53 protein-coding genes, 1 tRNA gene and 6 pseudogenes (1 of these 60 running past the window's edge) are annotated in these 57,671 nt (G+C 43.7%); 26 read left to right on the top strand and 34 right to left on the bottom strand.

The window, feature by feature from the left end:
- Nucleotides 1-465 carry the final stretch of an acyl-CoA dehydrogenase FadE gene (gene fadE / locus AM629_RS08435; RefSeq protein ID WP_054477972.1) on the top strand. Its footprint begins 1,971 nt before the window's first position, so the window shows 465 of its 2,436 coding nt (coding positions 1,972-2,436); its start codon lies beyond the left edge, outside the window; it ends in the stop codon at nucleotides 463-465.
- A gap of 65 nt (nucleotides 466-530) precedes the next feature.
- Here the strand turns inward: fadE and lysA are convergent, their stop codons facing one another.
- Nucleotides 531-1,802, bottom strand: a complete 1,272-nt coding sequence (gene lysA / locus AM629_RS08430; RefSeq protein ID WP_054477969.1) for a diaminopimelate decarboxylase — start codon at nucleotides 1,800-1,802, stop codon at nucleotides 531-533.
- A 125-nt stretch (nucleotides 1,803-1,927) separates the two neighbouring features.
- On the opposite strand from lysA, the gene AM629_RS08425 reads away from it, so the two are divergent.
- Complete coding sequence (locus tag AM629_RS08425) at nucleotides 1,928-2,863, top strand: LysR family transcriptional regulator (RefSeq protein ID WP_054477968.1); 936 nt, start codon at nucleotides 1,928-1,930, stop codon at nucleotides 2,861-2,863.
- Here AM629_RS08425 and AM629_RS08420 read toward each other — a convergent pair.
- The gene (locus AM629_RS08420; protein WP_054477966.1) at nucleotides 2,846-3,760 is read right to left on the bottom strand and encodes a LysR family transcriptional regulator; all 915 of its coding nucleotides are present in this window, start codon (nucleotides 3,758-3,760) and stop codon (nucleotides 2,846-2,848) included. The two genes, AM629_RS08425 and AM629_RS08420, sit on opposite strands and share 18 nt — an antisense overlap.
- 106 nt (nucleotides 3,761-3,866) lie before the next feature.
- Between AM629_RS08420 and AM629_RS08415 the strand changes: the two genes are divergently transcribed.
- A complete protein-coding gene (locus AM629_RS08415; RefSeq protein ID WP_054477963.1) occupies nucleotides 3,867-4,751 on the top strand; it encodes an MBL fold metallo-hydrolase in 885 nt (294 codons plus the stop codon).
- Between the two features lie 31 nt (nucleotides 4,752-4,782).
- The gene (locus AM629_RS08410) at nucleotides 4,783-5,424 is read left to right on the top strand and encodes a DsbA family protein (RefSeq protein WP_054477962.1); all 642 of its coding nucleotides are present in this window, start codon (nucleotides 4,783-4,785) and stop codon (nucleotides 5,422-5,424) included.
- Between the two features lie 34 nt (nucleotides 5,425-5,458).
- Here AM629_RS08410 and AM629_RS08405 read toward each other — a convergent pair whose 3' ends face one another.
- Complete coding sequence (locus AM629_RS08405; RefSeq protein WP_054477960.1) at nucleotides 5,459-6,133, bottom strand: prepilin peptidase; 675 nt, start codon at nucleotides 6,131-6,133, stop codon at nucleotides 5,459-5,461.
- A 445-nt stretch (nucleotides 6,134-6,578) separates the two neighbouring features.
- On the opposite strand from AM629_RS08405, the gene rsmE reads away from it, so the two are divergent.
- From rsmE to ruvX, 4 genes are all read left to right on the top strand, one after another.
- Nucleotides 6,579-7,310 carry a 16S rRNA (uracil(1498)-N(3))-methyltransferase gene (gene rsmE, locus AM629_RS08400; protein WP_054477958.1) on the top strand — a complete coding sequence of 244 codons (732 nt, stop codon included), beginning with the start codon at nucleotides 6,579-6,581 and terminating at the stop codon, nucleotides 7,308-7,310.
- Between the two features lie 9 nt (nucleotides 7,311-7,319).
- A complete protein-coding gene (gshB, locus tag AM629_RS08395) occupies nucleotides 7,320-8,270 on the top strand; it encodes a glutathione synthase (protein WP_054477956.1) in 951 nt (316 codons plus the stop codon).
- A 108-nt stretch (nucleotides 8,271-8,378) separates the two neighbouring features.
- Nucleotides 8,379-8,942 (top strand): YqgE/AlgH family protein, encoded by a 564-nt coding sequence (locus tag AM629_RS08390; RefSeq protein ID WP_054477954.1) that lies wholly within the window; start codon nucleotides 8,379-8,381, stop codon nucleotides 8,940-8,942.
- Nucleotides 8,943-9,362 carry a Holliday junction resolvase RuvX gene (gene ruvX / locus AM629_RS08385; protein WP_054477952.1) on the top strand — a complete coding sequence of 140 codons (420 nt, stop codon included), beginning with the start codon at nucleotides 8,943-8,945 and terminating at the stop codon, nucleotides 9,360-9,362. It abuts the gene before it with no gap.
- Here the strand turns inward: ruvX and AM629_RS08380 are convergent.
- A complete protein-coding gene (locus tag AM629_RS08380; protein ID WP_054477951.1) occupies nucleotides 9,359-10,405 on the bottom strand; it encodes a type IV pilus twitching motility protein PilT in 1,047 nt (348 codons plus the stop codon). The genes ruvX and AM629_RS08380 overlap by 4 nt on opposite strands.
- 21 nt (nucleotides 10,406-10,426) lie before the next feature.
- Here AM629_RS08380 and AM629_RS08375 point away from each other — a divergent pair, with 21 nt between their 5' ends.
- The 6 genes from AM629_RS08375 (at nucleotide 10,427) to AM629_RS08350 (ending at nucleotide 15,570) form a co-directional block, all read left to right on the top strand.
- Complete coding sequence (locus AM629_RS08375; protein ID WP_054477949.1) at nucleotides 10,427-11,122, top strand: YggS family pyridoxal phosphate-dependent enzyme; 696 nt, start codon at nucleotides 10,427-10,429, stop codon at nucleotides 11,120-11,122.
- A gap of 25 nt (nucleotides 11,123-11,147) precedes the next feature.
- Nucleotides 11,148-11,969 carry a pyrroline-5-carboxylate reductase gene (gene proC / locus AM629_RS08370; protein ID WP_054477947.1) on the top strand — a complete coding sequence of 274 codons (822 nt, stop codon included), beginning with the start codon at nucleotides 11,148-11,150 and terminating at the stop codon, nucleotides 11,967-11,969.
- Nucleotides 11,970-11,987: 18 nt separating this feature from the next.
- On the top strand, nucleotides 11,988-12,536 hold the full coding sequence (locus AM629_RS08365; RefSeq protein ID WP_054477946.1) for a YggT family protein: 549 nt from the start codon (nucleotides 11,988-11,990) through the stop codon (nucleotides 12,534-12,536).
- Nucleotides 12,537-12,563: 27 nt separating this feature from the next.
- On the top strand, nucleotides 12,564-13,157 hold the full coding sequence (locus AM629_RS08360) for an XTP/dITP diphosphatase (RefSeq protein WP_054477944.1): 594 nt from the start codon (nucleotides 12,564-12,566) through the stop codon (nucleotides 13,155-13,157).
- Nucleotides 13,150-14,280, top strand: a complete 1,131-nt coding sequence (hemW, locus tag AM629_RS08355; protein ID WP_054477942.1) for a radical SAM family heme chaperone HemW — start codon at nucleotides 13,150-13,152, stop codon at nucleotides 14,278-14,280. Before AM629_RS08360 ends, hemW begins: the two co-directional genes overlap by 8 nt.
- A 627-nt stretch (nucleotides 14,281-14,907) precedes the next feature.
- Nucleotides 14,908-15,570 carry a hypothetical protein gene (locus AM629_RS08350; protein ID WP_054477940.1) on the top strand — a complete coding sequence of 221 codons (663 nt, stop codon included), beginning with the start codon at nucleotides 14,908-14,910 and terminating at the stop codon, nucleotides 15,568-15,570.
- Nucleotides 15,571-16,111: 541 nt separating this feature from the next.
- Here AM629_RS08350 and AM629_RS08345 read toward each other — a convergent pair.
- The 5 genes from AM629_RS08345 to trmB all read right to left on the bottom strand — a co-directional run bounded on the left by AM629_RS08345 (nucleotide 16,112) and on the right by trmB (nucleotide 19,989).
- A complete protein-coding gene (locus tag AM629_RS08345; RefSeq protein WP_054477938.1) occupies nucleotides 16,112-17,062 on the bottom strand; it encodes a siderophore ABC transporter substrate-binding protein in 951 nt (316 codons plus the stop codon).
- 115 nt (nucleotides 17,063-17,177) lie between these two features.
- Nucleotides 17,178-17,900, bottom strand: a complete 723-nt coding sequence (locus tag AM629_RS08340) for a YggN family protein (protein WP_054477935.1) — start codon at nucleotides 17,898-17,900, stop codon at nucleotides 17,178-17,180.
- 28 nt (nucleotides 17,901-17,928) lie between these two features.
- Nucleotides 17,929-18,858: a glutaminase B gene (gene glsB / locus AM629_RS08335; protein ID WP_149615994.1), complete on the bottom strand. Its 930-nt coding sequence runs from the start codon at nucleotides 18,856-18,858 to the stop codon at nucleotides 17,929-17,931.
- Between the two features lie 85 nt (nucleotides 18,859-18,943).
- Nucleotides 18,944-19,270 (bottom strand): YggL family protein, encoded by a 327-nt coding sequence (locus AM629_RS08330; protein WP_054477933.1) that lies wholly within the window; start codon nucleotides 19,268-19,270, stop codon nucleotides 18,944-18,946.
- A complete protein-coding gene (gene trmB / locus AM629_RS08325; RefSeq protein ID WP_054477931.1) occupies nucleotides 19,270-19,989 on the bottom strand; it encodes a tRNA (guanosine(46)-N7)-methyltransferase TrmB in 720 nt (239 codons plus the stop codon). The genes AM629_RS08330 and trmB overlap by 1 nt, the downstream gene beginning before the upstream one ends.
- A gap of 241 nt (nucleotides 19,990-20,230) precedes the next feature.
- Between trmB and mutY the strand changes: the two genes are divergently transcribed.
- The 4 genes from mutY to AM629_RS08305 all read left to right on the top strand — a co-directional run bounded on the left by mutY (nucleotide 20,231) and on the right by AM629_RS08305 (nucleotide 22,962).
- Nucleotides 20,231-21,271, top strand: coding sequence for an A/G-specific adenine glycosylase (mutY, locus tag AM629_RS08320; RefSeq protein WP_054477930.1), 1,041 nt, complete (start codon nucleotides 20,231-20,233; stop codon nucleotides 21,269-21,271).
- A 31-nt stretch (nucleotides 21,272-21,302) separates the two neighbouring features.
- Nucleotides 21,303-21,575, top strand: a complete 273-nt coding sequence (locus AM629_RS08315) for an oxidative damage protection protein (protein WP_054477928.1) — start codon at nucleotides 21,303-21,305, stop codon at nucleotides 21,573-21,575.
- Between the two features lie 70 nt (nucleotides 21,576-21,645).
- Nucleotides 21,646-22,719, top strand: a complete 1,074-nt coding sequence (gene mltC, locus AM629_RS08310) for a membrane-bound lytic murein transglycosylase MltC (protein ID WP_054477927.1) — start codon at nucleotides 21,646-21,648, stop codon at nucleotides 22,717-22,719.
- 167 nt (nucleotides 22,720-22,886) lie between these two features.
- Nucleotides 22,887-22,962 (top strand) — tRNA-Phe (locus AM629_RS08305).
- A gap of 212 nt (nucleotides 22,963-23,174) precedes the next feature.
- Here the strand turns inward: AM629_RS08305 and AM629_RS08300 are convergent.
- From AM629_RS08300 to AM629_RS25220, 3 genes are all read right to left on the bottom strand, one after another.
- Nucleotides 23,175-23,702 (bottom strand): site-specific integrase, encoded by a 528-nt coding sequence (locus AM629_RS08300; protein WP_235525429.1) that lies wholly within the window; start codon nucleotides 23,700-23,702, stop codon nucleotides 23,175-23,177.
- A 94-nt stretch (nucleotides 23,703-23,796) separates the two neighbouring features.
- Nucleotides 23,797-24,165, bottom strand: coding sequence for an IS3 family transposase (locus AM629_RS22050; RefSeq protein ID WP_072161845.1), 369 nt, complete (start codon nucleotides 24,163-24,165; stop codon nucleotides 23,797-23,799).
- A gap of 266 nt (nucleotides 24,166-24,431) precedes the next feature.
- On the bottom strand, nucleotides 24,432-24,569 hold the full coding sequence (locus tag AM629_RS25220; protein WP_072161844.1) for a transposase: 138 nt from the start codon (nucleotides 24,567-24,569) through the stop codon (nucleotides 24,432-24,434).
- A 390-nt stretch (nucleotides 24,570-24,959) separates the two neighbouring features.
- Between AM629_RS25220 and AM629_RS08290 the strand changes: the two genes are divergently transcribed.
- The 3 genes from AM629_RS08290 (at nucleotide 24,960) to AM629_RS24530 (ending at nucleotide 26,987) form a co-directional block, all read left to right on the top strand.
- Nucleotides 24,960-25,373, top strand: coding sequence for a TraI domain-containing protein (locus tag AM629_RS08290; RefSeq protein ID WP_054477925.1), 414 nt, complete (start codon nucleotides 24,960-24,962; stop codon nucleotides 25,371-25,373).
- Nucleotides 25,342-26,628 (top strand): STY4528 family pathogenicity island replication protein, encoded by a 1,287-nt coding sequence (locus AM629_RS08285; protein ID WP_054477924.1) that lies wholly within the window; start codon nucleotides 25,342-25,344, stop codon nucleotides 26,626-26,628. The genes AM629_RS08290 and AM629_RS08285 overlap by 32 nt, the downstream gene beginning before the upstream one ends.
- Before the next feature lie 263 nt (nucleotides 26,629-26,891).
- Entirely contained in the window at nucleotides 26,892-26,987 is a 96-nt protein-coding gene (locus AM629_RS24530; protein WP_223178566.1) for a TIGR03761 family integrating conjugative element protein, read from the top strand.
- Nucleotides 26,988-27,360: 373 nt separating this feature from the next.
- Here the strand turns inward: AM629_RS24530 and AM629_RS08280 are convergent, their stop codons facing one another.
- The 9 genes and pseudogenes from AM629_RS08280 to AM629_RS08250 all read right to left on the bottom strand — a co-directional run bounded on the left by AM629_RS08280 (nucleotide 27,361) and on the right by AM629_RS08250 (nucleotide 33,411).
- Nucleotides 27,361-28,122 carry a hypothetical protein gene (locus AM629_RS08280; protein WP_054477922.1) on the bottom strand — a complete coding sequence of 254 codons (762 nt, stop codon included), beginning with the start codon at nucleotides 28,120-28,122 and terminating at the stop codon, nucleotides 27,361-27,363.
- A gap of 196 nt (nucleotides 28,123-28,318) precedes the next feature.
- Nucleotides 28,319-28,990, bottom strand: a pseudogene (locus tag AM629_RS08275) (integrase domain-containing protein); the annotation flags it as partial.
- 260 nt (nucleotides 28,991-29,250) lie between these two features.
- Nucleotides 29,251-29,385, bottom strand: coding sequence for a hypothetical protein (locus AM629_RS24975; RefSeq protein WP_262499882.1), 135 nt, complete (start codon nucleotides 29,383-29,385; stop codon nucleotides 29,251-29,253).
- A 326-nt stretch (nucleotides 29,386-29,711) separates the two neighbouring features.
- Nucleotides 29,712-30,923, bottom strand: coding sequence for an MFS transporter (locus AM629_RS08270; protein ID WP_200905759.1), 1,212 nt, complete (start codon nucleotides 30,921-30,923; stop codon nucleotides 29,712-29,714).
- A complete protein-coding gene (locus AM629_RS24345; RefSeq protein ID WP_054477918.1) occupies nucleotides 30,829-31,215 on the bottom strand; it encodes a hypothetical protein in 387 nt (128 codons plus the stop codon). Before AM629_RS24345 ends, AM629_RS08270 begins: the two co-directional genes overlap by 95 nt.
- 208 nt (nucleotides 31,216-31,423) lie before the next feature.
- Nucleotides 31,424-31,848, bottom strand: a pseudogene (locus AM629_RS08260) (IS982 family transposase); the annotation flags it as partial.
- A gap of 207 nt (nucleotides 31,849-32,055) precedes the next feature.
- Nucleotides 32,056-32,217, bottom strand: a pseudogene (locus tag AM629_RS08255) (transposase); the annotation flags it as partial.
- 184 nt (nucleotides 32,218-32,401) lie between these two features.
- Nucleotides 32,402-32,778: pseudogene (locus AM629_RS22035) on the bottom strand (transposase); the annotation flags it as partial.
- A 201-nt stretch (nucleotides 32,779-32,979) separates the two neighbouring features.
- A complete protein-coding gene (locus tag AM629_RS08250; protein ID WP_054477914.1) occupies nucleotides 32,980-33,411 on the bottom strand; it encodes a carboxymuconolactone decarboxylase family protein in 432 nt (143 codons plus the stop codon).
- A 190-nt stretch (nucleotides 33,412-33,601) separates the two neighbouring features.
- Here AM629_RS08250 and AM629_RS08245 point away from each other — a divergent pair.
- Nucleotides 33,602-34,015 (top strand): annotated as a pseudogene (locus AM629_RS08245) (helix-turn-helix domain-containing protein); the annotation flags it as partial.
- Nucleotides 34,016-34,480: 465 nt separating this feature from the next.
- Here the strand turns inward: AM629_RS08245 and AM629_RS08240 are convergent.
- Nucleotides 34,481-43,321, bottom strand: coding sequence for a TcdA/TcdB pore-forming domain-containing protein (locus tag AM629_RS08240; RefSeq protein WP_152911985.1), 8,841 nt, complete (start codon nucleotides 43,319-43,321; stop codon nucleotides 34,481-34,483).
- 792 nt (nucleotides 43,322-44,113) lie between these two features.
- Between AM629_RS08240 and AM629_RS23935 the strand changes: the two genes are divergently transcribed.
- Nucleotides 44,114-44,278 (top strand): hypothetical protein, encoded by a 165-nt coding sequence (locus AM629_RS23935; RefSeq protein ID WP_161804221.1) that lies wholly within the window; start codon nucleotides 44,114-44,116, stop codon nucleotides 44,276-44,278.
- Between the two features lie 84 nt (nucleotides 44,279-44,362).
- Here AM629_RS23935 and AM629_RS23345 read toward each other — a convergent pair whose 3' ends face one another.
- From AM629_RS23345 to apt, 10 genes are all read right to left on the bottom strand, one after another.
- Entirely contained in the window at nucleotides 44,363-44,569 is a 207-nt protein-coding gene (locus AM629_RS23345; protein WP_268794958.1) for a rhodanese-like domain-containing protein, read from the bottom strand.
- A gap of 324 nt (nucleotides 44,570-44,893) precedes the next feature.
- The gene (locus tag AM629_RS08235) at nucleotides 44,894-46,204 is read right to left on the bottom strand and encodes an inosine/guanosine kinase (protein WP_054477912.1); all 1,311 of its coding nucleotides are present in this window, start codon (nucleotides 46,202-46,204) and stop codon (nucleotides 44,894-44,896) included.
- 98 nt (nucleotides 46,205-46,302) lie between these two features.
- Entirely contained in the window at nucleotides 46,303-47,406 is a 1,104-nt protein-coding gene (wzz(fepE), locus tag AM629_RS08230) for an LPS O-antigen length regulator Wzz(fepE) (protein WP_054477910.1), read from the bottom strand.
- Nucleotides 47,407-47,589: 183 nt separating this feature from the next.
- Nucleotides 47,590-48,570, bottom strand: coding sequence for a ferrochelatase (gene hemH, locus AM629_RS08225; RefSeq protein ID WP_054477908.1), 981 nt, complete (start codon nucleotides 48,568-48,570; stop codon nucleotides 47,590-47,592).
- Nucleotides 48,571-48,725: 155 nt separating this feature from the next.
- Nucleotides 48,726-49,382 carry an adenylate kinase gene (adk, locus tag AM629_RS08220; protein ID WP_054477906.1) on the bottom strand — a complete coding sequence of 219 codons (657 nt, stop codon included), beginning with the start codon at nucleotides 49,380-49,382 and terminating at the stop codon, nucleotides 48,726-48,728.
- A gap of 183 nt (nucleotides 49,383-49,565) precedes the next feature.
- A complete protein-coding gene (gene htpG / locus AM629_RS08215) occupies nucleotides 49,566-51,458 on the bottom strand; it encodes a molecular chaperone HtpG (RefSeq protein WP_200905760.1) in 1,893 nt (630 codons plus the stop codon).
- A gap of 259 nt (nucleotides 51,459-51,717) precedes the next feature.
- On the bottom strand, nucleotides 51,718-52,323 hold the full coding sequence (gene recR, locus AM629_RS08210; protein WP_054477903.1) for a recombination mediator RecR: 606 nt from the start codon (nucleotides 52,321-52,323) through the stop codon (nucleotides 51,718-51,720).
- Nucleotides 52,323-52,652 (bottom strand): YbaB/EbfC family nucleoid-associated protein, encoded by a 330-nt coding sequence (locus tag AM629_RS08205; RefSeq protein WP_021323842.1) that lies wholly within the window; start codon nucleotides 52,650-52,652, stop codon nucleotides 52,323-52,325. The genes recR and AM629_RS08205 overlap by 1 nt, the downstream gene beginning before the upstream one ends.
- A 53-nt stretch (nucleotides 52,653-52,705) precedes the next feature.
- Entirely contained in the window at nucleotides 52,706-54,682 is a 1,977-nt protein-coding gene (dnaX, locus tag AM629_RS08200) for a DNA polymerase III subunit gamma/tau (RefSeq protein ID WP_054477901.1), read from the bottom strand.
- Nucleotides 54,683-54,778: 96 nt separating this feature from the next.
- The gene (apt, locus tag AM629_RS08195; protein WP_054477899.1) at nucleotides 54,779-55,330 is read right to left on the bottom strand and encodes an adenine phosphoribosyltransferase; all 552 of its coding nucleotides are present in this window, start codon (nucleotides 55,328-55,330) and stop codon (nucleotides 54,779-54,781) included.
- Between the two features lie 143 nt (nucleotides 55,331-55,473).
- Between apt and priC the strand changes: the two genes are divergently transcribed.
- Together priC and rsmS are read left to right on the top strand one after the other, a co-directional pair.
- Nucleotides 55,474-56,016 carry a primosomal replication protein PriC gene (gene priC, locus AM629_RS08190; RefSeq protein WP_054477897.1) on the top strand — a complete coding sequence of 181 codons (543 nt, stop codon included), beginning with the start codon at nucleotides 55,474-55,476 and terminating at the stop codon, nucleotides 56,014-56,016.
- Nucleotides 56,017-56,038: 22 nt separating this feature from the next.
- Nucleotides 56,039-56,203, top strand: a complete 165-nt coding sequence (rsmS, locus tag AM629_RS22030) for a pleiotropic regulatory protein RsmS (protein WP_072161843.1) — start codon at nucleotides 56,039-56,041, stop codon at nucleotides 56,201-56,203.
- Nucleotides 56,204-56,345: 142 nt separating this feature from the next.
- Here rsmS and AM629_RS08185 read toward each other — a convergent pair whose 3' ends face one another.
- Nucleotides 56,346-56,780: a DUF1284 domain-containing protein gene (locus tag AM629_RS08185; RefSeq protein WP_054477895.1), complete on the bottom strand. Its 435-nt coding sequence runs from the start codon at nucleotides 56,778-56,780 to the stop codon at nucleotides 56,346-56,348.
- A 100-nt stretch (nucleotides 56,781-56,880) separates the two neighbouring features.
- Between AM629_RS08185 and AM629_RS08180 the strand changes: the two genes are divergently transcribed.
- Nucleotides 56,881-57,552, top strand: coding sequence for a 2OG-Fe(II)-dependent halogenase WelO5 family protein (locus AM629_RS08180; protein WP_235525427.1), 672 nt, complete (start codon nucleotides 56,881-56,883; stop codon nucleotides 57,550-57,552).
- Between the two features lie 6 nt (nucleotides 57,553-57,558).
- Here AM629_RS08180 and AM629_RS23340 read toward each other — a convergent pair.
- A pseudogene (locus AM629_RS23340) lies at nucleotides 57,559-57,671 on the bottom strand (IS5/IS1182 family transposase); the annotation flags it as partial.

Here is a 57,671-nt window from a genome sequence, read left to right as displayed (position 1 = left end):
AACTTACTACGTAACTTCCCAAACCGACTGGTTGCTGGTCTGATGCGCGTTATTGTCTTCCCGTTAGGACGCGTAAATTCGGCACCATCTGACCATCTAGATCACAAATTAGCACAGCTCTTACAACAGCCTTCAGCTACCCGTGATCGCATTGGTCGTGGTCAATTCCTGACACCCAGTGAGTACAACCCTCACGGATTATTGGAAGAAGCTCTGCAAGACATTATTGCCGCAGAGCCGATCCATGCCCGTCTGAGCCGCGAAGCTGGTAAACGTCTTGGCTTTACTCGCTTGGATAAACTGGCAGAACGAGCATTCGCAGAACGTAAGATTACTCAAGAAGAGGCTGAAATTCTAAAACGGGCCGAAGCAAGTCGTTTGCGTTCTATTAATGTCGATGAGTTTGAACCAGAAGCATTGGCTGTTCCCGTTCCAGTTAAAAAGCCGAGAACAAAAGCAGCTTGATACTGACGGCTGAAAAAGAGTGAAAATTAATCACGGGGCGATATCCCAAGGTATCGCCCCGTATTTTATGACAAGGATACCTCTTCCAATGCTAATAACTCTTCAATCGTTTGACGACGACGAATCAATTGAAACTTGCCATTAATGAGCAACACTTCGGGGATAAGCGGACGGCTATTGTAATTAGAAGACATCGACGCACCATAAGCACCTGTATCATGGAAAACCAAATAATCGCCAACCTGAGCAGGCGGCAACATTCTTGGCGCAACTCCCCCCCCCTCAACCTGCGTAAAAACATCACCTGATTCACACAACGGACCCGCAACTAACGTTTCCTGTAATGGCAACTGCTCAATTTTACGTTCATCAGAAGGCAGAACTGAAATATGGTGATAACTGCCATACATTGCAGGACGCATCAAGTCATTGAATCCAGCATCCACCAGAACATAATTACGGCTACCCATCTGCTTAACCGCCCGGACTTCTGCCATCAGAACACCAGATTCCGCAACCAGAAAACGTCCCGGTTCAATTTCTAGCTCAACGTTATGACCCAAGTGTTGCTCAATTCTTTTGCGTGCATCATCCCACAACCCAAAATAATGAGTGATATCGATTTGTTCATCTCCCAACTGATAAGGGGTAGATAACCCCCCTCCAGCTGAAATTGCCTGAATATCTTCACCACAGAGAATAACCTGCTCAACCATTGCATCACACACACTGGCAAGGTGCTGATAATCAACACCAGAGCCAATATGCATATGTAAACCAAGCAACTTCAATTCATAGTGACGTATTTTCTCAATTGCCTGTGGCAGATCCTGGTACCAAATACCATGTTTACTATTTTCACCACCCGTATTGGTTTTCTGACTATGACCATGACCAAATCCCGGGTTAATCCGCAACCATACCGGATGCCCTTTTCTATATTGACCAATCTGCTCCAACATATCGATAGAACCCACATTAACCGGAATATCCAATTCAATTACCCGTTCAAGTGTTGGCACATCGATTAAATCAGCGGTAAAAACAATGTCTGCCGTTTCTTGACCAGAACAAAACCCGGCACGCAAAGCTCGTTCAACTTCACCCAGCGAAACTGCATCAACCTTCACACCATACTCACGCATAAGGCGTAAAATATGAGTATTAGAGCAAGCTTTCTGGGCGAATCGAACCACATCAAACTGATGTAATATTTTGATTCTCTGAATAATTGTTTCGCTATCATAAATCCATAACGGAGTACCATAAGTCTCTGGCAAACAACTTAGATTCTCTGGTATCAGAGCAGAACAATTATTACAGACAAAAGTATTCATCAGGGTTTCTCTCACAAAATCAGTAGATCACCTATTATTGTCAGTAAAAAAACAGGAATAAAAATATCTGTTTAGCTATAGTCTATTCATCTGTGATATCGGATTATCATCTGAAGGGATCATCTATGTCCTCTTGTTCATGGCGCCATATTGAAATCTTCCATGCAGTAATGACGGCAAAAAACCTGACGGAAGCCGCTGTTTTATTACAAACATCACAGCCGACGGTCAGTCGTGAATTAGCACGATTCGAGCATTTGATAAAATTCAAACTGTTTGATCGGGTAAAAGGCCGCTTGCATCCGACAGCACAAGGATTACGCCTTTTTGAAGAAGTTCAGCGCTCTTATTATGGGCTTGAAAGAATAATGAATGCAGCTGAAAGTATCCGCAAATTTCAGCATGCCCAGCTTTCTATTGCCTGCTTGCCGGTATTCTCTCAATCATTGTTACCGAAAGTTTGCCACAATTTCGTTCGCCAATATCCTGATACTAATTTGACAATCATTCCACAAGAATCCCCTCTGCTAGAAGAATGGCTGTCAGCTCAACGCTATGACCTCGGTTTGACTGAACATTTGCAAACACCACCAGGTACTCAAAGAGAAACCTTAATCACGATGAATGAGATTTGCGTACTGCCCGCAACTCATCCACTCAGTCATAAATCATTACTAACACCCGAAGATTTCAGAGAACAAAATTTTATTAGCCTATCGATAACAGACAGCTACCGCCAGCTCATTGATGGGATATTTGCAGAGCATCATATTAACCGCAGAATGATTATGGAAACTCACAGTGCTGCGTCAGTATGCGCCATGGTACGGGAAGGTATCGGTGTTTCTATTGTTAATCCACTGACTGTACTTGATTATATGGGCTGCCACGGCCAATCTGAAATATGCGCCCGCCCATTCAGTATTAACATTCCTTTTACTGTCAGTCTGATAAAGCCCATTCATCGCCCTTCTTCTGCGCCAGTCGATGCCTTTATTGAATATCTGAAAGCTCAGATCGTACTATTTCCTCAGAAACTGGAGTCAGCTTTTCAACATTAAGTTTTGCCAGTATGGAGAAGAAACAAACCATTTCACTAAAAAATCCAGTAATGCCCTAAGCGTTACTGGCATATTTTGACGGCTGGCATAAATGCCATAAATCCCCATAGCCTGAGGTTGATATTCCGGCAACAACTGAATCAATTTTCCAGATGCCAAATGAGAAGCAACGGAATAATAGGGTTGCATAGCAATTCCAGCGCCTTGCAATGTGGCTTCCATTAATACAATGGATTCATTAGCACTTAAAGTACCACTGACGGGAACAGAATATTTCTCCCCCAGGCGTTCAAATAACCAAAGGCTTTTGCCAAAGAAGTTATAAGTCATACAATTATGCAAGGCCAAATCAGCGGGTTTTTGAGGGATCATTTTACCCGTCAGATAGGAAGGGGCAGCACAAACAACTGAATGACAAGTCGATAGCGGTCTAGCGATCAAATTCGGTTCTAAATTATTAGTGATCCGTAATGCCAAATCTATCCGCTCTTCAACCAAATTTATTGCCTTATTACTAATCTGCATATCAATGGCTATCTGAGGATAAATTTGCATAAACTCAGGGATAGCGACAGACAATGCACTCATTGCCAAAGACTGAGAGCTGCTTATCCGCAAAAGGCCACTCAGCTCCTGCGCTTCGACTGGTTGATGAACAGGTATCTCCTCTGCCAGTTGCAATAACTTGCGACTGCGCTGATAGGCAATCTCTCCTGCTGATGTCAGGCTGATCTTTCTAGTTGTACGATGTAACAGACGTACTCCCGCCCATTTTTCCATTTCAGCCAGATAACGGGATACCATTGCCCGCGACATATCTAACCGTTCCGATGCAGCAATCATGCTACCTTGTTCTACAATTATAGTGAACACCTGCGCAGCAGTGACTCTATCCATCAATTAGCTCGATTTATGCAACAAATAATTGCCAATTATGCGGTTTTTCCATCGAAAAACGCAACTTATTATGAACCTTGTTACACACAACATCAGGAATTCAATCATGACTCGCAAAACAATACTAAATATTGCGCTGGCTGGTATCCTTTCTATGGGTACCATCTCTCTGGCACAAGCCGTTAACCTAAAACTGGATGTTTTCAATCCAGGTGAAAGAAGCATATTTCCCGTCTCTTCTGAGCTCATCATCGGTGATAGAGAAGTTGTACTGATCGATGCTCAGTTCCAAAAAAATGACGCTGAAGCACTGGCCAGAAGAATTAAATATACCGGCAAAAAACTGACAACTATCTATATCAGTCAGTCCGATCCTGATTTCTATTTTGGCCTTGATACACTGACCAAAGCGTTCCCTAACGCAAAAGTCATTGCATCACCAGAAACCATTAAAGAAATCAAAAATACCAAAGATGGCAAACTAGCTTATTGGGGAGGTGTTCTGAAAGAACAGGCCCCAAAAAAAGTTATCGTGCCGCAACCGTTGGAAGGTAACACTTTTACAGTTGACGGTGAGAAGTTAATCGTCGAAGGTCTTAATGGCCCTGCAGCTGACCGTACTTTCGTTTGGATTCCAAAACTGAAAGCGGTAGTCGGTGGCGTCACCGTTTCAGGCAACATTCATGTCTGGATGGCAGATACACAGACTAAAGAGTCGCGTAAAAACTGGATGCAAACATTAGATCGTATACAAGCACTGAAACCAACAATTGTGGTTCCGGGACATTTCATTGGTAACACACCAATGACATTGGAATCAGTCAAGTTTACGCAAAGATACCTGACTACTTTTGAAAAAGAGTTATCAAAAGCAAAAGATGCAAAAACGCTGATAGCAGCAATGGAAAAGTGCTATCCAAAACTTGGAGACAAATCCAGTCTCGAATTAAGTGCTAAGGTGTTGAAAGGCGAAATGAAGTGGCCTCAATAAATCGATTAACTCTTTTTCAGGAATAAGTAATATGCCCGGAATGACTCTGCATTATATCTATGATCCACTGTGTGGCTGGTGTTATGGCGTTTCCCCTCTGATACAAGCAGCAAAAGAGGTCGCAAATGTGAAAATTGAATTACATGGCGGCGGAATGCTGACAGGTGATAACAGACGTCAAACAGACAGCGCATGGCGTGATTATGTCCTTAGTCAGGATAAACGAATTGCAAGCCTTACCGGGCAAGTTTTCAGTGAGCAATATGTCACACTGCTAAACGATAAATCACTGATTATGGATTCATTACCACCAATATCAGCCATTCTTGCAGCAGAAAAACTGGCTGGTAAAGGTGTCGAAATGTTACTGGCAGTACAAAAAGCGCATTATGTTCGTGGATTAAAAATCAGTGAAACTGAAACATTATTGAATTTAGCAAATGAATTACAGCTTAATTCAGAATTGTTCCAGCAGGAGCTGACACTGAATAATGAATCAGAAAGTCTCCAACACATTAGGAAAAGCCGTGAACTATTGGCAAAATTTGGCGGCTCTGGCTTCCCGACGTTTATTTTAGAAAATAACAGAAACGAGCTATCTATTATTTCTCTTGATAAATACCTGGGACAACCCAAACGTTGGCAAGATGCATTGATTCACTATCAGTTTTGATACCACAATTTTAACTACTGGCGCCCATACATTTTCAGCTATCGGGCGCCATCCACGATACCCCATCAATTCCCTTTAAATTCATGTGGATCATGATGATCGCAGAAAGAGCTATATATGGGCCAAAAGCAATAGACTCTTGGTAATTTTCTCGTATTCTCCACATCCACAAGCACCCAATCACACCAAATAATGAGGATAAGAGCATTAATAAAGGAATTGCACCAATCCCCAACCAAGCACTAACCGCCGCCATTAACTTAAAATCCCCATATCCTAATCCTTCTTTATCACAAATTATTCTGAATAACCAATAGATCGACCATAAAATCAAATAACCCGCAATCGCACCTGTCACAGCTTGTTCAATAGGCACAAAAGTTTGATTCAAATTCAATAATAATCCTAACCATAAAAGTGGATAATTTATTACATCTGGCAATAACTTAATTTTTATATCAATAAAAGAAAGTATAATTAGCATCCAAACAAATATTAAAACAACATACAAATGGAAATTCAATGGAAAATAAATCATAAAAAAAGCCGTTATAAACAGCGTCACTAATTCAACCTGGAAATAACTAAAAACTATCTTTTCATACCCATAAATAACTTTAGGGAATAGTGACACCATTTTATTCAAAGTTATTCCTGCCACTATTCCAATAAAAACGGCCAGAATAAAGACATTAATGTTAAAATCCACTTAATAAAACACCTCTAACTTTATTATACAATTAAAATTTCGATTAAATAACAAAACAAATATTCATTATGTCTTTAGCATAAAAAGATAATAATAAACATCGTCACTTTAAAACAACAAAAAAATATAAAACAGTCAAATTAAATATAAATATGCGAGCAGACTCGCAATATCTATCCAGAGATAAAAAGAGATGTCAGAGATAACTTGATAGTTGGATTAAGCCTCCTTTATCATAGTCACCATTATTTATTGCCATATGTATATACCCAATGGATTTCAAGATGGATCGCGACGGCAAGGGAGCGAATCCCCGGGAGCATAGAGAACTATGTCATAGATAACTATGTCATAGAAAACGATGTGACCGGGGTGAGTGAGTGCAGCCAACCAAGAGGCAACTTGAAAGATAACGGGTATACCCCCGCAGGAAGGAAAGAAAAACATGCGTATACCCCGCATTTATCATCCAGAATTACTCTCATCTAACACTGAAACTTATCTAAGTGATGAGGCAGCTAACCATGTCGGGCGGGTACTCAGAATGAGTCATGGTCAACAGTTACAACTATTTGATGGCAGTAATCAAATCTTCAATGCTGAAATTACAGAAGCCAGCAAAAAATCGGTCAAAGTACATATCAGTAATAGCACACTTGCCGATAATGAATCACCACTTAATCTACATCTAGGGCAAGTCATCTCCCGCGGTGAGAAAATGGAATTCACCATCCAAAAATCTGTAGAGTTAGGGGTAAATACCATCACACCGCTAATATCTGAACGCTGCGGCGTAAAGCTGGATGGAGACCGGCTGGCTAAAAAGCTCCAACAGTGGCAGAAAATTGCGATTGCCGCCTGTGAACAATGCTGTCGTAACCGTATTCCTGAAATTCGCCCAGTGATGCAACTTGAACAATGGTGCGCCGAAAATGACGGCAGCTTAAAATTGAATTTACATCCACGAGCCAGCCAAAGTATCAATACCCTGCCTTTACCTGTGGAAAAAGTACGTTTATTGATTGGCCCAGAAGGGGGTTTATCAATAGATGAAATTGCTATGACGGCTAACTACCAATTTACTGATATCCTGCTAGGACCACGAGTCCTGAGAACAGAAACCACAGCGCTCACCGCAATTACTGCATTACAAGTGCGTTTCGGCGATTTAGGTTAAGGAGAAAGAATGATCAAACTCGGAATAGTGATGGACCCAATTTCATCCATCAACATCAAGAAAGACACCAGTTTTGCTATGCTATTGGAAGCACAACGTCGCGGCTGGGAACTCCATTATATGGAGATGAGCGATCTCTACTTACATCAAGGGGAAGCTCGCGCACGAACCCGCCTATTGCAGGTAGAAAACAATCCACAACAATGGTATCAACTGAATAAAGAACAAGATCTGGCATTAGAAACACTAGATGTTATCCTGATGCGCAAAGATCCTCCATTCGATACTGAATACATTTACACCACATATATTCTAGAGCGTGCTGAAGGGAAAGGTACCCTTATCGTCAATAAACCCCAGAGTCTGCGCGATTGTAACGAAAAACTATTCACAGCCTGGTTCCCTGATTTAACGCCAGATACATTGGTTACCCGCAACGCTATTCGCCTACGTGAATTCCATCAGAAACATGGTGATGTCATCTTTAAACCTCTGGATGGCATGGGCGGTGCATCCATATTCCGTCTGAAAAAAGATGATCCAAACGTCGGTGTTATTATTGAAACTCTGACAGAACATGGCAGCCGTTTTTGCATGGCACAAAATTTCTTGCCTGCGATAAAAGAGGGCGATAAACGGGTATTAATTGTCGATGGCGAACCTGTTCCTTATTGTCTGGCACGCATTCCAGCGCAAGGTGAAACTCGTGGTAACCTTGCTGCGGGTGGTCGTGGCGAAGCGCGTCCACTTTCAGAAAGTGACTGGGCTATAGCCAAAGCTGTTGCTCCCGTCTTACAAGAAAAAGGGTTAATTTTTGTTGGACTGGATATCATCGGTGACAAACTAACCGAAATTAATGTCACCAGTCCAACCTGTGCACGCGAGATAGAAGCTGCTTTCCCTGACATTTCAATAACTGGCATGTTGATGAATGCTATTGAAAAACGATTAGCGAAATAAAAAACTCTTTTTGTTAATTTGCTTGTCAGGATTTGTCATTTATGCTTTTAGCCCACATACTATGGGCTAAATAACTCTTACATATCCAGGTTAATTACTAGAAATAAAATGAATCTACAGCACCATTTTCTTATCGCCATGCCCTCATTATCTGATCCCTACTTCAAACGCTCAGTTGTTTACATTTGTGAACACAATGAAAATGGGGCAATGGGATTGGTGATAAATAAACCTATTGAGCAAGTTTCTGTTCGGAAAGTTCTGCAAAAACTGAAAATATCGCCAGAAGATCAAGATGAAAGTATCAATCTAAATAAACCCGTCATGACGGGTGGCCCTCTTGCTGAAGATCATGGTTTTATATTGCACACACCAAAACCAGGTTTTAGCTCAAGTATCAAAATCTCCGATGACACGATGATCACCACATCGAAAGATGTACTTGAAACCCTGGGTACCCCTCGTCAGCCAAAACAGGTATTGGTCACGCTGGGGTATGCAAGTTGGGAAAAGGGTCAACTCGAAAAAGAGATAATGGAGAACAGCTGGCTAACAGCAAACGCTGATCCACATATTATTTTCAACTCACCAATCGCGGACCGCTGGCGGGAAGCGGCATCTTTACTCGGCATCAATATCTATAACATTGCCTTACAAGCAGGACATGCATAGATGAGTAACCGTACAATAATGGCTTTCGATTTTGGCACCCGTAGTATCGGCGCAGCTATTGGACAGGAAATTACGGGTACTGCCAGAGCATTAACCTCGTTTAAAGCCACAGATGGTATCCCCAACTGGCAGCAAATCGAAAAATTACTTAAAGAATGGCAACCCGATCTGGTTATCGTTGGCCTTCCTCTCAATATGGATGGTACTGAGCAATTTGTAACAATACAGGCTCGTAAATTTGCAAACCGGCTGCATGGCCGGTTTGGTGTACAAGTTGAACTCCAAGATGAACGCCTGACCACGGTTGAAGCCCGTGCTCATCTATTTGACCGTGGTGGTTACAAAGCCTTAGATAAAGGTAAAGTAGATGCTGCTTCGGCTGTCATTATTCTAGAAAGTTGGTTTGCGCAAAATTACTAACAAAAGTCATTGATCGCATTTTCTTTAACCCTCATTTCTTGCTGTTCTGCTAGTAATCCCTGTAATTTACGCTGCTGCCAGCCTTGCTCATAGGTTTGCATCCCACTGGCAGCACCTGTCTGCATAAGAGTTAATATCTGGTGATTTTTTCCTTCCCGTATCAGATGACTAACCGCTTGATTAACCACCAATATCTCATACACGGCAATTCGCCCTCCTCCCCGCGCAGAGACTAATTGCTGTGCTATCACCGCCTTCAAACTCCCTGCCAATTGGCTACATACCCATCCTTTTTCTTCAGCTGAAAAAATATCCACCAGCCGGTCAATTGTCTGTATAGCCCCTCTGGTATGTAAAGTTGAAAATACTAAATGCCCCGTTTCTGCCGCAGTTAACGCCAAGCGAATTGTCTCTTTATCCCGTAACTCACCTAACAACAGTACATCAGGATCTTGTCGGAGAGCCCCTTTCAATGCTTCCTGATAGCTGGACGAATCCAAACCAATTTGTCGTTGTTGTATCAGGCAATTGCGACTACGGTGGACAAATTCCACAGGATCTTCCAATGTAATAATGTGCTGACAGCAGTAACTATTCAGCATATCCACAATGGCAGTTAATGTTGTAGATTTCCCGCTACCTGTAGCACCTGCTACCAAGATCAATCCACTTTCTTCTCGCAAAATCATTTCACCGATAATGTCAGGCACTTTTAATTGTTCCAAAGTGGGGCACTGAGATGTAATTAAACGCAAAACTACTGACAACCCAGATTGCTGGCGGAAAAAATTTCCTCTCAATCGTTGGCCATTTTCTGTCTCCAGCGCAAAATCTACATGTCCACCAGTTAATAACTGTTGTCGCTGATTTTCTGATAAAAACTGCCGGCTCCACTCTTCCAGCAATGCATTATTTACAGAGGGCAGTTGAGTTTGTGGATAAAGCACACCATCTATACGTAATACAGGAACTTGCCCAACACAAAGATGCAGATCTGAAGCATTATGCTTTACACTAAGGGCCACTAACTTATCCATATTCATTTTTTAATCTCCTGAGTCACCATGAACAATATTGAACAAAATTTACAAGATGTCAGGACCCACATAGCCATTGCTGCACAGAAATGCGAACGCGCTCCAGAAGAAATTACCCTGCTTGCAGTCAGTAAAACCAAGCCTGTGGAAGATATCGAAAAAGCAATAACTGCCGGTCAGCGCCAGTTTGGTGAAAATTACGTGCAAGAAGGGGTAGAAAAAATTGCTCATTTTGCAAATCATGATGATCTGATATGGCACTTTATCGGCCCATTACAGTCTAATAAAAGCCGATTGGTAGCAGAAAACTTTGACTGGTGCCATACCATTGACCGCCTGAAAATAGCACAACGGCTGAACGAACAACGCCCAGAAGGAATGAAACCGCTGCATATTCTTATTCAAATAAATATCAGTGACGAACAGAGCAAATCAGGTATTCAACTTGATGAATTACCAATGCTGGCAGCCGAAGTAAATAAACTTCCCAATGTGAAGCTACGCGGTTTAATGGCAATACCCGCACCAGAATCTAACTATGAGAGACAATTAGTGGTTTTCAGGCAAATGGAACAAGCTTTCCTTAATCTGAAAACTAAATATCCTCAAATAGATACCCTTTCAATGGGGATGACTGATGATATGGCTGCTGCTATCAACTGTGGTTCCACATTAGTACGAATCGGGACGGCGATTTTCGGTTCACGTCAGTATCACAACTAACCATTTCAATGCGACGAGGTACCCAATGGAAAAACGTAAAATTACCTTTATTGGTGCAGGAAATATGGCTCACGCCATCATTGCTGGATTAATAAAAGGAGGTTATCCCGCTGAGCTGATTAATGTCTGTGCACCAAGTCATACTCGCCGTGATGTACTGGCAAAAGAATATGGCATCAACAGCAGCAGTGATAATATTCGCTACGCACAGGAAGCTGATGTTATTGTTCTGGCAATAAAACCGCAAGTGATGGCAGATGTTTGCCAACCTCTAAAAGATCAGGTGAATTTCAGTAACAAGCTGGTTCTATCTATCGCATCAGGAATTCCTGTTGCACGTTTTAATGTTTTATTACAAGACAAACTCAATATTGTCCGTATTATGCCAAACACCCCTGCATTAGTTGGGCAAGGATTGAGTGGATTATTCGCACCTGAACAAGTTCGCCAATCTGACCGAGATTTTACTGAAGTATTGATGAACAGTGTCGGTAAAACCTACTGGGTAAAGGATGAAAACGGCATCAATGACATTATCGCCATAGCAGGCAGTGCGCCCGCTTATTTCTTCCTGTTTATGGAGTCAATGCAACAGGAAGCAGAGCGTTTAGGTTTTGACAGTGAAACAGCCCGTGAAATCGTTTTGCAAACGGCTGTGGGTTCTGCGGCACTGGCCGCATCAAAGGAAAATCTCCCTTTTGCAACCCTGCGCGAACAGGTAACATCTAAAGGTGGTACTACTGCGGAAGCATTACATATTTTTTATGAAGGCAAATTGCCGGAAATCGTATCCAATGCCATGCAGGCAGCTATTCGCCGGGCACAGGAAATGGAAAAACAATTTTAATCTTATCAGGGCTGCTAAATGCAATTTTTAACCTTTATTCTATCCACAGTGTTGGATTTATACATCGCTGTTTTATTACTTCGTGTATGGATGCAATGGGCGCGTTGTGATTTTTATAACCCATTTGCCCAATTTATTGTGAAAATAACTCAACCTATCGTTCGTCCATTACGCCGAGTTATACCCGCTATTGGCTCGCTCGATACTGCCTCGATTGTTTTCGCTTACATGCTGGTATTGTTTAAATTCATCATGCAACCTTTGTTCAATAGCGGTGAGGTTGTTTTCCACACACTTTTCTTTCCTATCGGGTTAATCGAATTGCTGACAGCAGCCGGTAAACTGGTATTTTGGTTAATACTGGTACGTGCTTTACTAAGCTGGATAAGCCAGGGGCGCAATCCGATTGACTATGTTCTCATGCAACTGACAGAACCACTAATGGCTCCTATTCGCCGTATTATCCCGGCAATGGGCGGCCTCGATTTCTCTGCAATGATCGTCATTTTGATTCTCTACGCACTGAACTACCTTCGTGCTGATGTTATCTCATGGCTAATACAGTAAATAAGAATTTAAATTAGGTTCAAAATGATGCAAAAAGTTGTTCTGGCAACCGGCAATCCCGGAAAAGTTCGTGAACTGGCGCAATTACTGGCTGATTTTGGTCTGGATATTGTCGCTCAAACTGAGCTAAACGTAGATTCTGCCGAAGAAACCGGGCTAACATTTATTGAAAATGCCATTCTTAAGGCTCGTCACGCCGCACAAGTTACCGGCCTGCCAGCTATTGCTGATGATTCCGGCTTATCCGTAGATATCCTTAGTGGTGCTCCAGGCATCTATTCAGCCCGCTATGCAGGTGAAAATGCCACTGATCAGCAGAATCTGGAAAAACTGTTAGATACGATGAAAGACATTCCTGATGATCAACGTCAGGCCCAATTTAACTGTGTGCTGGTTTACATCCGCCACGCAGAAGATCCAACTCCACTGGTATTTCATGGTCGTTGGCCGGGTGTCATTGCCCACAAGCCTGCCGGTAATGGTGGTTTTGGTTATGATCCCATCTTCTACGTACTGGAACTAGGCTGTACTGCGGCTGAGTTAACTGGCGAACAAAAAAATGCCGTTTCACACCGTGGGCAAGCACTGAAAATGATGTTGGATACACTGCGTGATGCTTAAACTTCCACCACTAAGTCTTTATATCCATATTCCGTGGTGTGTACAAAAATGTCCTTACTGTGATTTCAACTCTCATGCATTGAAAGGTGATGTTCCACATCAAGAATATGTTGACCATTTATTGGCAGATCTGAAAGCAGATCTGCCGATGGTCAAAGGGCGAGAAGTTACTACTATCTTTATTGGTGGTGGAACCCCCAGCCTACTCAGTTCACAAGGGATGCAACAATTACTGGATGGTGTTCGTACTCTCTTGACCGTATCGCCGCAAGCTGAAATGACTATGGAGGCCAATCCGGGTACGGTGGAAGCCGACCGTTTCAGCGGTTATCAGCAAGCAGGTATTAACCGAATATCCATTGGCGTTCAAAGTTTCAGTCCAGATAAACTGGTACGCCTTGGCCGCATTCACGGACCGGATGAAGCGAAACGGGCAGCACGTTTAGCTGCCAGTCTGGGGTTACGCAGTTTTAATCTGGATTTGATGCATGGTTTACCAAGCCAAAGCCTCAATGAAGCACTGGATGATTTACGTCAGGCAATCGCATTATCGCCTCCGCATCTTTCATGGTATCAGTTAACTATTGAGCCAAATACCAGCTTTGGTTCCCGCCCTCCGGTTCTGCCTGATGATGATGCGTTGTGGGATATTTTTTCACAAGGTCACCAATTGCTGACAGCAGCGGGTTATCAACAATACGAAACTTCTGCTTATGCCAAACCAGGTTACCAATGCCAGCATAATCTCAACTACTGGCGCTTTGGGGATTACCTTGGTATTGGCTGCGGTGCTCATGGAAAAATCACATTTGAAGATGGTCGTATTCTGCGTACAGTAAAGACCAAGCATCCTCGTGGATATATGCAGGGGCGCTATCTGGATAAACAACATCAGGTAGAAAATGAAGATCGGCCATTTGAATTTTTTATGAACCGATTCCGTTTACTAGAAGCAATGCCAAAACAAGATTTCAGTGATTTCACTGGATTATCTGAATCTTCAATCCGCCACCCAATAGATCAAGCCTTAGCCACAGATTATCTTGCTGAAACAACAACACATTGGCAAATTACGCAGAAAGGTAAATTATTCCTGAATTCATTATTGGAGCTATTTCTTTAACACAAAATTATCCCCGAAGAATTCAGCCTCACAACAATCATCTCGTGTATGAAAGGGTTTCGAGTCTATTCACAATACATTTATCCCCATTGGGCTGCAGTGGGGATTTCCAGACGGTAAGAGTGATTGCTCAGTATCAGATTACTGCTTACGAAAGGCTAATTCCCAGCAGTTAGACAAACTAATAACCGAAAAATGACCTAAATATTTAGTTAAAACAGATACATCCATATAGAAAGTTATTATATTTTATAACTGTAATTACAAATAAAATAATATATAATTTACAATTCAATGATAAACAATAAAATGCCAATATATTGAAAAAATAATCATCCTAAATCAATAACATTAATATTTTACAATTCTTCCTGTAAATATATTTATCCATGTGGACAATAATTAATAACGATCATCAATAAACGTATTAATTCCAATCAAATAAAATTAAAAAATATATTTACCACAAGATTATAACAATAAATCTTTAATATATGTGAATTGCGACACAATAATATAATTTAAATTATCTCAAATACGACTATATTTAATTTGTGCTTGGTTATATTTCTATTCACAAGCACGAACATTTAAAAAATTTTAATTTCACTTTTCTTGGAGTAAAAAATGAATATTGAAAATAAAGAAATGTTATATACCTTGTCCAAAGAAGACCTCGCCACAGAACTAACTCCGTATTATCAAGATTTTTATGATCAACTTTCCGATCATCAAAAGGAAAATATTAGCTTTGACATGGTTGTAAATGATGCTTACAAGAGATTGCATTTTAATAATTCATCTCCAACTGATACTGATGTAGGATTAAAATTAATAGAGTACGCAGGTGAATCTCCATGCACTCTTGCAATTGGTACAGTTGTCGCAGATGCTTTTAAACTTGCATTTAAATTCATGGGCATACATGAATCCGAAAGAGAATCAGCCACACAGATATTATTGAAAAAATTAGGTCATGATGCTATACATGATTTATTTACTATAGTTCATAACATTAAGAACTCTGATTCTATTACTGATAAATCAAAGCATACTTGGTCATTAATTTCCGCAGTTGAGGATATTTTAGGTATTTCTGGAATAACTGATTGCTTAAAAGAGACAATGCATTGGTACAACTGGATGATTACTGGAATAACTGCAGTAGCACAATTAACTATATGGTTTGCTACAGGTGGAGCTGCATTTATTGTAGAAATCGCACTGGCTGGTCCTGCTATAGCCAGATTGGCACTTAACTCTGCAAACGCAGTCAATACTTGCTCATAAGACCTTTATATTTAATTTCATTTAATTATCAAGGAACTTATTGTTTATTATAAGTTCCTTTCAATATAAATATCATTTTTATATCACAAATATAAATAGGTTAAATACTAAATATATAAAATTAATAATGATTACTGGACACCTATTGAATATAAAAATTATGACATTTCCCCTAGTTATTATTTTATATTTCACCAAGTGGAATAACCCAGAATTTCACAAAAACCTTAGTTTTAATTTTCATTGCTGAAAATAAGAAGATAAATAAAGCCTCATAATAATACATTTGCTTTATTTTAATACTCAATTTGGTTATATATGAAAAACTTCCGATAACAGATTTATTATTTAAACTAACTCAATCCTTTATTTAGCAAATACTGAAATAAAACAAAGCCAAATGAAATACTTAAAAGAAAGAGAGCCTGATAATACCTGACAGTTACCAGTATAATAACCGATAACTGTCAACGAAGATCTGAATCCTATATTGTAGAACTTCAATCACTACCACAAATTCAACATGATCAAAGTCACCTGATTAAAGAGCATTCTCAACAGCATTGATTTGTGCCGTCAAGCTTTCCAAACCACCACCAGACAAGTACCACAGATCAGATTTTAGATAAGTAATTTTGCCATTCTTATACGCTGAAGTGGATTTTACTTTATCATCTTCAAACTGTACTTTGTCCAGCTTACCTGCATGAATTGCTTCACTACGGTCAATAATTAAAATCACATCCGGATTAGCCTGAGCAATCATGTCAGAAGTGACTACACGGCGTTTAGTTTTACCCTCATCAGCAGTTGCGGGTAATTCCGCTTTGTGTGCCTTAACCACGTCATAGACTACGCTCTGGTCACTCAGAATTAATTTACCTGCGTTATGCAGCAATACTAAAACCTTAGCACCAGAAGCCTTCGCTTTATCCTGAGCTTTAGCAATTATTTTTTCCAGATCAACAATCTGTTCTTTTACTTCACTCTGTTTACCAAACAATTCACCTAATAACTTCAGGTTACTTTCAACTGAAACCAAGTAGTTTGTGCTGTCAGTTCCCAGATTAATTGTTGGTGCTATTTTTGACAGATTTTCATAAGAAGGGCCTTGGCGGGCAGTGATAACGATCAGATCCGGTTTAATTTGTGCCAATTTTTCCAAATTTGGCTCTTTTATACCACCTGCATTTTCTACCCCTTTAGGCAAATTATTGCGGAGATATTCAGGTGTATTATCAATAGGTAATGCAACAACCCGATCTGACAATTCTAATTTAGCCAATGAATCGTAAGTACCGAAATCAAATAAAACGACTTTCTGAGGATTTCTTTTAACCTCAGTTTCACCAGAGAGATGTTTAACTGTAACCCTATCATCAGCCTGAGCTATAACAGCATTTGGAGTGAATACAGCAGACGTCTGACTCACTGCAGAATGGCTTGCAACAACAAATAATGAAGCCAGAACAACAGGAATTATCTTTTTCATATATCGTGCCCCAAGAAAAATATTAATAAGAATTTGCATTCTAGGTAGCAAGAAAAATATGTCAATACAAATAAGAATCAATTTCAAATTGATTCTTATTTGTCATTATTAATGATTATTTAATAGAGTTAAGTAATTCAATTCGTTGTTGTTCAAGAGTACTCACTTTACCGCAAACCTTTTTACCAAAACGCTGGAAATCTTCTTCTTGTACTTTCCATTCAGCTTTCAAATTATTCTGCAATCCACCTAAACTACCCAGCAGAGATTGTAGTGCCTGATTATTATCACCGTTCAGACTGAACTGTTTATTACCAATTTCATTAATGCTGTCCTGCAAAACCCCACCAAGGCTTTGTTCAATTAAGCTACGGCTATCTTTTTCAACTTGCTTAATCGCCTGATGATGGAATGCCATACCATCCGAACGGATTTCAATAATCTGGTCTATCTGCTTATTCAGCCCTGATTCGAGTTCAGACAATCGGTTACGCATATTGCTATCCTTACCCATAGTATCAACCACAACTTTGTCTAGAGATTTACGGGCAGTTATCAAATGCTTGCTTGTCTCTTGCTTTATCCAGGGTAAATCCTGCCGTAAAGCCTGCTGATAACGTCGGGCTTTCTGACGCTGCTCAGTATTTAAGTTCAGGTGCTTACCGTCACGGATAATCGAGCCATCAGGTGAAATCTGGAGATTGCCACTTGCTCCCACAACCTGAACTGATTTAGGCGTGATAATAATGTCATTCTGTGGGTTTACCTGGCATTCATAACGTGCCTGGGCTTGAGCAACAAATAGCAAAGAGACTGCAATGATAGTTTTGCGTAACATATTTTCTCCTCAGAAAACCACCTGAACGTTAAAAAACAGATCGACCTATACGATCGGCTAATAATTCTAAGGCAGCACAACCGGCTAAAGAGTTCCCCGAACGATCTAACTCTGGTGACCAAACAGCAACAGTAAACTCTCCCGGCACGATACACACAATTCCACCACCAACACCCGATTTTCCTGGCATACCAATTCTGAATGCAAATTCACCTGAACCATCATACATACCGCAGGTCATCATTAATGCATTAATCTGCCGGGTCTGGCGAGGGCTTAAAATCTGCTGCTCAGAACCAATCGTACTCCCCTGATTCGCCAAATAAACGAAACATCTGGCAAGTTCAATACAGTTCATTTTTAAAGCACAATAATGGAAATAAGTTTGCAACACAGCGAGCACATCATTATCGAAATTACCGAAAGATTTCATCAAATAGGCAATCGCGGCATTCCGGTGAGAATGTTCCATTTCAGAACGAGCAACTTTGTTGTCATAACAAATGTCAGAACAACCAGCAAGTTTGCGTACAACTTCCAGCATACGCTGTTTAGGTGCACTCAACCGCGACTGCAACATGTCACACACAATTAATGCACCCGCATTAATAAAAGGGTTACGAGGTTTACCTTTTTCCAGTTCCAACTGAACTAATGAGTTAAATGGTTGACCGGAAGGTTCCTGCCCGACCCGCTGCCAAATTTCCTGTTCCTGATAACGCGTCATCGCTAAAGTCAGACTAAATATCTTGGAAATAGATTGAATCGAAAAACGCTTCTCAGCATCCCCAGCTTGAAATATTTGCCCATCAATGGTGCAGATAGCTATTGCCAGGTTATCAGCGGGAACTTCCGCTAATGCAGGAATGTAATTTGCCACTTTCCCTTGGCCAATCAGGGGGCGAACTTGTCGCAAAATATCCGACAATAACGTGTTAGAGAACGTTGTACTACTCACTGATTTTACTCCAGACAAGGGCACCCAAAAACTAATAGGTACCCCTGTTGTTATTCATTCAGGCTATTTTACAGCGATATATTAATCAATCCCACCAAACGTCAAACAATTCAGAAGTCATGACATCTTCCATACCACGATCCTTTAGCCACTTCTCAACTAATTGGCGATGTTCTTCTGTACACATACCAATTTTTTGCAGGCAGATTAAACCTTCCCAATGCAAATAACCACTAGCATCCAATGCTAAACCATTAGATTCAATTAACTCATCAATAAATGCATCAACGGTACTGTCGATAACATCAACAGGCGTGTTAGATGGAAAGCTCCACTTAACAGAAAAGCCCAATTCTTTGAATTCGTCAATGTGCATCTTTTTACGCAAACGACGACTGCGGTTTTTAACCATTACTTAACCCTCTTAAACATTATATCCCACACGCCATGCCCCAACCGCTGACCGCGCAATTCAAATTTGGTTACCGGGCGCGAAGATGGACGCGGCACATAATCACTATTTTCAGACAAATTAAGATAATTATCCACGCTATTCATCACTTCCAACATATGTTCAGCATATGGCTGCCAGTCAGTCGCCATATGGAATACACCCCCCACTTTTAATTTGCTTCTTATCAATTCAGCAAATAGTGGCTGTACAATCCTGCGTTTATTATGACGTGCTTTATGCCACGGATCTGGAAAGAAAAGCTGTACCATTTCCAGACTGTTATCTGGGATCATATTCTCCAGCACTTCAATAGCATCATGACACATCACCCGCAAATTGCGGATTTCTTCATTTTCAGCGGAAGCCAGGCAAGCACCGACACCAGGCATATGTACTTCAATTCCGAGAAAATTTTTTTCAGGATTCTGGTTTGCCATCGTGACAAGAGAGGCTCCCATGCCAAAGCCAATTTCCAACACAATGGCAGCGTCACGCCCAAAAAGCGCCCCCATATCCAGCTTTTCTGCCTGGTATTCAACGCCTATTTTGGGCCAAAGATTATCAAGTGCTTGTTGCTGACGATTAGTTAACCGACCCTGACGGCGAACAAAACTCCGGACACGACGCAGTGCCCTGCCATTCTCATCAAATTCTGGTGAAATTACGTTATTTATCATAGTATTTCTGTCAGTTTTAACGGCATTTATTCAGGAATTCATGGCTGCTTTACTGGCAAACCACCTAAAGAGAGCGCATTATCCAAAGATAGACGATTTTAGCAAGCCCAGAAGTTACAAGTACAATTTTAATCCCAAATTGCGCAATACCACGAAAACAAAGTTCCGGTTTACAGCGAGGTTACACTATGTTGCAATCTTGTTCACTAAACACTGATTTTCCCTGAAGATAATTATCCTAATGATAGAAGCAAAGCAATTCGCCAAAGTGGTACTAGATTGGTACTACCTTTACGGTCGTAAAACCCTGCCTTGGCAACTAGAAAAGACGTCTTATCACGTCTGGCTTTCAGAAGTGATGTTACAACAAACTCAAGTTGCAACAGTCATTCCCTATTTTCAGCGTTTCATTTCACGTTTTCCTGATGTGACTTCACTCGCCGCCGCGCCGCTTGATGAAGTCCTTCATTTATGGACTGGCCTTGGTTACTACGCTCGTGCCCGCAACTTACATAAAGCAGCACAACAAATCGTGGAACGACATCATGGCAAATTCCCGACAACATTTGATGATGTCGTTGCCTTACCTGGTGTCGGTCGTTCAACAGCAGGTGCAATCCTTTCACTTTCTCAGGGTAAACATTTCCCTATTCTTGATGGCAATGTTAAACGAGTACTGGCTCGCTGTTACGCTGTGGAAGGCTGGCCGGGTAAAAAAGAGGTTGAAAACAGCCTTTGGCAAATCAGTGCTAATGTAACACCGGCAAAAGAAGTGGAATACTTTAATCAGGCAATGATGGATTTAGGGGCAATGGTTTGTACCCGCAGTAAACCAAAATGCGAAATCTGCCCGTTGAAGCAAGGATGTATCGCTTATGCGAACCATAGCTGGACAAAATACCCGGGTAAAAAACCTAAACAGCGCATTCCTGAAAAAACAGCTTATTTCCTGCTGATGCAACATAACGATTCGGTCTGGCTGGAACAGCGCCCCCCAACCGGGATCTGGGGGGGGTTATTTGCGTTTCCTCAGTTTGAAAGTATAGATTCACTGAATGGCTGGCTGGAACAATCAGGTATTTCTCACAGCAAGCATGAGCAACTCACCGCATTCCGCCATACATTCAGCCATTTTCATCTGGATATCGTACCGATAAAAATAAATATTTTATCTTTTGTTGCCTGCATGGATGAAAATAAAGGACTTTGGTATAACTTACAGCAACCCGCGACTGTTGGGTTGGCAGCTCCAGTTGAATATCTGTTGCAACAACTGGGCTGAATCCCATACTCGCTATATTTGAGGATTTATTATGAGCAGAACTGTTTTTTGTACTTTCTTACAACGCGAAGCCGAGGGACTGGATTTTCAGCTTTATCCAGGAGAGTTAGGCAAACGCATTTTCAATGAAATTTCCAAAGAAGCATGGGGACAGTGGATGAGCAAACAAACCATGCTAATCAATGAGAAAAAGCTTAACACCATGAACCCGGAAGATCGTAAATTACTTGAACAGGAAATGGCTAAATTTCTGTTCGAAGGTCATGATATTCAAATTGATGGATATACCCCACTGGAAAAATAATATATACCCAATAGATTTCATCAGAGCCGCTGGCTCTGATGTTGTATTCAACACCAGATGGCAATGTAAGATGAAAAAATTGTTAGCTCTGTTTGTTATTGCCCCACTTCTCGTTTCCTGTACCAACACCAAAAATATCGAATACAACGAAAAATATATAAAAGATACCAACGGCTTTGATATTTTGATGGGCCAGTTCGCTCACAACATCGAGAACATTTGGGGATTGCACGAAGTATTAATTGCAGGCCCAAAAGATTACGTTAAATATACCGATCAATACCAGACCCGCAGCCATATCAATTTTGAAGCTGGGACGATCACCATTGAAACAATTTCTCCGACTGAATCAACAGCACATTTGCGCCAAGCGATTATCTCTACCTTATTAATGGGTGATGATCCAGGTTCAGTTGATCTCTATTCTGATACTAACGATATTCAGATCAGTAAAGAACCATTCCTTTACGGGCAGGTTATGGACAATAACGGTCAGCCGATCCGTTGGGAATGGCGGGCAACACATTTTGCAGATTACCTGATTACCAATAAATTACAGAAACGCCAGTCTGGTTTACATATAATCTGGTCTGTCACTATGCAATTGGTGCCGAACCATCTGGATAAACGTGCACATAAATATCTGCCGCTGGTTCGTCAAGCTTCCATCAAATATGGTGTGGATGAATCCCTGATTCTGGCAATTATGCAAATAGAATCCAGCTTTAACCCGTATGCTGTCAGCCGTTCTGATGCACTTGGGCTGATGCAAGTTATGCAATATACCGCTGGCCGTGATGTCTTTAAAATGAAAGGCAAATCAGGACAACCAAGCCGCAGTTATCTGTTTGACCCAGAAAATAATATTGATGCTGGTACTGCATATTTATCGATATTACAAAACAGCTACCTGAATGGCATCATTAACGCAACATCTCGCCGTTACGCGGTAATAACAGCTTACAATGGCGGTGCTGGCAGTGTATTACGGGTATTCTCCAACGATAAGAAAAAAGCAGCTCAAATCATTAATAGCATGGCACCGGGTGATGTTTATGAAACCTTAACGACCAAACATCCATCGGTAGAATCACGCCGCTATCTGATGAAAGTAAATAAGGCCCAGAAAAGTTACCATCATTAGAATATTAAAATGTTAAGACAGTGAAATAATAACGGAGAGCAGTTTTTCTACTCTCCGTTATTATTTGCTTATATTTTTAGCCAACAGACTAATTTTAGGGCATAAATTACTATTTCAGAAGAAATCTATTGACGAGTTCTACCAAATACGGTTTAATGCGCCCCGTTGCCCGGATAGCTCAGTCGGTAGAGCAGAGGATTGAAAATCCTCGTGTCGGTGGTTCGATTCCGCCTCCGGGCACCAATTCAAAGTGCGTTGATTGAGAGATAAAAAGCTCAATGAGCGTTCGATACCGGAACCTGAAAATGCATAACTGTAGATTGATCGGTTTTGCGCCACTTAGATATAAGTATAAAGGTTATAGTGTTAGGATATCTGAGAAATCAGATGTCCTTTCTCGTTCGAGCGCAATACTTACAAGTTCTATTGCAACTGTCAAGCCATCCAAACCAAAATCAATGAATTATCAGTTCAGTTGCCAATGTATGCCGGAAACGGTGTGGGTCCACATCAAATCCACACTCCTTTGATAAGCGCCGAAAGAATGATTTTATCGTCTGTAACTGGTCGGTCTCACTTCCTCTGTCTATTTTGGTGGTAAAATAGTTCACACAAAACAGGGGATCACTCAATTTTGCCCCAGCAGCCTGAGCACGTTCCAGCAAAATCTCCAGTCGCGGATACAGCCATTTCACCACTGGCACCTGATGTTCATAATGGTTCTTACTCCCCTCGGAGCAAAGAATAATCCGACGCTCATGCAGGTCAATATCCCCCAACCGGATATGTAATAACTGATTTTGCCGCATCCCGGTATAACGCAACGTATCCAGTACCGTCAGCCAGTACCAGGTCGGATATAATGCACAGCGGGCACGATGGTTATCCCCTGCCTGTCGCTCCCGCTCTTCAAATTGCCCCATCGTGAGATACAAGGTTGTCAGTTGTTTTTTGGTTAATGTTTTCTTTTTCTTCTTGTTCACATTAACCACGACACCATTAAAGGGGTTTTCCTCCTAGGGCAGTATTCTTTCTTTTATCGCCAAATTAAATAACGCCCGCATATGCGCAATCTTACTATTCTCGGTCATACTGTCCATCTCTACTTCCTCGCTTCATCAATTTAAAAACCATTGCGGGGCGCAGGAAAGTATAGCCGATATCTCCGCACCAAAGGGGTATTCGGTTCCCGTGGGATAAAAATTCACGTCTTACCCGGTTCGGTGACGCCACTGATTCCTCAGGGCAAATCCGATAACGATGTCCCCCCGGTTGGCGACTTGTCAGACTGCACTCTTTCATCAAACGACGCACCTTCCAGCGACCTACCGGAATACCGGCTTCTCTCAGTTGGTGCATTAACGTGCGACTCCCCGCCGTCCCACGGCTGGCCGAGTACAGTTCCCTGAGCCGCACCTTAATTTTCAGTCGGCTATCATCAATCACTTTCCGGCTCCCGACATAATAAGCACTACGGGAAACATTCAAGAGACGACAAAGGTCAGTAACCGACCAACGCCGACTTAGCCATGTGATTAAAGAGTAAACTTGCCGGGTATCTCGCTCATCAACATGGCAGCCTGCTTTAAAATGGCTTTCTCCATTTCCAGACTCCTGACCTGGGCTTCCAGCGCTTTAATGCTCTGTTGTTCAGGCGTTAGCGCGATACCGGAAGGGGTAATCCCGTTCAGTTCGGCCTGATATTGTTTTATCTACTTGCGCAAGGTGCTAGGGTCGAGTTCGAGAACCCGGGCCACATCAGGCATACGTTGCCGGTGTGTAATAACTTGTGTAATCGCTTCCAATTTGAATTCCGTGGAGAAGCGATGTTTAGTTTGATGATTGTTCATGCATTACACCTCAATCGATTGTTGTAACATTAACAGGCTTTGGATGTGTCCGGGAATATTAGACCACTACAGACTGAGGTTATTTTGTTCATCCCTGACACGTTTTGGTCTGAATCGATAGTGCTTCCAAATACACTGGACACATTCTATTTTCCTCTTTAATCCTTTCTTGCATGAGCCATCATTGAATAAAATTCTTGCCTTTTTTACTTGTCATGACTGACTTAACGAAAGAACCAGATACACACTTCGTTTACCCGTGACTGAATTGGAAACGTTTGAATCATTGCGTGCTATTGTCATCGATTAATTTTTATTACCGGGAAAAGAGTTTTGCCTTGTCCCTGCCAGAGGATGTATTAAGATTTTTGGAAAAAAGGGAGATTAATCGTGTTTAAAAAAATTAAAATCCTGCTGGCGGGAACATCCGCAGGAAAAAAGTCACTTCCACAACCAAAACCCACCTCCATCTCAGAGACGGTCAAAGCAGGCTACTTTTTGCCGTCTGAGTCTAGGCTGTTGCTGGATACTTCCCGGCGCCGACAGTGTTTACAGTCTCTATGGGACAATAGTGCATTACCCCAAACACACTATCAGTCTCTGTGGCTGGCCCCGTTACATGAGTATGTTGAATTGATGCAACAACTTCCGGCTGCACCTCAGGGACCTTATGCCCATAAGAGTGGCTTGATACATCTACAGGATATGGCATTCCGGTTGGCATTCGAGTTAGCCGAAGAAATGGGGGGACAAGACTGGGAAATGATGACACATGAGCGGTACAACAATGAAATCTGGAAATAACGCACGGAAAGCTTCTTTGTCTCCCGATAGTCTGATTGCTTTTACGTTAGAGCAAATGAATACAAGACTGACAGCGCAAACTGAGAGGGATGAGAAAAAACAGTTGCGTAGTAGGCTGTTATATCTGGGGAACATGCATGGTGCTATGCCTCGTCAGTTAATGCTGGATACCCGATTATCTCCGCTCGATAAGATGGCCTGGATAATGATACGACTGTATGCGCAGCAAAATACGGGGGCGGTCTTCCCTACCTATGATGAACTGCAATTGCAACTGGCCTCTCCACACAGCGGTAAAGCCTCCCGGGAAACCGTCAGCCGGGTATTGTTGATGTTACGAATAACCGGCTGGCTAAGTTTGTGCAAACGCGTCAGAGATGAAAAGGGGCGTGTTAGAGGAAACATCTATGCCCAGCATGATGAGTCTCTGACATTTCATGATGCTGAAGCACTCGATCCGAGTTGGCTGGACACGGTGGGTGAGGCATGTCGTCACAAGAATCGGGCCATGAGTCAGACTGCCTGGGCGGTATTGATGGAAATTAAGGATGATCCGATGATGCGCCATCGCCGTTCCCGTATTGAGTTACTGGAAAATCGGTTAGGTCAGGTACAAACGCCGCAGCAAATGGCGGCGCTACAGACTGCATGTTTACCGGGTTCGGAAACCGAACTTAATCAAAAAGGTCGGAACAGACCGGGTTCGGGATACGAATTCAGTACAGGAACAGGAGGTGATAACCCGAATTCGGAAACCGAACTCAGCCTGAAATCAAAGGGTTATGACAGAGTTCGGCAACCGAACGGTTACGTACGTCATTTCACACAGAGTGTGAATAAAAATACGTACGTAGCTCCATCGGATGGGGACGACCCGATGGATAAGCCTCTGTTGCCCACGATGTTAAGCAAGCAACTCTCTAATGACGATATCAGCATGCTGACAGAACAGCTCCAGGCACTTCCGCCTGCTCAGAGGCATTTGGTGTTGGAGAGTCTGCGTGCCCCACTGGAAAATGGCTCGTTAAAAAATCCGGTGGGTTACCTCCTGACGCTGATGAAACGTGCCAGACAGGGGGCGTTGAGAAGCTCCGGTACAGCAAATCAGGAGGAAAACCCCGGTATGAAAAAGCCTGTGCCTGTCAGCCGTCAGAAAGACAGACCTGCTTTGCCAGAGGCGCAAAGAAAGGCCAATCCTGCCGTGATGAAAAAAGTGATTGCTGAAATCCGGCAGAATTTTATGAAGAATAAATAAGTGGATGCGATGTTCACCATATCACTATGAGTACATGGTGCGAAAAATATACAGTGATTAGGGCCTAATCATAGTGCAAAAAACATACAGTGATTAGAGTCTGATCATGGTTCGAAAAACATACAGTGATTAGAGTCTAATCATTATGGTTATGGGATGCCAATCAGGTTTTTGGGGTGAGCAAAAAAGAGTTTTGAATTGTAGTCACAGGCTGATAACGCAACTATCTCAGCGATATCCTTATGTCACAGAGAGAATGTACCATGACTGAAACTAAAGAGACACATGCTGTTCGCTCAGGCGCACTGCATTCCTCACTTACCATTGAGTTGCATACTCATTACGCTATTGGCCTGTGAAATGGCGACGACAATACGAACGTGAAAATTTATTGGCTATGCCTACCGAAGTAAAACAAAAGGTATTTCTGGAAAGTACGATGCAAACGTTATTGCTGGATACATCTTTGTGATAGCTGGACTGTTCTTTTTCTGGGCGATATTTCCATTGTTTACACACGTTCCAGTAGGATTGCGTGCCATCACTCTACATCATAAAGTCAATCAAGTGGCTTCAATGATTTAAGAGCTTACCTAAGCAATTAGTATTAAAACCTGCTTTTTGCTCATCGCTGCACGGGGTTATTGTTGCGGGCAGTTTGGTGTCAGAGGCTGACATTATTAACCTCATGAAGTGCTGTTTAGCGGGGAAAGGATCACTTTACTACTTGATTCACAATCGGGACTCACAATCACTGCTTAGTTTATGGTAAGTCTGACTATTCGGCCTCACCCATTTCGCCAAGAACCAATCGTGCTGTAGACTGCCGTCCTTAGAAAATAAGTCTTTGCCCTGAATAAGAGAGAAAGAGAAAGTATGCCTTGTCTTCTCCACTCCAGTGTAGAGGCTAGCAACGATTTCAATATCTTTCCCATACTTTTTTTCAAAGGCTTTATTCAGGATATCTACAAAGTAGACTTCATGAATACCTGTGCCTGATTCTGGTGGAAAGGTATGTATATTCTGTAAATCAAGCCCGTCCATAAGCTCACTAAGCCCCGGAAGAAGAATTGATTGACTGATCATAACCCACAGGGTCTGACCGGGTTTGATTGTCAGAGGCTCATTTCGATTCACATCAGAGGTAAAAGCGCACCTTGATTGCCAGCCTGCATTACCCTTGGTAGCCAAATTGCTTCCTCGAACATCAATATTAGCTGAGACAATCATCATGGGAGACGTGTCGTAGTTCCTGATTTCTATCATCAGGAATACTTCATCTTGCCCCTCTTTGATGTGTGGCATGGTACGAAAGGGCTGCATGCGAGCTTTGATAACAGAAATATTCTCTTTTGCAGAGATCCAAGATTGGACTATGTCCTTCACATTGTTAAGGGTTACAAATCCTGTGGCAAGAGCAATAATACCAGTAGTTATAGCAAGAACGGTTTTCCATTTAGCTTTCAGATACTGGGTTAAACCTACCGTTGCCATCCTAGTTACATATCCTCGGATATCAATGAGATGTATTCAATATATACAGAACAGTGCTATCCCTCAACAATGTTTCTGTGGCATTGACACCCATTGCTGACTACAGAGCCGATTAATCCGTTTTTCGCTCATAGCTGACTGTCAAATAGGATAGCGATTAATCGAAATAATTTACCTTTTATCAGGGAAAATAAGGCTATTCCGTTTCTCCGTTCTGGTAACAGATCTGCTTAATATAACGTCCACGCCCGTCACCGTGACCCAAATCCATTGCGACCAGCGCCAGTGTCTCCTGTTCACTAAAACCCTGCGCTTTATAATGTTCACCGGATTGCTGGGCAAAATGATAGCGCATACTGTGCGGGGCTTTATTCCCCGTTAGTCCGGTATTTCTGACAATATAGCGGTAACGATCGATTGTCTGAGTGATCGTTAGCTTATCAATCAGTTTGCCATTGTGCCCCGCCTGCTCTCGTTCCGCGTAGGTTATAGCATGTTGTAAGGCATCCCGATCCGATATGGTCGTTTGTCTGGGCCGCCCGCCTTTGGTACCAAAGACTACCCTTACGGATGTATGACCATTTTCCAGCGCATTTTTCCAGGTGGCTAAGGATTTATAGGCTTACACCGCTTCTTTGGTGCGCAGTCCCAGCACATACGCCAGTTGCATGACCGCCGCTACGCTTCGATCTTTTTGTTCGGCCTGCTGAAAAACTTTTCTGAATTCTGCTGGAGTCAGTGCCGTTTTTGTTCCCTTACGGCTGATATTTTCGATCCCCAGTGCCCGGTTGTTCAAGCGCGCATTGTCGATGGAGGCCAGCTTGTGTTTTCCAGCCTGCGTTAGGATCATGCGCAGCGCCGAAGCCTGTTGTCAGGCCGCGGGTTAAAAAACAAACTAATTAAGTCGATTCAGGCAGAAAAATGCCCGTGAAACGTGGTGACTTTGAGTAACGCGTGGTTCAAATCTGGCGTAAAGTCAGACCTGACGTGCTCTGGACATTGGCCGCCCGGCGGCGTCACTTGGTAATCGCTTCGCGCCAACACAAGTGACGCCGCGTAATTTTCGTGACGTTTATCGTGATGAAGACAAAACGTAATTGAATGTTGTACCGGTTAAAACGGTATCGGTTAGCGTGGAACAGAAATGCTCTGCTCTATTGTGTGGTAAGTCGGTATCACGATCAAACCGAGAACTTTCATTGCCAGACGAGGGGTAGGTGTCTTGACAATATCTGCTTCCAAAAGTACGCAGATATACCGCATCACATGCTCTCCCTTTCAAGCTACAGGAGTTTTTTGCCACCTAATGGTTGATCCTTGCAGGCGAGGGATCTTGTGTAGTTACAGCTAGATCCTGTATCTGTTGAATTGAGTAAGATCAAATTTGTATTTAATATTACAGTGTGAAGAAAACCATTTCCATGACGGGAATGGTTTTCTTCCTATTTATATTAACCCTGCGACAATACACGAATATACGTCATCAATCATGGTTCTAGCTCCAAGCTTACACAGAGTTAATACCATTAATAATCTTATGAGGTGCTAAAAATTTTAGTATCACAATACTTCTCCGTTTGGAAACTCGCTTAAGCCGTTTTCCGAAGAAAAATAAAAGATACTATGGATAAAAATATGGCAAGTATTACAGTAGAACCTGCAACTACAGCAAGACCCGACGCAAAGGCATCACTTGCTTGTTCTCTGAGATAAGCACCTTTAACTCCCCCCAACGTGGAGGCTTCTGCCATAGCGATAGAAAATGAGTTCGCAGCATGTTCTACAATAGAACTATTAATATCACTACTAGCAAGACCTCCGGTTAAAATTCGTTGGTAAACAGCTGTCCCTAGTGTACCGAAAAGGGCTATACCTAGCCCCATACCAAGTTCAGTCGCTGTTTCAGCTGCTGCACCTGCTGAAGCACTCTTGCCTTCGGGAGCTGAGGAAATCACGATATCAGTACCTAGTGCATCAAAAGGACCTGATCCTAAATACACAGCAACAATACCTGCTACCACCCACACTGGGCCTAGTTGAACGCCAAGCGCTATAGTAACAAGACCTACTGACATCACGAGAAATCCTGTCCCAATAACTGCTCCACTGCTTTTCATTTTCCTTGAAAGAGTGGGAGATATAAGCGCTCCTATAAGCAGTCCAATTGATGCGCCAGCAGCAACAGGACTTAATCCGTAAGCCAGCTGGAGATATTGAGGTACAAAAAGAGTTAAACCTCCTATAATAGAAGGCCCCAATAAAAGTATCATCAATGCAGTCGCTAGCCCTGCATTAGATAGGATCATTTTAAGATCCAGAAGGGGGTTATTGACTTTAAGTTGGCGAATAACAAATACTCCTCCGGCAATAAACCCCCACGCTAAAACCACAGTAGTACTTAGCTTTATTTCAGTACTGACAAGTCCTTTAAACCCATAAACAAGCGGAAGTATAGTAGCAAGAAAAAGTATACTACTAATCCAATCGTATTGTTTTTGGTTTTCAAGCTTAAATCCTTTAGGAAAAACTATCGGACCAGCTATTAGCAAGGGGAGTATTACGGGAACAGCTAAGAGAAAAATAGCTTCCCATCCAAAAAATTCCAATAAAGCGCCACCTATTATTGGCCCAAGAGCAAATCCAGCCATGAAAGCAGCAGTCCATATCGCAATTGCTCGTCTACGCTGGTGTGGATTTTGGAATAGCTCACTTATCAGCCCAAGGGTCGCTGGCATAAGTGTTGCACCAGCAATGCCTAGTGCTGCCCTTACTATAATTAGCGTAGAGGAGGTTGGTGACATAGAAGCTACAGCTGAAAGCACTGCCCCCAATTAATAAGACGCGACGATTTCCCCAACGATCACTCATTCCTCCCATTAGCATGAGAAATCCTGCAATCATGAGTGGATAGATGTCTAAAATCCACAGTTCTTCTACTGACGTAGTGTCTAGAGAGGCAGCTATGTGCGCTAAAGCCAAGTATAATGCACTCATATCTAAAGCAAGCACAGCGGTTGGTAAACAAAGCAGGCAAAGTGTCAGCCAAGATTGTGATTCGTTCAACGTTATCCGCTGACCTGTTTTTATTGACATTAAAACCCTCCTATTTGCTCTTTTGCTCTAGAATCAATTTATTGTAAGTTTTGATAAATCTAGCTGCGTCTGAGTAACAAAGCATAATTACTAGCAGAACTAAATCTAAAGAGAAATCCCTATTATTATTTTAAAGTTAAACTCACAATTCAAGCTGCTGAGTAATTAACCCGAATTCTATTTAAACCGTCACAGAAAAATCGCCTTCCTAATAGAGAACTTTCAGTGATGGCTTCTTCCATTTAAGACAATAAGCAATCAAACCACCTAAAACGGTCAACATAAATCCTTTTATACTTCGGTGGCGAGAATGCTCTATTTGAGAAAGGGTTTTCAATTGCCCATTAATCGTTTCGATGATAAAACGCCTTGATAACATTATCTTATCCCACTAGCCAGCAGGCGTGCTTTCATATTTCGGCGCTTTTGGGTGACGAAAGTGACACCGGTTTTGCCTAAATCGTCTGCCAGTTCCTGACTGCGATAACCTTTATCGCCGTAAAGTGAACCCGTTAATTCTGTTGTTAATTCGCGAACAGGTTCCCGATCATCCACATTACCGGCAGTCACTTTCAGCGCCAGAATTTCGCCCTGATGGTTAACAACCAAGTGTAATTTGAAGCCGTAAAACCATATATGGACGCCCCGATTATGCAAGCACTAAATTGGTACGGTTTGCGACCATATATCCAGCGTCATAAAGGGCTTATTTGCTCGCGCCATGATGTCATCCGCACCCTGTTTCCTTATCATCCGTCATCGGTATGTAACTACCTCGGTTTTACTCAGGTTATCGCAGGGCCGATAGCCGTTTTTTCATCAGTGTTTGCAAACTCGGTGTTTGCTCAGGGAAAAGAGACGATTTTTCCCGCCTGAACTGTGTTGCCGGGGGATTAAACCACACCAGGCAGACAGTTGCCGGCCATTGGCAAATTGAGATGCGCTGACGTCACTCACGAAAGCAGCCGCAATAAGGGGACCGACACCGGGAATAGTGAGCAAATGGTCATAACCCGGTTGCTGGCGAGACAGTGCCGCAATTCCTTTATCCATATCCATATCATGTTTTGGCAAGGTCAATGCCAACCACGTTGATCGTATTCATGAGCTGTTCTCCCGAAATTCAGTGCATCGGAAAAAAAGATGGCACTGTTTACCGCTGAAAAAGGGGACGTCCATCACATCATCCCATTAAATTTTTTCCGCGCTTCTCTATCCCGGCAAAGACCTTATGTCGAGGAATGCGAATGTTATAGCAGACACTCAAACGGGTGGAATCAATAAAAGCAATGCCTGTTGGTTTTCCTTTTCATTGAGTCAGATAGGGGCATAGTGGCACCAAAACGGAAGGGGCCACACTGACCAAACGAGGATAGCTGAGCAAGGCGGGAAAATCGTTGTGGTGATATTTCCAAATATGTTCTAGATAAAAATGTTTAAAATCACGGTAATGTGACAGATGAAAAATTGTCATGATTTCACTGGGATACATGTGACCTTATCGGCGGAGTAAATGAGACAAAATTGTTCCCATTGCGGGATGAAAGGTTTGGATGCGTTCATGACATTTTCCTCCCCGGAGCTGTTTTCAGCGTTCACCAAAACATGGCTCCTGGAACAGACTTCACGTCAATTGCTTATCCAGAATTCGAGTTAAAGTTAAACTTGGATCGTACCTGAAACCACTAGGTAATAGGTGGTTCAATAGATCCAAGTATAATGTGTCAATGTGACAAACCAAACATTAACAGCCTTTTATGGCTGCTACTGGCGCATACCTACAGCAAGCCGATTCATTCCGTTCATCAGAGCGATCGCAAAAGTGAGATCAGAGATTTCTTTGTCAGAGAAATGCTCTTTCACGGGTAGATAGTCGTTATCATCAGCGTGTGTGTTAATCACATACGTCAGTGATTCAGCCCACGCGAGCGCCGCCTTTTCACGGGAAGTAAATTGAGAGCTGACACGCCAACCTGCTAGTTCTGCTAGGCGACGCTCAGACTCACCATGTTCACGTAATGCTTTGGTATGCATATTTAAACAGAATGAACAGCCATTAATTTGTGATACACGCAGATAGACTAGTTCGATAATTGGTAAACCTAATGGACTACCTTCCAATCCTTGTTTTACCTGACGGAATCCCTGCAACAGATCTGAGGAAAGTTCATAGTAAGCAAGACGTAAAACAGACATAATTAATACTCCTAAAAATTAACTAAGTTAGAAGAAATGGTATATAACGTTTTGTCTGAATATCAGAATTTCTACAATTGTTCTTTAGTAAAGAACTTTTCAAAATAGTAGATCACTTGGAGGGAATTCAGTCCAATTTTTGCGATCTGATCAATTGCAAAAAATCCCAAGCCACTAAAAGGACTGAGTTATGCCTATCATAGCACTGATACCCCGCAATGAACGACGCCAGATGAAAAAAATTATTCAGACCACCCGGGATAAAAATTATGCACGCAGATTCATGTCCATGTTGATGCTACATCGCGGTGAGTCTGTCTCACAGGTCGCCAGAACCCTTTGTGCCGGGCGTTCTTCCGTCAATCGCTGGATAAATTGGTTTACTTTATATGGCCTGGAAGGTTTGAAAAGCCTGCCTGCGGGCAGACCCGCTGTCTGGAATTTAATCCCACTTTATCCTTTGCTATCTTTTTTATTGCACCATTCTCCTCAACAATTGGGTTGCTTGCGTTATCGTTGGAGTCTTGAATTTTTTATAATTAAAATCAATGCATTATTAAATATAAAATTACCCATCAGTACCTTCTATCGTTACTTACATAAATTTCGCCTCTCTCTGGTTCAACATTGATATACAGCATCAACTCGCACTCCAGTAAATGCGCAATCTTACTATTCCAGATAACACATTTCAGCCCGACCTGATGCAACACATATCTATGCCACGCCAGTACCGGTTGTCGGATCACTTAAGCAAGCCGACTATTTACGCCAGCAAATACCGGGAATGTATTCACCACCTTGCGATAACTTGACCGTAAGCTTTCGATAGGTTTGATCAATCATGATTTATTTCTACAGAAAGAATGATTCAACCGGAGACAGGAAGAGCTTTATGCCCCTCCTGTGGTTTTTCCTGCTAGCTCAAGACAGTGAAGGCACCTGTATCGCCTGCCAGCTTAACGGTTTTGCAGCAAGCTCTTGCGAACACCGTCTCCCCACTCAACTTAGCCAAACCAAGGCTCTCCGCGTCCGTGACCTAGGCAACAGCATTCGCCGCCGTCACCAGCTACTGGATGGCCCAAGACAGTTCAAACAAACCACCCTTAGCCACTCCCATCCTGGTAAAACTCTTGACCAAGTGATCAACGTTGATCACCGACAAGGAACCTTCTAGCTTGATTTGCAAATGCTGGTGCGTCACCGCCTGACTACCAAACGCCTTACGTATCACCAGGGCCGTGCCATTGGCCGAGTCGGTCAATATCAGGTCATCCCCGTGACGGCTGACGAGGATTTTTTCCGCATCGGTCACCGGCATGATCACGCGGTCCAGAGCCTTGCTTAGATCATCGTTGTCGCTTGGGTCATCGTTGTCAATGACGACTGTGCGGTAATGCGACCACATTGGTTGACTGAGGCGATAGGTATCGCTATCAGCACCGCCATGCAGCACCACGCTATCGACACCGTCGATCGGCGGTGGGTTCAGCTCGTCACAACGATCATCCGCGCCCCCGCCCTGAAACAATAGCGACGAATCAATGCGCTCGACGCCGGAGTAACGGTTCAGCTTCTGCTGATAGCCATTTTTAACCCGGTATAGCGTCTGATCCCCTGGGCTATACACGTACGCACCCTTCTTCCCGGCAGCAATTCCGACGAAACGCAGGTTGTCCGCAGCAGGGATGCCACCGCGTAAGAACACCTGACCACTACCAACATCGAACCAGCCTTCTATGTCATCGTCATCACCTTGCAAAATCAGCACGTCTTTGGCTTGCCGCTGAGCGGCAACCTCAGCAAGTGCCTGCGGCAGACGAGCGAGGTTGTCCTGCTGCCAGCCTTTATCAACGGACACCAACCGCAATTTGTCGTCATTGATTCGCAACAGGATCTCACCCTTGACGGTGGTCAAGCGCAGCCCGGCATCAACTTGCTCCGCCGCCTTGAGGTGCAGTTCAGGTGTCAGTTCACTGGCAGCGGGAAGCTGCGCCGAAGCTTCAAGCACCGCGTCGGTACCGAACGCGGCAACCAGCGCATCGGCAGTCATAGGCGGCTGACGATATAATTTACCGCTGGCGGGTTCGAACAGTCGTGCGTTGGAACCGTCCGCTTCGAAACCCAAGAACTGTAGATGCTTGTCTTGCAGGGGAGCCGAAGCCACCACCACTTGGCCGTTGTGGTACCACACCGGCAGCAAGTTGTCATTGGTGCCTTTGACCCCGAACACCGCTAGAGTGGCTCTGAAGCCGGTAACATCAGCCAAGTCCTTCCACCAGTGGGTACGTTCCTTGAGCCAATGCTCGTTGACCGCTGCGTAGCTAAGCTGTCCCAGTGCATCAAGCCGGGCAACACGCCCATCCTCGGTCATCACAATCAGGTGACCGTTCACATTGATCACGTTAGCCAAGGCCGGTGTGGTGACCCGTAATGCGCTCGGCTGGTTAGCATCGAGTACCTCCTGCCCCGGTCCTTCTTGGCGGAACAGAACCTTTTGCTTCTTGCTGTAAAAGAAAAATACTTCCTTGCTACCGGAACCTCCGAGCTGCGGCATGCTCCCCGCCAACACTAGGTCGGCGGGGATCTTCCAGGCACTGCAAATCTGTTCGTGCGCTTCGAAGTGCCAGTTCTGATCCGCCGGTGGTGCCAGATTTGGTTTGATTAGCATCCCGTCGCTGGTACGTATCCAGTAGCGATGCGGCACGCGAGCCGCATCCAAGCCAAACACAGTGACCAGCTCCGCACTGGTTGACTGGATCAGCCGTGCGCCCAGAAAATACGTCGGAGTCTTGCGCGAGGTACTATTGCTCTTATAACCCTGGTGTATGACCTCGAGCGCATCATCATGCTGGCCAGTCCGTGCCAAAAGCTGAAGCAGTTCATCATCACCCACCGCGCTAACCAACTCCATTCGGTCACCGAGGATCTGATAGCCCAGCTCAGCCGTATCCTTCTCCTTTAGCCGATAATGGCGCGCTAGGTAGACTGTTTCTCCCTCCTGCCATAACCGACTGATCTCACCGTCATTCTGGTTGAACCATGGTTCAAACTGTGCATCGACCTGTCCGGTGGTGATGTATACCCGCCACACCGCCACGTTATCGGCGTCGTAGAAATAGGCATAGTCGTCTATCACCGCACCCAGTTGGGCATGTCTGGCCTGTTCCTGGTCAGTGTCGGTAAACAACATACGGTCCTTGACCACATCGTAGAACGCTCGACCGACATCTCGCCCATTGTGGCGGTAGTTCTCGACCACTACGTACTGTCCGTGTAGCTGATGCGCCTTGTTCAGTTCTTTTAGGTGCTGTTCGATTTGCTGGCCTGGCCCCTGCCATTCGTTCGCATTTATGCTTACCAAATCAACGGTCAGCTTCGAGTTAGAGAAAACGACTGCGTGCACCTCACCCTTGCCACTGACCACAGATACCGGCCTGCTCTGGGCCGGGTCAAGCTCTACCACAATCCCGCCGACTACCAGCTGGTTCTGCGACACGCTGATGCTGTCACTGGCTAGCTGACTGCGGTCGATGATCCACTCACTGGCAACAACGTTGGTGAGCTTAACTCGAGTGCCTTCGTTGAGGCCAATCTGGTACTTACCCCCGGCACCCTTGAGCTCGTAACGCAGGTAGCCATGCAGCTCCTTGGGTAGCTCAGGCACCACCAGTTGCTGGTCGCGCTTATCGAGCACCACCTCAATCGAAGTATCGACATACTCATGATGAATCCTACGGATCGTCTGCTCACCCGGAAAGATGTAGAAGTCGTAGTCGAACCGCTTGTCTTCTTCAAGCCTGCGGATCACGTCAAAGCCGGCGTCGTGGCGTGTGGTAGCACCGGGGAGCAACATGTATTCATATTTGATGTAGGACTTGGGCGTGCCCGGCAGGATCACTACACTATCGCCGTACTCAAGAGTCTTGGAAGCCTCCTTGTAACCAATGCCGCTGCGCACTTCGATCGCCTGACCTCGGTCATGGACCATTCGCGGAAAGTCGCCGATCCAGAAGAAGTAATTGATTTCCCCCGAACCGGTAGAACCGGAATGGGTACGGTAGATGTACTGGCTGTCGAAGACTATCTGGTCATTTTTCAGGTCGAGGCGCTTGACTACCGCCCCAGGCAGGGGCACCAGCACCTTACTCTCGTTCTCGACTTTATGATCATAGCCGTTGTTGCTGTAGGCATGATCAACCGCGTAGAAGTAACGGCCCACCGCTTTGGCATCCTCGGCGACCGCACCAAAAGCCTGCGCCAGTGCCGTAAAGCCCACTGCAAGCCCGCCAAGGATCACTCCGGCCCCACCAAGTACTGCCGCAGCCGTCGAGGCGCCGACCAATCCGGCCCCCACCCCTGCTACGCCGGTAACTAAGCTAGCCGAGTCGAACGCCAGCTGGGTACCGAACACGCCCTTCTGCACATCGTTCTCGGCGTGGGCCAATTCATAAGCATCCAGACCGACCATGGCGAAGCCAAACAACACACCGGCGCCTTCGTTGACAGTGTGGCCTAAGCTCAAGGTAAAGTCCTTGAGCGAGGTTTCGCCAGCCATCACTTCGCTGCGCAGCGCCGTGCTTACCAGTTTAGTGATCTTAGCCACATCCTGGATACCACCGTGGGCCATCTGGGTCAGACCAAGATAACTGTGGACCTTGAGTGCAGTGGCTAGATCAGGCGAAGCTACTCCGCTTGCAGCATCATGACGGTTCTTGTCAGCAAACCACTGGATCAGCGTCTGGACCATAAACCCGGCGTTCAATCCATCCACCGGCTCAACCTCACCAATCCCGCCGCGAGGCTGTATCCGGCTATTCTCCAAGGTAAAGTGCTCGTTCAGCACACTCATGTGTTCATCGACGAAACGACGGAATTTGACAAAGGTGCTATCGTCGGTGATCAACCAACGGGTCTGCTCAGGTTGGTCACGGTTAATAAACTGGACCCGGTAGCGACCTTCCCTCTGCTCTTCGGTTGTGGCAATGATCGGTAGCCAGTGGCTATCCAATTGGTGCTCTTGTGCCAGCCGGATGCTAGCGGCTTCAAACCGTGCGCCCCATTGCTCGGCATCAAAGGTCTTCAGCACCGTGCTCAGTCGCAAGTCTTCCGTAACCCGCTCTTGTGCACTCACCGCCTGTTCGACCTGGCGCCGTTGCCCGATAACACTAGCCAGTTCCTCGAACCGGGTCAGGTCGGCCACGTTTAGGCCGTTACCCACGGATACCTCAGCCATCTTATCGGTATTGATCTCAACCAAGTTGAAGGTCGGCTTCGACTTGCTGCCGAACGAGCCGTAATGCGCAGCCAAGTTGCGTCCCACCAAGTGCTTCTCCATCGCCCTAGACAAATTATTCGTGTTGTCGAAGGCAAAGATTCCGACATTCGGGTCATAGAAGTAGTAGCGACGCCCTTCGGCTGTGACAGTGATCCCGACCATCATCGAGTGATTCTGGGTATTTAGCGCGAACATCGAAGGGTGGGTCGTTGCAGATAACCGCGACACCACTTCGGACAAATTGAACAGATCCAACAACTGTGTGGATGCCTGAACGGCTTCGACATTAGAGTGCAGTTTGATCAGGCTGTTCTTGAGCAGCGTGGAACTGCCCGCCTGCGGGTCAGCAGAAGCAAAGAACAGCTTTTGCACTAAGCTGTTGATGCCGGTCTCACCGCCTCTAGCCAATGCCACGGCCATAGCCCTAACCAAAGGGTAACAGCGACCACTGAATCGATCACCAACCAGCAACAGATAAAAGTCCTGTGGTATCAGGCGATTGAAGACACTGCCGGCGTCATGGAAGTCTTCACTGAACACTGCGGTCTGCCGCAGTACCTTGTCGATGTACTCGGCCTGGCTGGCTTTGGTGATACGACCGCTCAAGGCGCCCCGTTGCTTAGTGGCGAGTTGTCCCTCAAGAAACAGGAGCTTCATGTCCAGGACTGACGTTTTATCATCCACCCCGGGGATCTTAATCTCACGGAAGTTACGTAAACCATCGGTAAACTCAGTACCCAATACACCACGCTGGTAAGCCTCGGCGATCGCATAACGCTCACCCACGCTACTGATGCGCTTCCCGCCCTGAATGGCCGTATCGTCAATCCGTACCACCGCAGCGCTGCCGTCTTTGGCCTTGATCTGTTGCCAGAGCCAAGCCTTTTCGACAAAGTCGGCTTCACGCAATACTGAATCGTACTGCGACCTGTAGTAGTCCTGCGTAAGATTGAGTTGCTTGATCTGCTGGTCGATCAAGGCCGTATCGCTTGAGGTGCGTCGTGCTTCCTGGAGCTGGTAGCGTTTACCCTCCACCCGGTCGATGTCGGCTGAGACCTTGGCTTGAACTGCTTCGCGCAACCGGGTCCATGCAGCAATCGCTGGATGTTCGGGAGAAAACTCGCCCTCTTTGTAGACACCGTCGGTAACCCCTTCAACCGACACGCCAAACTGCGTTGCGACTTTCTTCAGTTGTTGGTGAACTTGCTCGCGGTAGGTAGCAAACTTGCCCTGATTACGCTGCCCCACCTGACTGTCGGCGGCCTGGATCGAGAGTGACTCCCCACCACCGCGCAACTTCGGCCAGATCATCTGTCCATCTCGTTGATATTCTTGACGCTGGAACACCAGTTGCCATTTACCATTGACGTACTGCATGTACGCCGCGGCAAGCCCCTCAGCGGTACCGGATACTTGGTAATCCTTATAGTCGACCGCCATCTCCACGTTGTCGTACAGCAGCGAGCTGTTGACCCGGCCATCGTGGTAAACCCGGTAGGTCTTGTCGTCAAGATTGGTCACCACCAGCGAACCACCTGACAACGTACTGGTGAAGAGGTAGTTGCGCAGTGCCGCCTGCTTAGGAATGTCCACATAGGCGGGCGCTGCATTGGCCTGATTCGAACCGTTATAGCCAAGGAAGTACGCCGCCACGCTGTTTGTCGATATGTCACTAGTTCTTTGCCCGGTGTATTCAAGCTCATACAAGTTAGGCGTGACCTTCACCAACTGGGCATTACCCTCTGCCGGCAGGCGGCCCGACTTGACCAGCGCCTCAGCACTGATGGTATGGGTTTTAGCGAACTGTATAGGATCGGTGGCAAACCGATGGATATCGGCACTGCCTTGGCGGGACTCAAATCCATCACCTACAGACGCCAATCCGGCCCTAAGTTCGAGATCCTTCGCCGCCTGCCCCAACAGCGCCGGCATTGGGCCAATGCGGGTAAAACGAGGTGGATGAAACTCATCAGCCACCGGCAAACCCTGATTGATGATCGGCAAGACTCGCGCCATTACTCCGTTATACAATTCACCCTGCAACACCATCTTGCTGCCTTCAACGCGGTACTCGTCGAACATCTGCAATATGTCCTTACCGATACTACCTGCACCCTCCGGTTCGTAACGCGCAGCAACGTAGAAGGTTTCGAAGAACGAATGATAGCCGTTACGGATCATGAAGGCCGCATTGGCTATCTGGAACTGCCAGTACTGCTTGACGCTCAACGCGCTACCGAACAATTCCGGCAAGGCATTGCTGACAGTCTGAGTGGTCCCGGAAATTCCCCCCACGAACGGGATGTCCAGGTCATTCATGTAACGTGTGGCGTCATTATTAAGGTCCGGACGGAACTGGTTGTAGCTGCGATATTTATCATCCTTGATCAGGTACGGACCATCGTGATACGCCAGCTCCTCAGAGCTAGTATTGAGGAGCAGATACGGGTCAGGCTGATTCAAACGGTTATTGATCATAACCTTGTTGTCACCTAGCGCGGCGTGGGGATTGACCGGGACTGCGGCTTTGGAAAGGCTATCGGCTACCGGACGTAAAACATGGAACAATACCTGTTTGCGCAAGCTCCTGCCTTCATTACTCAACAGCGCCGCCTCAACTACCGGACGCAGTTGCACATCGTCGCTCTCAAGGCCATTAGGACCGGCCAACAGCAAGGTGAGCAACTTGCCATCCAGCAAGCGCTCAACCGCAACTTGATCGAAAACCTGTATTTTGGGGTTGTTTGGATGCTGTGCTGCATTGGCGCTAGCAACCCGCTGGGTTTCCGCTTCGACAGCCTGAATGCGCCACTGTTCATACAACGGTGCCAACAAATTCTTGGTCTGGGCAATATCACTTTGCACATAGCCACTTTGCAGGACCTTGACTACAGCTGGATTTTTCACTAGGTTCTCCGCCAACCCGAATAGCAGCGGATCATTATCAGTACTATGCCAGACCGAAGCGGCAAATGCCTGTTCCCACAGCACCTTGTTCAGATTATTGCCCTTGATATCACGCATTCTGTCATAGGTGTACTCCGACTCCAACACCCCTGCGGGGGTGATGTGATTGCGTTCTAGCAAACGCACCAGTTGCTGCTCGAACGCTGTACGTTCGCTGCTGTTAAACAAACGACTGGCCTTCTCACCATCGTCTCGCAATCGATCCAGCTTCTCGAAAAATGCGGCATTGTATTGATACAATTCGGCGGTCTGTGCCTTACTCAAATGACTGCTGCTAACCTTGTCGCCATCAACGCTCATCACCACAAAGGGTGTTGCGGACAGGTAAGTTTTGTTCGGAGTTTTGCCCTGTGGCATTTCCAACAAGTATTGGCGACTGGCAAAACCAACCGAGCGTTCCAGCTCATGGATATTGACGAAAAGCCCGTCACGGTCCGGGTGGTAACTGTTCTGGCGAAACCCCTCCAGACCGATAGTCTGGAAGCTGGAGATATCAGCATTCTGGTTGATCAGGTCACTCAAGACGCCTGGCAATGGTACCTCACGGGTGATAGTGTTATTCAGAGCCTGACCAGACACCTGAATCCCAATCTGGTTCGGCACCTTACGATCAACATTGGTCAACAACATCTTGCGGCCATTACCCAGCAACTGCGCTTTGAAGCCTTCGCGCAAAGTGCTTTCCGAAACCAGGTAGTTGGCAAAGTACTTCTCGACGAATGTAGTTTTGACCAGCACTGAGCGAATTGGCGTATAGGTCGGCGAGCGGAAAGATGGCGGCTCACTTTTGAGCCGGTATTGTTGTTGCCAGGCCAGAGAGCGGGCTGCGGTACCGAAGGAAAAGTTAAGTACACCGTCCGTCGGCACGACCAGCCTACCATTCTCTAGGAAGAAGTCCTTGAAGCGACCATCAGTGCTGACATTGACCAGCGCGACGTTCATGCGGATGTAGCCAGGACGTTCCTCCATCATCAGTAGTGAAATATTTACCGGCAGATCATCGGAGGCTTGGGGCACCTTGGTCAGCGCGGCGAGGGCCGTAGCTTCTTCCGTAGGAGGTACCTTGAGCAAGGCGTTGTAGCGGGTATTGACGTCCCTGTAAGCCTGCAATTCGGAAAATAGCGTCACATATTTTTGGCCGAACGTGGAAACAGCCACCTGTGTGGTCAGTTGCTGTTCCAGATGCTTGATCTTGGTATCCAGTTTGGCCTGCTTGCCCGCCGCATCCTCCCTCAAGGTCACCGCATTCAGGGTCTTGGTACCACCGGGACTGAGGATGGCTAAAGCCCTATCCCAAGTGCTGTCAAAGTGCGTCATGGCCGTCTGCTGGCGGCTGTACAACAGGATGTCACGGTCTAATTGCTGCTTGTAAGTGTTGATCGCCGGCGTATCGAGCACATTGATCATCTGCTGCCGTCTTTGCTGTAGCGTCTGCAACTGGTCGCCGACAGAAACGGGGTTGTCCTGCATCTGAAAATGCTGGGCAGCCAGCACACTCAGGGTACTCTGCTGCATTTCTTGCAGCCGTTCGTTTACCTGCCTGATATAGTCGGCACGCTCGTCAGGGCTCATGTTGAACCATTCGGTCTGACGACCTGCTGCTTTGATCTGTCGATCGATCAGGGTATTAAGCAACTTCGTAAAATCTTTAGATATAAAAGCCATTGCAGTGATCCTTTGTCTGTTTTTGAAGAAAGCCCTTCGCACCGCGAAAGACGGTCTGTCGATACGGATTTGTTATTCAATTACTCGGGAAATAGTCGCAGACCATGGTTATTTAGGTTGATGAATATTGGATAGTCAATAGTTCTTTGCTCTGTAGTTGCGGTCATCATTATTTCCTCTATTTTTCGTTTATATTGCAGATCACATGAGTGATAACATAGGAATATAATCAATTTTCGGTATATTTAAATATCAATTATTAACAACTGGTATTATTTATTAAAAAAATTATGTTCACGCGAACATAGTTTTAATTATGTTGTTACGTTTTTTATAATATGTTGAATAAATAATGACTAATTTCAGAAAGGTTATTTATTGGCGAATTGTTATATCTAATTTTTGCGTTATAACGCGATATTTAAAAACCCAACAACAAAAATTAATTCATTAAAATCAATAAGTTAATACAATAATTTACTATTATTGGATTAGATATCTGTATTTAAAAAAACCACCTCTTTATTTATCAAAAAAAACCGTCATGGGTGTCATTTACATGACCTAAAAAATTCTCCGTCTGCCACTAGAAAAGGCAAATTCAGACAACAGCAAAGACAATCAATATTGTCTGATTAATATCCAACCTCTTTCCTACTTAACATCGATATACAGCATCAACTCGCGTTTCAATGTATATCCGGCAATACTAAAGCGGCTTATTAACAACAGACAATGCGATATTTGGCCTGATCGTTTCAATGTTAAGACACGAAAGCTGAGGAGGTACACATGCTAATTTCCGACAGTTGTCATTGTAGGAATATTGAATTTACCTTTAATTGGAAACCAGATCCTCTGGAAATTCCGGCACGAGCATGTACTTGGGAATTTGGTACTGTCGGTGGCGCTTATTTACTAGCCGCGCTTGGAGCATTGTTTTACCTAAAAAAATGAAACACTAAACTAACCTTTCCAATCACTGAATCCTGTGCATCAGGATTCAGTACTATGACAGGCAGGTAAACGCGAAGAATCTACCTATCCGTCATTCTGTATCTCGAACCCAGCTGCTTTCCAAGCTGGAAATCCCTCTTCCAAACGCCGCGCAAGAAACCCCTTTGATCGCAGTATCTTCATCGCATTAAGGGAAAGTACACAATATGACCCACGACAATAAGCTACAACCTCTTGCTCTTTATGCAGTTCTGACAAACGCCACTCAAGTTCTTCAGCTGGAACATTGATAGCCCCTTCTTGTGCTGGGCAGCCCCTAAAAGTAAACGCATCCTGTGTTCACAAATAAACCTGCTTAAAAACCTCGGTGTAAATCTACCGAGGTACTCGTGTCAACGGATTCGCTTGTAAGATACTTTAAAATGATCGAAGATATCTGCATAAGTCAAATCGCACATCTTCCAAACACGTCAGATTACTGATAAGCCTCACTCACAGTAATATGGGTAGGTTCTTGGATCACTGTCACCATAGGTTTATTCATTGTGACTGTTCCCCACCCTATCGGATATAGGGCCAGGGTTTACGGCGGATTTCACTAATGTTATTAAATAATTATCTTTCCCAGTAAGATTCTTCCAGGCTATCTTCTTTTTCCGGCAAACCACGGCTTAATCGTGGGGAATGCTGACTCAATACCTGATAGCTAACTCTGTTTGAATATTTACAAACCTGAGCAAGGGATGAATATGTCAGGTAAATACGAGCATGCTTACTGGAATTCGGCACATTCATTCTGTGATAGTTGTTAGCCGTTATATCATGCAGTAAAGCAGATAAAGCACCATCACCTGCACCATTGGTATTCATAATTTTTTCTGGTCCACCCATATAAGGTTCAATATGAGAATAAACCTTCATAGGCGTCTGGCAATCAGATTTACGCATAGCACGGCTAAATTCATAACGGTTAAATTCAGCAATAGCCCCCGGTAACAATGGATGAGTTGTCTGGCGCTTATAATCTTCTTCGGTATAACCCGCCATATATAATCCAGCCGGGCCAGCAGTACACAAAACTAAATCTACCCAATTTAGTGCCATATCTGAAGCCAATAACGGATCACTGAAACCAGTAAGCTCATATGCTTCATCTTCATTCATTGCGAGAACAGAAATATTCTCAGCCAAGAAATCACGCCACCATTGTGGATCATCAGCAATAACATACTTTGTCCCCAAAGTCAGAACGACAGGAACACTATGCTTTTTCGCATATTCAATAGCTTTCATTGTTGCTTCAGGCATTGGCTCTCCTGGTTTGCAACGAACCAAATAAGCGGTTAATACTAATGCTGAAGCTTCAGCAATAATCTGTTCGGGAATACTCTCAGGCTTAATTTGATTCATTTGTCCGGGACTGATGGCAAAAGTCCGTTCACCATTTTCTGTTACCAAAGTAAAACAGCGGCCAATTGCTCCATCCACACCTTGCAAGTAATTTAGATCAGTACGGCTAGAGGTATTACACAAATAGCGATAAGCATAGCTGCCAATCTGAATATTGTTACACATAGCTCCCAGTAAAACGGAGCGATCATCGGCAAGAACTGAGTAATTATGGAGGGTATTACCGATAGTACCACCAGCAAATTCGTGGCTAATAAGATTATTATCAGTAAGTTCTTTATACAAGGTTTCAGCTACATCATCTTCAATAACTAATGAGTGTCCCTGGCTAAGGTTATAACGCCGGATAAAACCTTCGTCTACTTTCGCTTCAATATCCACTAATATCTGATCGATACCAACGATATAAGCCCGATTATTCTCACTATCCATCATGTCTTTAATTGGCTGGAGTAAGGGATCACGCAGGCTGACAGGAAAATAGTGTTTTGATTTACGTTTACCAGGGAATTTCATATTTGATTGATGCTATAGAGACATAAAGATGCAGCATACTAACACACTAAAAACAGACAAGCAGCAAATGACACAATGACACTTGCTGCCAGAGAACATTAAGCCGCTTGTTGACGACTACGCACCATGTGACGAATCATAACGAAAATTACAGACAGTATCAGGCCGATAAAAGCACTGCCTACCAAAATAAGCAGGCGCTTAGGCGAATCTTTCGCCGTTGGTTCATAAGGAGCCTGCATATATCTGAACGGTTGGAAGTCAACTTTATCTATTTTAAGTGATTTAAGTTCATTTATATAGAACATACGGTTACGTAAATCAGCATCAATTGAGGCTGGATCTTTAATTTCTTCCGTAATTTTTAACTTACGCTGTAATGCATCAGAGCCTAAAGCAATAGAGTAATCTGGATCGTCTTTGATCATTGCTCCTTCACTAGAAATAGGTTTTTTAATTCCCGCTGAATTAGCAATGGACAATGCATGTTTCAGTCGCTCAACATTAGCTTTCTGTATATTACTCACGCGGTTTAAATCAACTTGGTATAAACCATCAGAGTAAGCAATCTTCTGTTTAACCATATCACCCAATTCGTTTTTCACTTGGTCACGAACAACAGACGATGCATAGTTAATGTAACCATTTAGCAAGTTATATGCATCTTCAGCTGTCTCTGCACTGAAAACCAGTTTAACCTCACCATTGTCATCATCTTTTTCCACTTTTGAAGAAGATGAAATATTATCATTTAAAATTTTTTCAATAAGTTTTCTTTTTGCAAGTGGTGAATGATCATCTGATTTAGCTACCAGATTTTTAAAATACTCCGTATTAATCAGATATTCTTCCTGTAAAACCCGTGAATTAAAATTATTCAAAAAATTATGATACAACGACGATGAAGTTACCGATGGTTGTAAACTTAAAACCTCTAACGTAGTCAGGAGATTTTTAAGTGGCTGTATTTCTTCAAGTTGAGGTTGAATAACTGAAGCTGAACTAGTCCATTTTTGAGGCATTAAAGATGCTACAGTAAAACCAATAACAGCAAAAACGATAGTAACAGCAATAATCAATAACTTTGATTGAAATAAAACAGAAAATAACTCAAACAAATCGATTTCATCGTCTTGTTTTGAATTGTAATAATTAAAGTATTCTTCATTGAAGTTAGTGCTTTTAACCGGTTTGTTAATCATTATTTATATCCAAATTCAAATATGACTGTTACTAATTACTCTACAAAACATCATCCCACTGAACCCTATGGTTAATTGCATTTATCCTAAAAAACCAAGTATGGCAGTTCAGATAGATAGGCACTTGTGTAGGAATATACCATTAAAGAATCAATTAACCCTAATGATAGATTAATTCCATTACTACTCAACTCTACCTCTGACAAACCTGTTCACTAACGCCTCAAGCAACAAAATATGACGACTATTGTCGTTAAGCGCCGGAATATATTCAAATTTCTCTCCACCAGCATTAAGAAATATCTCCTGATTCTGCTGCTTTATCTCTTCAAGAGTCTCTAGGCAATCAGATGAAAAACCAGGACAAAGTACCTGAATATGTTTTATTCCCTGATCAGGCAGGGATTTCATAGTCTGATCCATGAATGGCATCAACCACGGTTCTCGACCAAAACGAGATTGATAAACCATCATGACTTGCTCTGCTGGATAATTAATAGTTTGCTTTAGCAATCGTGTTGTTAACTCACATTGCTCCGCATAAATATCACCAGTATCAACAAAACGTTGAGGAATACTATGATAGGAAAGCAATAATCTATCCGGTTGACCATACTCGTAAAAACTCTTCTCAATTGTCTCCTTCAGTGCAGAAATATAAGCCGGATGATCGGCATAACTGCGAATAAAGTGAACTCCAGGAATAGTGCGGTATTTCTGTAATGCTAGACTAATACCATCAAATACAGCCGCAGATGTGGAACTAGAATACTGGGGATAAAGTGGTAAAACAATCAATTGTTCAACATTCTGCCTGAGTAGATTGTCAATCGCCTGTTCAATAGATGGAGAGCCATAACTCATTCCTAGTTCAATAGGAGTGTCTACTAATTTTTCTGCCAATAATTTCTGCTGACGACGGCTATATACCAACAGAGGAGAACCTTTATCAGTCCAGATTTTCTGATATAACTTCGCCACACGTGAGGAGCGTAAAGGCAAAATAACACCATGTAATATTGGTTTCCAAATTAGTTTGGAAACATCTACAACTCTTTTATCACTAAGAAACTCGGCTAAGTAACGCTTTATAGCCGCAGTTGTCGGCTGATCAGGAGTGCCAAGATTAACTAATAAAACGCCATACTTATCACTTTTGCTCATTATGCCGACTTCCGATTGTTTTCACTGATGAGAACCCTAACATAATAAAATACAGATGAAAATCGTGTTTATCCATGAGAACAATAAATAAAAATCAGCTGAAATAGTAAAGAAATAATATAAGATTAAGGCAGCTTAAAGCCGCCTTTTAAGAATCACTCAGCTTGATTAATCAGAATTTTGGTTAATTCTTCGCTAACTTCAGACACCTTTCGAGTACCATCAATTTTGAAGTATTCAGTGTTGCCTATCTCAGCTTCTTTCTGATAGTAGGATACCAAAGGTGCAGTCTGCTGATGATATTCAACTAAACGTTTACGCACGATATCTTCGTGATCATCTTTACGGATAGTCAGTTCTTCACCAGTAACATCATCTTTGTTTTCCATTGCAGGTGGATTAAACTTGATATGATAAACACGCCCAGATAATGCATGTACACGGCGTCCAATGATACGTTCAATAATCAGCTCATCAGGTACATCGAATTCCAGAACATAATCAACATTAATACCGGCTTCTTTCATTGCATCAGCCTGAGGAATAGTTCGAGGGAACCCATCCAACAAGAATCCATTGCGGCAATCATCTTGTTTGATGCGCTCTTTTACCAAAGCAATGACGAGTTCATCGGTAACCAGCTTGCCATTATCCATCAGCTCTTTTGCTTGTAAACCCAATTCTGTGCCAGCCTTAACTGCAGTACGCAACATATCACCGGTAGAAATTTGAGAGATCCCATATTTCTCCATGATAAATTGCGCCTGAGTCCCTTTACCGGCGCCCGGAGCGCCCAGCAAAATAATACGCATTGCGTAAATCCCCTTGCTAATTAGTTTTTATATTTTAAGAAAACGAATCACCATACCATTTGGAGTGGGGTTCGCTCAAGGAAACAGGTAAACGATTTCGTGATATTTTTCTGCAAAAAATAAACCACGCCCCATTTCACTACCAGAGGCGTGGTTTACAATCGTTACCAGGATATAACTAAATCAAGCTTTTTCAGATAGTAATAGCTGATTCATACGACGGATAAACTGATTTGGATCTTCCAATGTGCCGCGCTCAGCAAATAATGCCTGATCGAACAGTAGTTCGACCCAATCAGCAAATTGTGTTTCATCACTAATATCAGCCGCCAGTTTTACTAATTGATGATCAGGATTCAGTTCAAAATTGTATTTAACTTCCGGTACCTGCTGACCAGCCGCCGCAAACAATTTCGCCATCTGTGTACTCATTTCATCCGCGTTTGTTGTCACAATTGCCGGAGTATCAGTTAGACGGTAAGTCAGTTTGACCTCTTTTATCCGATCGCCAAGCAATGTTTTCACACGTTCAACAAATGGCTCTAGTTGCTTTTCAGCTTCTTCCTGCTCAGCTTTGTTTTCATCTGCCAGTTTATTCAAAGATTCATCAGCCTTACTGACTGACTGGAATTTTTTACTATCAAACTCAGTAAGATAGCTCATCATCCATTCATCTATGCGATCTGACAGTAGCAGAACTTCGATACCTTTCTTACGGAACAGTTCCAAATGAGGGCTGTTTTTCGCCGCAGCATAACTATCCGCAGTGATGTAGTAGATTTTATCCTGACCTTCCGTCATCCTACTAACATATTCTTCCAGAGAAACTGTCTGTGCAGAACTGTCATTATGGGTAGAAGCAAAACGTAACAATTTAGCAATAACTTCTTTGTTAGTATTATCTTCTGCCGGACCTTCTTTCATCACCAAACCGAACTGTTGCCAGAATTGCTGGTATTTTTCTGCATCATCTTTTGACAATTTATCCAACATCTGTAATGCACGTTTGGTCAGTGCATTACGCAAATTACGGGTAATAGAATTGTCTTGCAGAATTTCACGGGAAACATTCAGCGGCAAATCATTGGAATCAATCAGACCACGAACAAAGCGCAAATAGTTTGGCATGAACTGTTCTGCATCATCCATAATAAACACGCGTTGGACATACAGTTTCAATCCGTGTTTATGCTCACGGTTCCACATATCCCACGGAGCCTGAGATGGAATATAGAGCATGCTGGTATATTCCTGTTTACCTTCTACACGATTATGGCTCCAGATCATCGGATCAGTAAAATCATGAGAGATATGTTTGTAGAACTCTTTGTATTCTTCATCTGTAATTTCAGACTTACCACGAGTCCACAAGGCTTGGGCTTTATTAATCTTTTCCCAAGTTACTGTATCTTCTTCGCCTTCTTCTTCACTCTTATTTTTAGTTTCAATTTCAACTGGAAGAGCGATATGGTCAGAATATTTGCTGATAACAGAACGCAAACGCCAGTCATTCAGGAATTCATCTTCCCCTTCACGTAAATGAAGAGTGATCTCTGTACCACGAGTTTCTTTTTCAATATCAGCGATAGTGTAATCGCCTTCACCAACCGATTCCCAGAATACCCCTTGATCGGTTGAAGCACCAGCAGCACGAGTACGTACAGTGACTTTATCCGACACAATAAATGCAGAGTAAAAACCAACACCAAATTGACCAATTAGCTGGCTGTCTTTCGCCTGATCGGACCCAATAGACTCCAGGAAAGCTTTTGTTCCTGATTTAGCGATAGTCCCAAGATTATCAATTACTTCATCGCGGGTCATACCAATGCCATTATCACTAATCGTAATAATTCTCTTTTCTTTATCAAAAGAGAGGCGAACACGCAATTCACCATCATTTTCATAAAGATCTGGGGCAGATAATGCGCGGAAACGTAATTTGTCAGCAGCATCGGAAGCGTTTGAGATTAGCTCACGAAGAAAAATCTCTTTATTAGAATAGAGTGAATGGATCATTAATTGCAGAAGTTGCTTTACTTCAGACTGAAATCCACGGGTTTCCTGACCTTTCATACTCATTTGTTACCTCAATCTAAATCCAGTTCAGACAGATAAAATCAGACGATGAAGTTCAAATGGGGATAAATAAACTGAATTTCAAGTTAGGTTATTCAAAAGAATGTAAAATAGGGTGAATAAGTTAAATATTTAAATAAATTATAGCCATACGCTGCATAAATGCAGCGTCTCAAAATCTTCACGGTTTGATCTATAACAGGCTACGCAACAATATTTTTCCAGTCAGACAAAACCATAAGGCATTGGCAGAAAATTAATAAGTAATCTTCTGCCGCCCAGCAAGTGAATGCGACAAAGTTGTGCCATCTACCATTTCGAGTTCACCACCAACCGGTACACCATGAGCGATACGGCTTGCAGTTACCCCGTACTGAGCGCACATCTCTGCAATATAATTAGCAGTTGCCTCTCCTTCTACTGTCGGATTGGTCGCCAGAATGACCTCTGAAATCACTTCAGTGGAGAGACGTTCCTCAAGGCGATCCAACCCAATATCCATCGGACCAATACCATCCAACGGAGATAGGTGCCCCATCAACACAAAGTAGCGCCCCGCAAACTGACCAGTTTGCTCAATGGCATGAATATCCGCTGGGCTTTCAACCACACAAATTTGACCATTTTGCTGACGGCGTGAGTTGGCACAAATAGTACATTGCTCCTGCTCAGTAAAGGTTCGGCAATATTTACAGTGTCCAATTTCCGACATTGCTCTTGTTAATGCCTGAGCCAAACGCATTCCACCACTGCGATCACGCTGTAGCAAATGAAAAGCCATCCGCTGCGCAGATTTAGGACCAACCCCTGGCAAACAGCGCAATGCTTCCATCAAGGATTCAAGGAGAGGACTAGTTTGCATCAGAATGGCATCTTAAAACCTGGTGGCAGTTGCATTCCGCTAGAAACGCTTGCCATTTTCTCTTTCTGAGTTTCTTCGATGCGACGAGCTGCGTCATTGAATGCCGCAGCAATGAGATCTTCTAACATCTCTTTGTCGTCTTCCATCAGGCTTGGATCGATTTCAACACGACGGCAATTATGAGCGCCGTTAATGGTCACTTTAACCAAACCTGCACCAGATTCACCAGTCACTTCCAAATTGGCAATCTCTTCCTGCATTTTCTGCATTTTGTCCTGCATTTGCTGGGCCTGTTTCATCAAATTGCCCAAACCACCTTTACCAAACATAGTTTTCTCTCTTCGCTATGGCTACATCGTACAACAGGTACAGATTGCAGCGGTTAGACCGGCCGGATACTCTCTTCATCCAATTCAGCATCAAATACTTGCCTTAATGTCTGAATAGTTTTATCCGCAATAATTGATTGGCGAGCTTGTGCCAACTTCTCTTCATAAATGGCTTGTCGCCACTCCAACGGGGTTTTCTCCGCCGGATTATCATCTTCAATAATGCTGAATTCAATCGTTACACCATACAACTCGCTTAATGCTTCCGTTAATGACTTTTGTGCAAAAGCGGAATTAAGGTGACGCTGGCTCGAACGCAAGTGTAAACAGATCTGATTACCACTAACCTGCTCTTTGAACGCATTTAATGCTAATTGTTGCACCAGCTTAGGAATTTTAAGTTTATCAACTTCTGCTGCCCATGCATCTCTTTGTTTGGATTCTTCCGCTAATTTCTCTGCCAGCTCTGGTGTTTTCTCATGTTCCAACGCTGTTCTTAAAGCCTTTGGCGTAGCCACATAAGTTTCTGGTTTTTTCTCAACATTCTTAGCACGCCAACGGTAAGCTTCTTTTTTCTCAGGCTTGTTTTCCTGAGTTTTGACTACCGATGATTGAAGTTGTTGCCCAGACACTGCGGCAATCCGTTCCAGTGCCGAGGGCGCCGACCTTGTCTTAATAGACGTAGCCAGTTCAGACTTTTTTGGTGGCGTTTGCTCTTGTTGCCGAGATAACGCATTCCTTGCTTTTAGTAGTTGCGCGGTCGGGCTTGATACAAGTGCCTGAGGTATCTGAGGCTCTGTCTGGGAAGTTTTATCCATCTGTACCAATTCACTAACATGATTAGTAGAAGGAATGCTCTTCTGGTGGTCATGTTGCAGCTGTGCTGTGGTGGATGGCATAACCGCGGGTTGTACCATCGGTACAGAAACCTCTTCTATGACTGTTTTTGGATGAAATGCCAAAGCCCTGAGCAAAGCCATTTCAACGCCCATTCTGCGTTCTGGTGCATATGCCAGATCTCTACGACCAATCAGTAAAGTTTGATAATAAAGTTGCAAATCTTCCGGTGAGATAGCCTTTGCTAATAGCCGCAAACGACCGTCAATTGAAGAAGGGGCGATCTCTGATTGCGAAGGTAATAATTGGATCATTGCAATACGATGCAGCAATGAAAGAATATCCACCAACAAATTTTCCCAGTCAGAACCCCGTAAACCAACTTGCTCCACCAATGCCATAACCTGTTGACCGTCAGCTCGGACCAATGCTTCAATTATTGATAGAGACTGTTCATCATCCAACGTTCCCAACATCCGGCTGACTATTTCAGCCGTCACCTGTCCTTGTCCCATAGCAATAGCCTGATCTGTCAGGCTTAAGGCATCACGCATACTGCCATCAGCAGCACGAGCCAAAAGCTGACGAGCACGACTGTCACTCTCTAGATGTTCAGCTTTAAGAATATGCTCAAGCTGATCGCTTATTTGAGCGACATCCAGCGCTTTGAGATGGAACTGTAAACAACGAGAAAGAATGGTCACTGGCAATTTTTGTGGATCAGTCGTTGCCAGTAAAAATTTCACGTGCTCAGGCGGCTCTTCCAACGTCTTCAATAATGCATTGAAGCTGTGCCGAGAAAGCATATGCACTTCATCAATCAGATAGACTTTAAAACGCCCTCGAGTTGGAGCATATTGCACGTTATCCAACAGTTCACGCGTATCTTCAACTTTGGTACGAGAAGCAGCATCAATCTCAATCAGATCGACAAACCGTCCTTGCTCGATTTCAAGACAATTAGCACATTTACCACAAGGCTTATCAGTAATACCTGTTTCACAATTCAACCCCTTGGCAAACAAGCGGGCAATCGTTGTTTTTCCAACTCCTCTGGTGCCAGAAAACAAATAAGCATGATGAAGCCGGCCATGGGCAAGACCATTAGCTAACGCAGTCAGAACATGTTCCTGACCAATCACATTAGAGAATATTTGTGGGCGCCACTTACGGGCAAGTACCTGATAGCTCATTGATACCGGGGAAATTGAATATAATTGGGCACCATGCTAACACAGCCCCGCCATAGACAGCGAGGCCGATATGTCAGTAATGCGAAAATAAGCAGATTAATGACCTGGGAATTCAAGCAAGGTAAAGCTACTCACACCTTGTCTTTGCAGACGCTCAACGCCCCCCAAATCAAGCAAACCAATAACAAAGGCCGCTTCAAAAACTTCACCACCTAAACGACGAATTAAGTGGGCGGTTGCCTCAACAGTACCACCGGTTGCTAACAAATCATCAATAACCAGCACCTTATCGTTCTCTATTATACTATCCTTATGCATTTCCAGTGTATCGGTGCCATACTCCAGATCGTAAGTTTCACTCAATGTTTCACGAGGTAATTTACCTGCTTTACGCACTGGAACAAAACCAACACCGAGACGCAACGCAACAGGGGCCCCGAATAGAAAACCACGAGCTTCAGTACCAACAATTTTTGTTATGCCCTTGCCTTGATATCGCTCTACCAGAAGATCAATTGTTGCCTGATAGGCTGGAGGGTTATCCAATAAGGTTGTAATATCACGAAAAAGAACCCCTGCTTTCGGGTAATCGGGAATAGTTTCTATGCTGTCTTTAATAAATTGCAGTTGCTGCGCGTTTGCGGTCATAATCGGTGCCAGTGAGTAGAACACGAAGGTGCTAAAATCTATGCAAACTGATAGAAAAAAGCAACCAATGAACATTCATTAGCCTATTTTTTGTCGTTCAAAATCAATTCTGCTTCACAACACATAACCACTTTAGGGTATAAATGAGTACACGAAATTTATTAAATTTGCTCGAAAAACAAGTTGGTATACTGGCAAAAGAGATCGCTCCACTAGCAAACACACCATTTTCCACTGCCCGGTTTGATCAGGCTTTATTTAACCGACATAGTGATAAGCTCCGTGACTATCTCCAAGAAGTAAAGCACAACATGGAACAACTCAAAAAGTGTGTTCAGGATAACCAGACAGAACAAGTCGCATTTCTGGCTGAACGTTTAACGAGCCAAATAGAAGCATTAAAGCGTGAATTATCTACCCAGTCTCTGAGAAAAAAAGAGAATCAGTTCGAGCACAAACAACAAGCTACTGACCTGTATCATAAACTCGCTGAGCATCAGGATTATGAACGCCGTCTACTCGCAATGATCAAGGATAGAGAACTAAGATTGAATCAACAAACTACACTTAGTAATCAGCAAAAAGTACAAAAAGAAATTGCTGCCTTAGCAGGAAGACTAGCACGTTGCCGCCAGTCTATGATACGAATTGAAAAATCAATCGAATATAAAGAGAACACAGATTAACGACTCAGATGAGGAATGTTTTATGTCTGTCGAACACGCACCGCCTGAAGTTCAACTTGCTGTTGATCTAATCTATTTGCTGGAGTGTAATGAAATCACTCCTGAAATTGCACTCGCCGCACTGGAAATAGTCAAACGTGATTATCAAGCAAAGGTAGTGAAGCAACCACAATCTACAAGTGAATAATTAGGTGATTTACTCCAAACACCTCAATAGATATAGATACCTCGTCGATACTACAAAAGATCCGCATTAGTCTTAATGGGTTCTTACACACTCCCAGTTCAGCCTTTGTAACATTTCAAATGGCTTTGTGTTCACTTCGCCTTTAATTCTTCCCGTCGCTTCCTTTTAGGAACGTTGAGGCATAATCATCAACAGCAATTCGAGTACAAAGTTGCTCCCACTCACAACCTACACAGGCGGCCCTTACAATCCCACGTCTGAAAGCCCATCGAGCCTGTCTAAAATAGGCTGAATCAAGTCTTAATATATGACCTATTTCGACAGGCCAACCCATAAGAGTGCTAACAGCTTCTAAAGCATGGCTATCCCGAATAATGACACTTTCTCCTAAACAATGAGGGGCATCCTCTCCAAGTAAAGGCATACATATATCATCTGGCCCCGCCACAATCAGGATGTCTTCGTCCCGAATTCGGGGAATAATTTTGTTGTAGTTTTCAATAAAACTAGGGGAATATCCGTTGCCGGCGTAGGTAAGAATACAAAGAAGGTGGTGACCTCTCAGAGATATTGTCATTATCGCGCTCCTGAACATGGTCAAGTGTTGCATTATTATACAACCAGTGTTATATGATCAATTTTCCTAATATAAAAAAATAAACTAGGAATTGGCTATCATGTTGTCAAGGTGGGTATCAAACGAACTTATCAAATTATCATCAGAAAGCTTGCAAGCACTCATAGATAACAAGATTCCAGCAGCAGTGATAAATAATTTTGCAACGACAGAGGAATCTGAACAGCTTTCAACTGCAATACTGAGTATGAAAGCAAAACCTTATGAATTCGGGAGACCGGGTTTTTACCTAGGAAATCCGTTAGCTCATTATCGTAACCGCCCCAAAGAAGAGTACTTTGCTCAAGTCAGCGCAGCTGAGAAAGAACGTACTCAAATCATCAATCAGGCTTTTGATCCAGTCGATCGGTTTATACGATGTATCGATCATGATACAGATTTCAACATTTCAGTCGCAGAAGAGCCGGGATTAGGTCCCTATTTTGCCGGTATCGTTCGCATTATCTCCGGTGGTTCTGACTTGCATATAGACTATGCACCCACTTTTGCGAAAGGAAACCTAGTTATCGGAGATGTGTCTACCCAGCTTGCCTGGAACCTCTATGTTTCGTCTCCCTCTCAAGGAGGAGAAACTGTGATCTATAATCAACCATTCAAAAATACCATCGTAGATAAAACATATAAGCCATATGACAGTTCTCTATTGGTTGATTGCGAATCTTTTACCTTCCAACCTCAAGTTGGTTCCGTCGTCATTTTCAATACTAGGTAGTGTCCCTTAATTATATAATCTCCGGCAAAAGAGTCGAATACAGCCTAATTTCACCATCGACAGATAGTTTCGTGCTGTTTTTTCATAGCGTGTTGCAATACGTCGATTACCTTTCAAAA

It is taken from the genome of Photorhabdus heterorhabditis (assembly GCF_001280945.1).
Taxonomy (GTDB): domain Bacteria; phylum Pseudomonadota; class Gammaproteobacteria; order Enterobacterales; family Enterobacteriaceae; genus Photorhabdus; species Photorhabdus heterorhabditis.
This window is presented reverse-complemented; position numbering and strand designations above follow the sequence as displayed.

Coding starts and splice junctions, on each gene's coding strand:
- AM629_RS08205 (WP_021323842.1), bottom strand. CDS start 52,652: ATGTTTGGTAAAGGTGGTTTGGGCAATTTGATGAAACAGGCCCAGCAA.
- htpG (WP_200905760.1), bottom strand. CDS start 51,458: ATGAAAGGTCAGGAAACCCGTGGATTTCAGTCTGAAGTAAAGCAACTT.
- lysA (WP_054477969.1), bottom strand. CDS start 1,802: ATGAATACTTTTGTCTGTAATAATTGTTCTGCTCTGATACCAGAGAAT.
- mutY (WP_054477930.1), top strand. CDS start 20,231: ATGATAGAAGCAAAGCAATTCGCCAAAGTGGTACTAGATTGGTACTAC.
- priC (WP_054477897.1), top strand. CDS start 55,474: ATGAGTACACGAAATTTATTAAATTTGCTCGAAAAACAAGTTGGTATA.
- AM629_RS25220 (WP_072161844.1), bottom strand. CDS start 24,569: ATGAACAATCATCAAACTAAACATCGCTTCTCCACGGAATTCAAATTG.
- AM629_RS08315 (WP_054477928.1), top strand. CDS start 21,303: ATGAGCAGAACTGTTTTTTGTACTTTCTTACAACGCGAAGCCGAGGGA.
- AM629_RS08375 (WP_054477949.1), top strand. CDS start 10,427: ATGAACAATATTGAACAAAATTTACAAGATGTCAGGACCCACATAGCC.
- AM629_RS24975 (WP_262499882.1), bottom strand. CDS start 29,385: ATGCGGTATATCTGCGTACTTTTGGAAGCAGATATTGTCAAGACACCT.
- recR (WP_054477903.1), bottom strand. CDS start 52,323: ATGCAAACTAGTCCTCTCCTTGAATCCTTGATGGAAGCATTGCGCTGT.
- AM629_RS08250 (WP_054477914.1), bottom strand. CDS start 33,411: ATGTCTGTTTTACGTCTTGCTTACTATGAACTTTCCTCAGATCTGTTG.
- trmB (WP_054477931.1), bottom strand. CDS start 19,989: ATGATAAATAACGTAATTTCACCAGAATTTGATGAGAATGGCAGGGCA.
- AM629_RS08340 (WP_054477935.1), bottom strand. CDS start 17,900: ATGTTACGCAAAACTATCATTGCAGTCTCTTTGCTATTTGTTGCTCAA.
- AM629_RS23935 (WP_161804221.1), top strand. CDS start 44,114: ATGCTAATTTCCGACAGTTGTCATTGTAGGAATATTGAATTTACCTTT.
- AM629_RS08420 (WP_054477966.1), bottom strand. CDS start 3,760: ATGGATAGAGTCACTGCTGCGCAGGTGTTCACTATAATTGTAGAACAA.
- AM629_RS08185 (WP_054477895.1), bottom strand. CDS start 56,780: ATGACAATATCTCTGAGAGGTCACCACCTTCTTTGTATTCTTACCTAC.
- AM629_RS08330 (WP_054477933.1), bottom strand. CDS start 19,270: ATGGTTAAAAACCGCAGTCGTCGTTTGCGTAAAAAGATGCACATTGAC.
- AM629_RS24530 (WP_223178566.1), top strand. CDS start 26,892: ATGACTGAAACTAAAGAGACACATGCTGTTCGCTCAGGCGCACTGCAT.
- rsmE (WP_054477958.1), top strand. CDS start 6,579: ATGCGTATACCCCGCATTTATCATCCAGAATTACTCTCATCTAACACT.
- AM629_RS08180 (WP_235525427.1), top strand. CDS start 56,881: ATGTTGTCAAGGTGGGTATCAAACGAACTTATCAAATTATCATCAGAA.
- AM629_RS08360 (WP_054477944.1), top strand. CDS start 12,564: ATGCAAAAAGTTGTTCTGGCAACCGGCAATCCCGGAAAAGTTCGTGAA.
- AM629_RS08280 (WP_054477922.1), bottom strand. CDS start 28,122: ATGGCAACGGTAGGTTTAACCCAGTATCTGAAAGCTAAATGGAAAACC.
- apt (WP_054477899.1), bottom strand. CDS start 55,330: ATGACCGCAAACGCGCAGCAACTGCAATTTATTAAAGACAGCATAGAA.
- AM629_RS08390 (WP_054477954.1), top strand. CDS start 8,379: ATGAATCTACAGCACCATTTTCTTATCGCCATGCCCTCATTATCTGAT.
- AM629_RS08240 (WP_152911985.1), bottom strand. CDS start 43,321: ATGGCTTTTATATCTAAAGATTTTACGAAGTTGCTTAATACCCTGATC.
- AM629_RS08350 (WP_054477940.1), top strand. CDS start 14,908: ATGAATATTGAAAATAAAGAAATGTTATATACCTTGTCCAAAGAAGAC.
- hemH (WP_054477908.1), bottom strand. CDS start 48,570: ATGAGCAAAAGTGATAAGTATGGCGTTTTATTAGTTAATCTTGGCACT.
- AM629_RS08410 (WP_054477962.1), top strand. CDS start 4,783: ATGCCCGGAATGACTCTGCATTATATCTATGATCCACTGTGTGGCTGG.
- AM629_RS08365 (WP_054477946.1), top strand. CDS start 11,988: ATGCAATTTTTAACCTTTATTCTATCCACAGTGTTGGATTTATACATC.
- AM629_RS08345 (WP_054477938.1), bottom strand. CDS start 17,062: ATGAAAAAGATAATTCCTGTTGTTCTGGCTTCATTATTTGTTGTTGCA.
- AM629_RS08235 (WP_054477912.1), bottom strand. CDS start 46,204: ATGAAATTCCCTGGTAAACGTAAATCAAAACACTATTTTCCTGTCAGC.
- AM629_RS24345 (WP_054477918.1), bottom strand. CDS start 31,215: ATGTCAATAAAAACAGGTCAGCGGATAACGTTGAACGAATCACAATCT.
- AM629_RS08425 (WP_054477968.1), top strand. CDS start 1,928: ATGTCCTCTTGTTCATGGCGCCATATTGAAATCTTCCATGCAGTAATG.
- gshB (WP_054477956.1), top strand. CDS start 7,320: ATGATCAAACTCGGAATAGTGATGGACCCAATTTCATCCATCAACATC.
- ruvX (WP_054477952.1), top strand. CDS start 8,943: ATGAGTAACCGTACAATAATGGCTTTCGATTTTGGCACCCGTAGTATC.
- AM629_RS08270 (WP_200905759.1), bottom strand. CDS start 30,923: ATGTCACCAACCTCCTCTACGCTAATTATAGTAAGGGCAGCACTAGGC.
- AM629_RS08415 (WP_054477963.1), top strand. CDS start 3,867: ATGACTCGCAAAACAATACTAAATATTGCGCTGGCTGGTATCCTTTCT.
- adk (WP_054477906.1), bottom strand. CDS start 49,382: ATGCGTATTATTTTGCTGGGCGCTCCGGGCGCCGGTAAAGGGACTCAG.
- dnaX (WP_054477901.1), bottom strand. CDS start 54,682: ATGAGCTATCAGGTACTTGCCCGTAAGTGGCGCCCACAAATATTCTCT.
- AM629_RS08380 (WP_054477951.1), bottom strand. CDS start 10,405: ATGAATATGGATAAGTTAGTGGCCCTTAGTGTAAAGCATAATGCTTCA.
- hemW (WP_054477942.1), top strand. CDS start 13,150: ATGCTTAAACTTCCACCACTAAGTCTTTATATCCATATTCCGTGGTGT.
- rsmS (WP_072161843.1), top strand. CDS start 56,039: ATGTCTGTCGAACACGCACCGCCTGAAGTTCAACTTGCTGTTGATCTA.
- mltC (WP_054477927.1), top strand. CDS start 21,646: ATGAAAAAATTGTTAGCTCTGTTTGTTATTGCCCCACTTCTCGTTTCC.
- AM629_RS08285 (WP_054477924.1), top strand. CDS start 25,342: ATGAGCGGTACAACAATGAAATCTGGAAATAACGCACGGAAAGCTTCT.
- proC (WP_054477947.1), top strand. CDS start 11,148: ATGGAAAAACGTAAAATTACCTTTATTGGTGCAGGAAATATGGCTCAC.